Consider the following 57671-nt stretch of genomic DNA (forward strand, 5'->3'; position numbering starts at 1 on the left):
CCCGGCAGCGGATGCGTACTTTACGCACGAACCGCCGTGAGGGCAAGGGCTTTTTCAAGAGATTGTCATTCTCGGGACATACGGGTGACATCTCTGCTCTGCCTTTCTCTCCCCTCCTCATACTGCTTCTCTGTTCTTCTTGTCCTCGTCGCGCCGTTGCTTGCTGACATCTTCCCCCGGCCAGAAACGCATTCGGCCCCGCCAGGAATGGCGGGGCCGAATATCGATCATCACACTGCTGACAGCTGACGCTTACTTGTTACCGCGCAGCTTGCGCCCCAGCGCCATGATCGGGCCACTGGCGACATAGCAACCGAACAGGCCCAGCAGCATCACGGACGGCTCCAGCGAGATGACCACGAAGGCCAGCACGATGGCGAGCAGCGCCACGAAGGGTACCGGCCCCTTGAGGTCGATTTCCTTGAAGCTGTAGTAGCGGATATTCGACACCATCAGGATACCGGCAGCCGCGACCACGAAGACCATCAGCGACTTGAAGGCGAAGGTCTCGGCGTCGAAGTTGTGCATGGTCCATACGCAGCCGGCCACGAGTGCCGCCGCTGCCGGACTCGGCAGACCGATGAACCACTTCTTGTCGGTGGAGCCGATCTGGACGTTGAAGCGCGCCAGACGCAGCGCAGCGCCTGCCACGTAGACGAAGGCGGCGATCCAGCCGATCTTGCCGACATCCTGCAGAATCCAGCTGAAGGTGACCAGCGCCGGCGCCACGCCGAAGGACAGCATGTCCGCGAGGCTGTCGTACTCGGCACCGAAGGCGCTCTGGGTGTTGGTCAGGCGCGCCACACGACCGTCCAGGCCGTCGAGCACCATCGAGACGAAGATGGCGATGGAGGCGTTGGCAAACTCCCCGTTCAGCGCACACACCACAGCGAAGAAGCCGGAGAACAGCGCGGAGGTGGTGAACAGGTTGGGCAGCAGATAGATACCACGCCGACGAACGGGCTTGCCGTCCTCGATGGCTTCTTCCACGACTTCGCTGTCGTCGGTGAACTCCTCCACTACCTTGTCCAGCACTGAACTGCTGCGGCGTGTCTGTGCTTCGGGGGCTTCTTCTGCGCCGGGATGTCGATTTTCGTCAGTCATGGGATTCCTTGCATCATGCCTCGTCGTGGCAGGGTAACCACATTCTACACCTGCCAATGAGCGCGAATAGTGGTGACACCCTAGCGGCCTCACCGTCGACTGTCACTTCCCTCTCCCATTCGATAGCGCTTATAGAGCAACAACGCAAGCGGGGCGCCCTCCTGATGGAGAGCGCCCCGCTCATTTCACGCCGGATCCAATAGGCAGGATCAGTTGCGTGACTTGTCGACCAGCTGGTTGGCAGTGATCCACGGCATCATGCCGCGCAGCTTCTCACCAGTCTGCTCGATCGGATGCTCGGCGTTCTGGCGACGACGGGCCGTCATGGACGGGTAGTTGGTGTTGCCTTCCTGGATGAACATCTTGGCGTATTCACCGCTCTGGATGCGCTTGAGTGCATTGCGCATGGCGACACGGGACTGCTCGTTGATGACTTCGGTGCCGGTCACGTACTCGCCATACTCCGCATTGTTGGAGATGGAGTAGTTCATGTTGGCGATGCCGCCTTCGTACATCAGGTCGACGATCAGCTTGAGCTCGTGCAGACACTCGAAGTAGGCCATTTCCGGTGCGTAGCCCGCTTCGGTCAGGGTCTCGAAGCCCATCTTGACCAGCTCGACCGCGCCACCACACAGGACAGCCTGCTCACCGAACAGATCGGTTTCGGTCTCGTCCTTGAAGGTGGTCTCGATGATGCCGGTACGACCGCCGCCGACGCCTGCCGCGTAGGACAGTGCGATGTCCTTGGCCTGGCCAGTCGCATCCTGGTGGATGGCGATCAGGTCCGGGATACCGCCGCCCTTCACGAACTCGGAACGCACGGTGTGACCCGGTGCCTTCGGCGCGATCATGATGACGTCGAGGTCAGCACGCGGAACGACCTGGTTGTAGTGGACGTTGAAGCCGTGAGCGAAGGCCAGGGTCGCGCCCTGCTTCAGGTTCGGTTCCACCTGGTTCTCGTAGATGGCCTTCTGGTTCTCGTCCGGCGCCAGGATCATGACCAGGTCGGCAGCCTTGACCGCTTCCTCGACTTCGGCAACCTTCAGGCCAGCCGCTTCGGCCTTGGCCCAGCTGGAGGAAGAGCGACGCAGGGCTACGGTGACGTCGACGCCAGATTCCTTCAGGTTGTTCGCGTGGGCGTGGCCCTGGGAACCGTAACCGAGGATGACCACTTTCTTGCCCTGGATGAGGGAGAGGTCACAATCCTTGTCGTAATAGAGTTTCATCGTCATTGCTCCTGGCGGCTCACCCCGTCAGCGGGATGGCGTGAGATCTTGAAAGAGTGTCTGTTGTTCTTGCGACCCTTCCCGCGAGGGAAAGGCGTATGACAGTGTCCAGCGCCGACGGCCATCTGTCTCGGCCGCTCTGCGTCCTGGGGAGGTCGTGCGCCTTGGATCAAGGTCTGCCGTCCTCCTCCTGCGCGGCGATGAGTCCACCTTACCTGCACCTCAACATTGCGTAAAATGCTATATTTGCACCATCATATGCCATATTGCGCAACACAAGGCATTTCCCTCTACAGCACTCACCGACAGCGGACTCCGGCATGGACAATCGTCAACTCAAGCAATTCCTGACCCTCGCCGAAACGCTACATTTCGGGCGCGCCAGCACTGCCTGCCACCTGAGCGCCTCTGCCCTGTCACGTGCCATCCGGGCCATGGAGGAGGAGCTGGGCGTCAGCCTGTTCGAACGCGACAACCGCAGCGTCGCGCTGACACCGGCGGGTGAACGCTTCCGTCGTCATGCTCGCGAACTCCTGAGTCAATGGGATGACATTCGCCAGTCACTGCTGGAAGACAGCGATGAGCTGCGCGGCGAGCTCTCCCTGTATTGCTCGGTGACCGCCAGCTACAGCTTTCTCTACGAGATTCTGGCCACCTTCCGTGCCCGCCATCCGCATGTGGAGCTCAAGCTGCATACCGGCGACCCCGCCGTGGCATTGGAGCGTGTCCTGATGGGGCACGAGGACCTGGCGATCGCCGCGCGCCCCGACGTGCTGCCTTCCCGTCTCGCCTTCACCGACTTCGCCGAGTCGCCACTGCGCTTCATTGCCCCGCGTCGTGATGGCCCCGGCCAGCAACTGGAAGGCATCGGCGAGGCGGACGATTCGGCGGCGGGCGACGACCACATCGACTGGACGCGCGTGCCGATGATCCTGTCGGAGACCGGCCTGGCGCGCGAGCGCTTCGATGCCTGGTGCCACACACGCGGCATCAAGCCGCGCCTGTATGCCCAGGTCGCCGGCAACGAGGCCATCGTCAGCATGGTCGGACTGGGCTTCGGGGTCGGCGTGGTGCCGCAGATCGTGCTCGACAATTCGCCGCTGGCCGACCAGGTGCGCATCCTTGATGTCGATCCGCCGCTGACCCCCTACAAGGTCGGCCTGTGCGTACAGGAAAAACGCCTGCGACATCCGCTGGTGCGCGCGTTGTGGGAGCAACTCCCCGGCTCGCCGCAGCGCCCCGCTGACTGATACCTGGTAGCGAGCCCACGAAAATGGCGCAGCAACGAAAACGGCGCCCCGAGGGGCGCCGTTCTTGTCTTGCGATTCCACCACCACCGTCTTACAGGCTCAACACCTTCTCACCGCGAGCGATGCCGGAGACACCGGTACGTGCCACTTCCAGCACGCCTACCGGCTGCATCGCCGCCAGGAAGGCATCCAGCTTGCCACCGTCGCCGGTGATCTGGATGGTGTAGAGGCTCGGCGTGATGTCGACGATCTGGGCACGGAAGATGTCCGCCGTGCGCTTGATCTCGTCACGCTGGGCGCCCAGCGCCTTGACCTTGACCAGCATCAGCTCGCGCTCGATGTGGCTGCCCTCGGTGAGATCCACCAGCTTGACCACATCCACCAGCTTGTTGAGGTGTTTGGTGATCTGCTCGATGACGCGATCTTCACCGACCGTGGTGACGGTCAGACGGGACAGGGTCGCGTCTTCGGTCGGGGCCACGTTGAGGGTCTCGATGTTGAAGTTGCGCTGTGAAAACAGGCCGACGACCCGTGACAGCGCGCCCGGTTCGTTTTCCATCAGAATGGAGATGATATGGCGCATCAGGTCCGCTCCGTCTTCGTAAGCAGCATGTCACGCATGGAGCCGAGAGGCACCTGCATCGGGTAGACGTGTTCACGCGGGTCGACATAGATGTCGAGGAACACCAGCTCGTCCTTGTTGCGGAAGGCTTCTTCCAGCGCAGGCTCGAGCTCCTCCACCGTGTGCACCTTGATGGCACGGAAGCCATAGGCGCCCGCCAGCTGCACGAAGTCAGGCAGCGACTCCATATAGGAATGCGAGTGACGGGACTTGTAGTTCAGGTCCTGCCACTGACGCACCATGCCCAGCGACTGGTTGTTGAGGTTGATGATCTTGACCCCGATCCCGTACTGCTTACAGGTCGAGAACTCCTGCATCATCATCTGGAAGCTGCCCTCACCGGTGAACAGCACCACATCGTCTTCCGGGTAGGACATCTTGATGCCCATGGCCGCCGGGAAGCCGAAGCCCATGGTGCCCAGACCACCGGAGGTGATCCAGCGGTTGGGGCGCTGGAACTTGTAGTACTGGGCGGCGAACATCTGGTGCTGACCGACATCGGTGGCGACGAAGGCTTCACCACGCGTCGCACGGTGCACGGCTTCCACCACCTGTTGCGGCTTGAGCGGCTCACCCGGGGCGGACGGCTCATACAGCTTGCCTTCACGCTCGGCACGCCAGCCATCGATCTGGGACCACCAGGCCTCCAGTGCATCGGGGTTGGCCAGCTCGCGACCCTGCACGAGGCTGATCATCTCGTTGATCACGGCATCGGCCGGACCGACGATCGGCACATCGGCGCGCACGGTCTTGGAAACCGAGCTCGGGTCGATGTCGACGTGGATGATCTTGGCCGTCGGGCAGAACTTCGAGGTGTTGTTGGTCACGCGGTCATCGAAGCGCGCACCGATGCAGATGATCAGATCGGTGTGGTGCATGGCATTGTTCGACTCGTAGGAGCCGTGCATGCCGGGCCAGCCCAGACACTGCCGATCGCCCTGCGGGTAGGCACCGATGCCCATCAGCGAGGTGGTGATCGGGAAGTTGAGGCGGCGCACCAGGTCAGTCAGCGCTTCGCTGGCACGCCCTGACACCACACCACCGCCGGTGAAGAACAGCGGGCGACGTGCCTTGAGCATCAGCTCGACGGCTTTCTTGATCTGGCCGCTGTGGCCACGGGTGACCGGGCTATAGGAGCGCATGCGTACCTTCTTGGGGTAGCTGTACTCATAGCGTTCGGTCGGGGCGGTCATGTCCTTCGGGATATCGATGACGACCGGCCCCGGGCGACCACTGGAGGCCAGATAGAAGGCCTTCTTGATCACCTCGGGAATCTCGCTCGGGTGCTTGATCGAGAAGCTGTGCTTCACGATCGGGCGAGTCACACCGACGATGTCGGTTTCCTGGAAGGCGTCTTCACCGATCAGGTGGCTGGCGACCTGACCACACAGCACGACCATGGGGATCGAATCCATGTAGGCCGTGGCGATGCCGGTGACAGCATTGGTCGCGCCCGGGCCTGAGGTGACCAGCACCACACCCGGCTTGCCGGAGGCGCGCGCGTAACCATCGGCGGCGTGGGTCGCGGCCTGCTCGTGACGGACCAGAATGTGCTGGACCTTGTCCTGGCGGAACAGGGCGTCATAGATATGCAGCGCCGCTCCACCGGGATAGCCGTAAATATATTCCACGCCCTCGTCATGCAGGGCGCGGGCGATCATGTCAGCGCCGGAAAGCAATTCCACTTGGTTATTCTCCCCTGGAGGTCTCGAGTGCGTCCGGCGGCAATGCGCAAGCCGGATCGAGTGCGACCTGAATGTCGCTACCGCAGAAATTGCGGCACCTGATGCCAAACCCTGGCGTCTGCGGCCCGGTTAGGGCCTGCACTCTTGTCGCATCGGTTGGATGCGGTCGGGGCTGATGGCCGGTCGGTACGGTTGGCGTACCCGGACCGGCGTATCCTTTGACAGGCGGACAGCGACTCAGCGTCTGTCCTTCACGCGGCGCTTCGAGGGTCGCCCGAATGGCCGCGCCCGCAATCAGGAATGGTCAAGAGTCCAACAGCCGCAAGGGGCTGTCAACTCAACCTTACGCCAGTGTGCGCCGCCTGCGCCAAATGCCACACCGATAACAACGAATCCGGCCATAAGCGTGCGTAAAACCTCACCAATGGCGATAAATTCGCAATTTTCTGCTTCGTGAATTTCAGCCTGCCTCACGCCGGGTTGTCTTTTTGCGCCCAGGCGGCAGACACGAAAACGCCCCACCGCAAGCGGAAGGGCGTGCTTCCGTCACGGTGGGGCGTCACTTACGGGCGTGCGAATCAGCGCGTGAAGGTCAACTCCCCGCCCTCTTCGCCGACACGGATGACGTCACCGGGCACGAAGTCACCGCCCAGCAGGGCCTGGGCCAGCGGATTCTCGATGCGGCTCTGGATGGCGCGCTTGAGCGGGCGAGCGCCATAGACCGGATCGAAGCCGGCCTTGGCCAGCAAGGCCATCGCCGGGTCGGTGATCTCGAAGCCGAGATCGCGCTCGGCCAGACGCGCCTTGAGACGCTCCAGCTGGATGCCCGCGATGGAGGCGATCTGCGCCTGTCCCAGCGCGTGGAACACGACCACTTCATCGATGCGGTTGATCAGCTCCGGGCGGAAGTGATTGCCGACGACTTCCATCACCGCCGTCTTCATGTCGTCGTACTGGAAGGCCGCCTTGCGCTCGGCACGCTCGTCGGCACCTTCCGTGCTGCTCTCGTCTTCCGCCAGCTCGCCATTGAGGCCGCTCATGCGCTGGATCATTTCCGAGCCCAGGTTGGAGGTCATCACGATCACGGTGTTGCGGAAGTCGACGGTACGCCCCTGACCATCGGTCAGGCGGCCATCTTCCAGCACCTGCAGCAGGATGTTGAAGACATCCGGATGCGCCTTCTCGACCTCGTCGAGCAGCAGCACGGAGTACGGCTTGCGGCGCACGGCCTCGGTCAGATAGCCGCCCTCTTCATAGCCGACATAGCCGGGAGGCGCGCCGATCAAACGGGCCACGGAGTGCTTCTCCATGAACTCGGACATGTCGATGCGCACCATCGCCTCTTCGGTGTCGAACAGGAAGTTGGCCAGTGACTTGCAGAGCTCCGTCTTGCCGACACCGGTCGGGCCGAGGAACAGGAAGGAGCCGTTGGGACGATTCGGGTCCGACAGCCCAGCGCGTGAGCGACGCACCGCATTGGACACCGCGATCACCGCCTCGTCCTGGCCGATCACCTTCTCGTGCAGCGCCTCTTCCATGCGCAGCAACTTGTCACGCTCGCCTTCGAGCATCTTGGCGACCGGAATGCCGGTCCAGCGCGAGACGACCTCGGCAATCTCCTCCTCGGTGACATTGGAGCGCAGCAGCACGTGGGCGGAGGTATCCGCCTCGCCTTCGCCGGCTTCGCTGATCTGCTTCTCGAGCCCCGGAATCACGCCGTACTGCAATTCCGACATGCGGCTGAGGTCACCGGCGCGGCGCGCCTGCTCCAGATCGATACGCGCCTGCTCCAGCTCGGCCTTGAACTGGGCCGCGCCCTGGATGCTGGACTTCTCGGCCTTCCAGACTTCATCGAGGTCGGCGTATTCCCGCTCCAGCTCCGAGATCTGGTCCTCAAGCGCGCCGAGACGCTTGAGCGCTGCCTCGTCGGTTTCCTTCTTGAGCGCTTCACGCTCCATCTTGAGCTGGATCAGGCGGCGGTCGAGACGGTCCATCTCCTCCGGCTTGGAATCCAGTTCCATGCGGATACGTGACGCGGCCTCATCGATCAGGTCGATCGCCTTGTCCGGCAGCTGACGGTCCGTGATGTAGCGCGAGGACAACCGCGCGGCGGCAATGATGGCGCTGTCGGTGATGTCGACCCCGTGATGCACCTCGTAGCGCTCCTTCAGGCCACGCAGGATGGCGATGGTGTCTTCCTCGCTGGGCTGATCGACCTGCACCTTCTGGAAGCGGCGCTCCAGTGCGGCGTCCTTCTCGATGTACTGACGATACTCGTCAAGCGTGGTGGCACCGACACAGTGCAGCTCGCCACGCGCCAGCGCCGGCTTGAGCATGTTGCCGGCATCCATCGCGCCTTCAGCCTTGCCCGCGCCGACCATGGTGTGCAGCTCGTCGATGAACAGGATGACCTGGCCTTCTTCCTGCGCCAGCTCCTTCAGCACCGACTTGAGGCGCTCCTCGAATTCGCCGCGGAACTTGGCCCCCGCCAGCAGCGAGCCCATGTCGAGAGACAGCACGCGCTTGTTCTTGAGGCCTTCCGGCACCTCGCCATTGACGATACGGCTGGCCAGCCCTTCGACGATGGCGGTCTTGCCGACGCCGGGCTCACCGATCAGCACCGGGTTGTTCTTGGTGCGACGCTGCAGCACCTGGATCGTTCGGCGAATTTCCTCGTCACGCCCGATCACCGGGTCGAGCTTGCCATCCCGCGCACGCTCGGTCAGATCCAGGGTGTACTTGTTGAGCGCCTCGCGATTGTTCTCGGCATCGGCATCGCCCACGGCTTCGCCACCGCGCAGCGCATCGATGGCGGAGGTCAGGGCGGGCTTCTTGATGCCCGAGGAGGTGAACAGCTTGCCGAGATCACCACCCAGCTCCAGCGCAGCCAGCAGCGCGAGCTCGGAGGCGATGTATTGATCGCCGCGCTTCTGCGCTTCACGATCGGCCAGATTCAGAAGCTTGCCAAGGGCCTGCGAGGGCGCGACATTGCCGTCGAACTGGGACACGGTCGGCAGGTCATCCAGCTGGCGCTTGAGGCCGCTGATCAGACTGGTGGCATCGCCGCCCGCCTTGTTGACCAGTGCCTTGAGGCCGCCATCGCGGTCTTCCAGCAGTGCCAGTAGCAGATGCTGCGGGTGAATTTCATTGTGGCCTCGCCCGACGGCGAGCGACTGGGCATCCGCCAGAGCGTTCTGCAGCTTGCTGGTGAGTTTGTCGATGCGCATGGTGCCTTCTCCTGAGAGTCATGGCGGTACTCCTTTTCTCAGGAGCTTCGCCTGTAACATTTCGTATCTGACTCTCAAGATGGGGGCTGGCGCACGGCTTTCAAGGCAGGATTCGCCGCGCTGCAGCATGTTGTGGCATTTGCCTGATCCAGGTCAGATTCCCGCCGCCCCCGCCGGCCATCAGCTTTGTCACACACAGAAACGCCCCGCCAACCTGAGATATCAGGTCAACGGGGCGTTTGTGGGTACTGCATGTCGAGCTTGCGGAATGCGCTGACCAGCGCCCCGACCGAGATTCCTGATCAGCGCCTCAGCGCAGCCAGATCACCGTGGCGAGGCGTCCGGTCACGCCATCATCCCGCCGGTGTGAATAGAAGCGTGATTCAGAGGCGGTACAGAAGTGACCGCCACTGACATGACCGACCCCGGCACGCTCGAGACGCAGGCGTGCCAGCTTGTAGAGATCACCCATATAGTGACCGAGCCGGTAGGGGCTGGCCTCGAAGGCGTCATCGGCCTCGGGAAGGTCCGCGATGAAGGCGTCACGCACCTCGGGGCCGACCTCGAACTGCGCATTGGAGATCGCCGGGCCCAGCCAGGCCATCAGCTCGCCGGGGTCATCGCCAAGACGCTCGATGGTGGCTTCCAGCACGCCTTCGACCAGCCCGCGCCAACCCGCATGCGCCACGCCGACGCGCGTGCCCTGCCGATCACAGAACAGCACCGGCAGACAGTCCGCCGTCATCACCACACAGGCCTGCCCGGTGCCGGTACTGATGCAGGCATCCGCCCGTGGCGGGGCATCCGGGCGGTCTTCGGCGTGGCAGACATCGAAGGCATCCACCACCTGAGTGCCGTGCACCTGATCCAGCCACGCCAGCGGACGACCGTCATCGACCTCCGCCGCGAGCAGCTCGCGCACCTGCGCCACCATCGCCGGGTCATCGCCGACATGCAGCGCCGGATTGAAGCCGGCATACGGCCCCTGGCTGGGGCCGCTCTCACGCGTGGTCACGAAGGCCTGCACCGGGCTCGGCGCGGGCCAGTCCGGCAGTATCAGGGTCGGGCGTAGACTCTCGTCGTGCATAACCTCTCCTTGTGCGGCGTGTCGCGCGAGCCTGCCGCCTCAGCGAGCGATGTCTTCCTTGAGATAGTCGATCAGCACCAGCATGTCGCCCGGCATCTCGGCGCGGAATTCGACTTCCTTGCCCGTGATCGGGTGGATGAAGGCGAGACGACGGGCATGCAGTGCCTGACGCGGGAACTGACGCAGCAGCTCCTTGAGCGGGTCACTGGCCCCCGGCGGCAGCTTCAGACGCCCGCCGTAGACCGGGTCTCCGACCAGCGGATAGCGCTGGTGCGCCATGTGCACGCGGATCTGGTGGGTACGCCCGGTTTCCAGCTTGCAGCGGATATGGGTGTGACCCCGGAAACGCTCCACCACGCGGAAGTGGGTGACCGCCGGCTTGCCACTGTGAGTGACGGCCTGACGCTTGCGGTCCTTGGGGTGACGCCCGATGGGCGCATCCACGGTGGCACCGGAGGTCAGCACGCCCGTGACGACGGCATCATACTCGCGCGACACGGTACGGGCCTGCAGCTGCTCGACCAGGTCCGCCTGGGCGGTCAATGACTTGGCCACCACCATCAGGCCGCTGGTGTCCTTGTCGAGACGGTGCACGATGCCGGCACGCGGCATCATGGAATTGCCCGGACAATGATGCAGGATGGCGTTGAGCAGCGTGCCATCGTGGTTACCCGCGCCCGGGTGCACGACCATGCCGTGCTCCTTGTTGATGACCAGCACGTCGTCGTCTTCATAGACGATCTCGAGCTCGATATCTTCCGGCTCGTGGCTGACTTCTTCTTCAAGCTCGGCGGTCAGGGCCAGACGTTCACCGCCATAGACCTTCTCGCGGGGTTTGACGGCGGCACCGTCGAGGGTCAGCGCACCGGTCTTGATCCAGTGCTTGAGACGCTCGCGGGAATAGTCGGAGAAGATCTCGGCGCAGGCCTGATCAAGGCGCATGCCAATCATCGCCTCCGGGATCCGCTCTTCGCGGTTGATGGTGTCTGCCATATTGCTCTCTGAGGCCGTTTCGCACGAAAGGGCCTTTGCTTTATAGTGAGTGCGGATCGGCGGATTCTAGCATGCCCGCCATGGATTGCCCGAGATGAGGAAACCGATGCGCGCCCTTCCCTTGACTGCCCTCGCCCTGGCCAGCACCTTGCTGGCTGGCTGTGCGTCCAACGAGCCGGCACCGGATCTTCAGGAGCAGGACCTGTATCGTCAGGCCCAGGTTTCCCTGGATACCAGCCGCTTCAACTCCGCTGTGCAACAACTTGAAGCCCTGGATACTCGCTTCCCGTTCGGCAGCTACGCCGAACAGTCGCAGCTGGAGCTGATCTACGCCTATTATCAGGTCGACAACTGGGAGGCGGCACGCGCCGCGGCCAGCCGTTTCATTCGCCTGCACCCCGATCACCCGCAGGTCGATTATGCCTACTACATGCGTGGACTGGCAGCGTACAGCGCGGGTCGTTTCAGCCTGGAATCCCTCGATCTGATCGATATTTCCAAGCGAGACCTGGGCGCGACACGCGATGCCTACGTCGACTTCGGTGAGCTGGTACGTCGCTTCCCCAACAGCACCTACGCGGCAGATTCCCGTCAGCGCATCATCTATCTGCGCAACGTACTGGCGCGCGGCGAGCTGCAGACAGCCGATTTCTACCTGCGCAAGCAGGCCTATCTGGCTGCCGTGAAGCGTGGCGAGTGGGTCATTGAGCACTACCCTAACACTCCTGCCACCCGCGATGCGCTGGCCGTGATGGTCGAGGGCTATCTGGGCCTCGGTCTGCGTGACCGTGCCAGCGAGACGCTCAAGGTGCTGATCCAGAATGATCCGGACAACGAACGTCTGGATGGTCGTACCTTCGAGCCGCGTTACGTGAAGGCTGACGACCTGACGGTCTGACGGCCGGCAGGCGTCACCATCGAAAAGCCCGTGATCGATGATCACGGGCTTTTTCGTGCTGCCAGCATGGCCAGAATCGTCGGATTCAGGCGCTTTCAGCGTCTTGCGCAAAGAATCCGCAATCCGTCATTCGCCGGCTACCCAGCCATTGACGATCGGGTAGCGACGATCCCGCCCGAAGCCGCGCGGCGTGACACGCACACCCACCGGCGCCTGACGACGCTTGTACTCGGTACGGTCGACCAGACGCACCACGCGATAGACATCCTCTTCCTCGAAGCCTGAGCGGATGATCGCCTCGGCGCTCATGTCACCCTCGATGTAGTGGGTGAGAATCGCATCCAGGGTGTCGTAGTCCGGCAGCGAATCGCTGTCGAGCTGGTCTTCGGCGAGCTCGGCGGACGGCGGGCGCGTGATGACGCGCTCCGGAATCGCCGGGCCCATGGTGTTGCGCCAGTTGGCGAGACGGAACACCCAGCTCTTGTAGACATCCTTGAGCGCGTTGTAGCCGCCGACCATGTCGCCGTAGAGCGTGGCGTAACCCACCGCCATCTCGCTCTTGTTGCCAGTGGTCAGCACCATCAGGCCCTTCTTGTTGGAGATGGCCATCAGCAGCACGCCACGGCACCGCGACTGCAGATTCTCCTCGGTGGTGTCGCGCTCGCTGCCGGCGAAGCTCTCCGCCAGGGTCTCGGTGAAGGCCTCGACCATCGGCGCGATGGGCATCACCTCGTAATTCACGCCCAGCAGCCTGGCCTGCTCGGCGGCGTCTTCCTTGGAGATGTCCGCGGTGTAGTGATACGGCATCATCACGGCGTGCACGCGGTCCGCGCCCAGCGCATCGACGGCGATGGCCAGCGACAGGCCGGAATCGATGCCCCCGGAAAGCCCCAGCACCACACCCTTGAAGCCGCTCTTGTTGACGTAGTCACGCAGCCCGGTGACCAGCGCACAGTAGAGTGACTCCTCCGGCGACAGCAGCTCGGCGATCTCGCCACTCTGCGGCACCCAGTTGCCACCCTCTGCCTTGAGGAACTGCACCGGCATCAGGCCGACATCCCACCACGGCGCCTGCACGCAGGTCTTGCCGTCGGCATCGATGGCGGCAGAGCCCCCATCGAAGACCAGCTCATCCTGACCGCCGATCTGATTGACGTAGACCAGCGGGCAATTGACCTCGGCTGCCCGCTCGGCGAACAGCTGATTGCGCTCGGCCGGCTTCTCCAGGTGGTAGGGCGAGGCGTTGAGGCTGACGAGAATCTCGGCTCCGGCATCGCGTGCCTGACGGATCGGCGCGCCGTCCCACAGGTCTTCGCAGATGACGATGCCCAGACGGGCACCACGACACTCGACCACACACGGCTCGCTGCCCGGCGTGAAATAGCGCTGCTCATCGAAGACCTGATAGTTGGGCAAGGCCTGCTTGGCATATTCGGCGATCCACTCACCATCCTTGAGCACGCCGGCCAGGTTGTAACGCTTGCCGTCACGCATGCCGGGGTAGCCGACGATGACCATCACGCCGGGCGCGACCTTCTTCGCCATCTGGGCGCGCGCCTCCTCGAGGCGGGATTCCATGGACTCGCGCAGCAGCAGGTCTTCCGGCGGGTAGCCGGTCAGACACAACTCGGGCAGCACTACGACATCGGCCTTGTGCTCAAGACTCGCTTCACGCACCGATTCGATGGCACGCGCAGTGTTGCCGGGAATATCACCGACCAGCGGGTCGAGCTGGGCCATCACCAGAGTCAGATCTTGCATGCGGTAAGGATCTCTCGATTGGCGGTTCGATAAGGGGCCAGTACACTGTGGCCAGACATCTGGCTCAGATCACTGAGCCGTGCACCGGCCCACCTGTCATCATGTTGGCCGCCATTGTCCCGCAAGGTCGCGCCGCTGGCAAAAGCCACGCGCGCCGCCTCATCTGGGAGTCATATAGGAATGAGCCTGTTGATCATCCGTCTGCTGGTTTTCGTCGCCCTGTTCTGGGCCGGCCTGCGCCTTTACCGCATGTATCGCCAATGGAAGCTGAGCCAGGACGACTACGGCAACGACAGCCCCGCCGAACGCGAGGCGCAGAACATGGTGCGCTGCGCCTACTGCGACCTGCATCTGCCGGAAAATGACGCCATCCGCCATGAGGCGCTGCACTTCTGCTGCCAGGAACACCAGCAGCACTTCCTCGACGAAGGACCGCGCAAATGATTCGCCACCGAGACGAGATGCTCGATGGCGAAAGACGGCAACCAATCCCTCAGGCCCAGCGGGTCTCGCCGGCATCTGACGACGCATCCAGCGCAGCGATCTCGGCCAGCAGAGTCTCGGGCTGGTAGGGCGCGGGGTCGATGATCGGCGTGCGCCCGAGCAGTTGATCCGCCAGCAGGCGGGTCGAGGCCGGCGCCAGTACCAGCCCATTGCGGTAATGGCCGGCATTGACGTGCAGGTGGCGGCGTTCAGGCACGGCGCCGATGAAGGGCGTGCCGGTCGGCGAACCGGGGCGCAGTCCCGCCCAGTGGTGCTCCACCTCACACTCCGCCAGCGCGGGGATGATCTCGCAGGCGCTCTTGATCAGTGACTCGCGTGCCTCGGCGGTGGTCGCCTTGTCGAAGCCGACCTCCTCCAGCGTCGAGCCGGCCACGATGCGACCATCGCCCCGCGGTATCACGTAGCGTCCATTCTTGAGCACCACGCGCTCCACCAGCCCCTTGGGTGCCTTGAACAGCACCATCTGGCCGCGTACCGGCCGCACCGGCAGCGCAAGCCCCGCCTCTCTCAGAATCTCACGACTCCAGGCACCACCGCAGACCACGACCTGCCCGGCAGACAGCACCGAATTGGCGGTCTGTACGCCGATGGCGGTGTCGTCCTGCAGCAGAATGCCCTGCACCGCGACATTCTCCAGCAGGCGCACGCGCGGGTGAGCGTCGAGCGCGGCACGCAGTGACTTGCCCAGACGCGGATTGCGGATGCTGCCAAGCGTCGGCATCCACAGCGCCGACTCGCAACCGGGCGCGACCGCCGGTGCCTTGTCATAGACGAAGTCGGCGTCCACGCGCGTCAGCGGCTTGGCATATTCCCGGGACCAGGCCAGTGCCTGCTCGGCGTCCTCGACATTCAGGTACAGCAGGCCCTGCTGGCGATATTCGGGGTCGATGCCGGTGGTCTCGATCAGGCGCTCGGCCAAGGTGGGGTAGAAGCCTTCCGACCAGGCAGACAGGCGCGAGATCGGCGCGCTATAACGCCACGGATACAACGGCGAGACGATACCGCCGCCCGCCCATGACGCCTCACGCCCACACTGGCCTCGCTCGACCAGCGTGACCTCGGCACCACCATCCGCCAGCTCCAGCGCGGTCAGCATGCCGATCACGCCACCGCCTACCACCACAAAGTCATTCACGCCTGTTCGCTCCTGCCATCAGCCCGGGAAAGGGGTCAAGAATACGCCGCCCGCAAGGCGGTGCAAGCGAGCCGCGTGCAATCCAGCATTGCGCAGAGCCTCCAGCATTGAGCAGAGTCTCCAGCATCGTGCAGAGCCGAGCGCTTCACGGCTACCAGCAATCGCCATCGCCGGTCGTATCGCGGACACCGGTATTGGTGAGGGTCAGCGCGGGGCAGTCGGCATCGGCGCTTTGAGGTGCCACCGCGGTCGCGATGAGCGTGAAGCGCGTGGTCGTGGCGCCATCCTCCAGGCTCAGGGTGTAATAGCCTTCCGGCGACTCGGTGGCACGCCCCAGTCCTTCCTCATCACAATCACTGTCGCCGGCGATGCTGGTCGCGTAGCCACCGCAACGCGCCATGTAGCGCTCCTGGGCTTGAGCCAATGACATCAGTGCCGCCTGCCCATCGGCACGACGCGAGCGGATCACCTGGTCCTGATAGCTCGGGTAGGCGATCGCCGCGAGAATGCCGACGATGACGATCACGATCATGATCTCCGTCAGCGTGAAGCCTGAGGTGTACCGGCGCCGAGAGAGGCGCGAACGGGAAGAGAGAAGACTGGCCATGAAGTGCTTCCTTGAAGAACGTGAATGAAGGGCTTGGGTGAAAGACCAGGGCGCAAGACTCGGCCAAAAGGCACCGAGCAAGCCTGCCTGAAGGAAGTAAACCCTGATGAAAGGCAAGGCGCCGCCACCCCGGGGAAGGCGTGGCGGCGCAGCGTGTCATCCTTGCCTCATGTCCGAGGCGGGCTCAGCGCAGCTGATACCAGGAGACACGGCCGGTGTCCGTCGAGCTGGACACGTTGAGATCATAGGACGAGACACCGCCCTCCTCGCTGCCCAGCGAACTGGTGCCCACGTAGACCGTATCACCGACACTGACACTGGACGTCGGTGTACCGCTCAACTTGACGCTGACGATGACATTGCCGACGGCGACGGTGTCATCAACGAGGGTACCGACCAGGTCATCAGCGCTGAAGGCCTCATCCTGATTGAAATCGAAGATGGTCACGTAGCTGCCTTCGCTATCGTCGTAGGTCGGCAGACCTGTCTCGGTGTCCAGCGCGACCAGCCAGCCACCGCCGGTACTTTCACAGAAGTTGGTTCCGGTACTGGACGTGCTGGTGGAGAAGACCACCAGATTGGAGAGCAGATTGGCCGGCTCGACCAGCTCTTCCTGCTCGGAGGCATCCAGATCCAGATACCAGCCGAAGCGATCCGTGTCTTGATCCTCGAGCTGGCTGGGATAGTAGGCAAAGCTGTCGCCGCCAAGGGTCCGGCCTGTCAGCTCGCCGTTGGTGTAGCTGCCGCTGACGAAGTTGCGTGCCTCAAGGTCACTGCGCGTCAGGCCGGTATGACTGCCGCCGGTATCCAGCACGGTGTAGAGGCTCTGCGTGACCCAGGCTTCATCTTCGGCGTCGGCGTACATGTCCTGGCCGGTCCCGAAGGACACCAGCAGATTGGGCGAGGTCATGGTGTGCGTCTCGCCGGAGTAGCGACTGAGTGTCGGCTTGACGGTGATCGGCTGCAGCGCGTCCGTCTGGCACTCCCCGCCGGTCAGGCTGGTAGCACAGGCCGTGAACAGGCGCGTGACACTCCACTTGCTGCTGTCGTCGTCACTGAGGTCAAACTTCCACAGTCGCCCCTGCAGGTCTCCGCCATAGGCGAAATCGACGGTGCCATTGCTGTCGAGGTCCGCGACCTGCAGGTTTGCCAATCCGCCTGTCACCCCGCTGGGGGACAGCTTGGCGATCACGCCACCGGCATTGACTCCATCAAGCTCCAGCGCGAACAACGTCGGCGCGGCGTTCTCATCGACCGTTTCCAGCCCGTTGCCGACCAGCACCGCGCTGTCGCCGTTGTTCAGTGACACGATATGCGCGCTGCCGTAGACATGCCCCATGTCATCATCGTCACTGGCACCGAATTCCCAGCGCACCACATCATCTTCATCGAAGTCTTCGCCTGCCACGGCCTTGGTGACATTGAGCGCGAACAGGCCGCGCCCACCGCCAGCGAGACCGGAGACCAGCCACTCCTCACCATTCAGGCTGGCCAGACGCAGTTCACCGTCGACATAGTAGCGATGCTGATAGCCCGGGTCCGTCAGATACCCCAGCCCTGCGTCGTCCTCTTCGCTGTAGAGCAGTTCCGGAATATAGGCGAACTGCTCGTTACCGGTCTTGAGGTCGAAAGCATGCAGCATGCCGTCGTTGGCCCCGACGAAGACACTGCCCTCTGTCGTCGAGTCTTCTTGAGTCACGACGACAGGCGACGAGCCGATGATGTCGCCCAGCTGAACGCCAGTGCGATTGCGCAGACCATCGCCTTCGTATTCATCGCTGCCCCGCAGCCACTCGATCGCTGCCTCCACGTGGTCATCGGTGGAGTTGCCGCCGACCTCCATGCGCGCGAGATCATTGCGCTGGCTGGAGCTCAGGCGGCCCGCGTTGTCGGTCGTGAACTTGACTCCGTTGCCGCCGGACATGGTGAAGACCGTACGCGACTCAACACCATCCTTCTCTTCCAATGCCTCACTCAACTGGGTGGCAGCACTCCAGACCTGGTCGTCATCCTCAACGTCCTTGCCCTCCTGTACCGACGAGGCCACCACATCGCCCGTCCAGGTCGAGGCGGAATAGCGGCTCTCGATCAGTCGGCTATCCGTCTCGACACTGGCCGTCGTCAGGTTGGTGGAGAGGCCGCTGACACTGTTGCCCACCGCGACGATCTCGGAGGCGATCGCCGCCAGGGCCGAGACGAGGTCCGTCGGGCTGGAGGCATTGAAGTAGGAGCCCCCACCATCGATCGCCGCCTGCTCCAGGTCATCAATGGTGCTGGAGCTGCTTTCGGTGACACGCTTTTTGCTGCTCCACTCATCACTGTCGGAGTCCACACCAAAGGCGACGGTATACGTCGTCATCACCTGCTTTTCATAGGTGCCACTGCCAAGGTTTTTGCGTAAATCAATATTGGCATAATAATAAGCGACATCCGCCAAGGTGGCATCGCCACCAGATCGGCCATTGCTTTGACGCCAGGTACGACCATCACCATTGGCATCACGAATATCTTTTTCAATCGCAGTGGAGTATGAAGAGTCCTCGGAATTCCAGAAACCATCGGTTATGAGGACAGTGAAATTCTGCTGACACATACCGCCTTCATCTGCAGAAATTATGGGGGAATCCCCGAGCCCCCTATAATCACCCTGGTAATATTTACCGGCACGATGAAGAGCCTCACGCAGTGGAGTTCCACGATAGGAATTATAATTGTATTCAGTATTCGGTATGATTTTGGAGCCAACGATAGCATCCTTCACTTCATCCAGATGATCATTACCACTGTCAGAGCTTGTTATTATTGAGACTATTGTTCCGATAGAATTGATGACCTCGCTTATCAATGTATCATATATATCATCAACTTCAGCTTGCTTGGCAGTAACAGAGTCTGGATTGATAGTCAAAAAGCCAGTGCGAAAATTAGTGCCTGCCAACAACTCCAAGGCAGCAGCCTTACCGACACCCAAACGATCACGATAGTAGGTAAACCAATTGGCGTAATTGATTTTTTCTTGTTCCGAAAGACTGTCACCTGAGAGTTTTACCTCAGTATCCGAATTACAGTTACTTCCAGTGTAGTAACGATAGTTCAAATCTGGATCGGTGAGATCAACCAGGTTACTGGTAACATCTCCTAAGTTGAAATCAACCCAGGTAGCAGTAGGATCCATATTGTCATAGCGTTCATCCCCATCCCCCTTTTTCCAAGGAAGATAAGTCTGATGAGGGTTATATGCTTGAGTATTTTGTGTGTAGCAGAAATACTTCCTATCCAAGTCAAGAGGTTTGAAAACAGTCTCACATTTCTTTTGTTTTCCCCACCACCTCTGTACCCACTCACACTCTTTCTGTTCGGCATAGACCAAGTCATATTTCTGAACAGAATCCCCACCCTCAAAAGTGTCTTCAAAAGACATCGAGCCCGAATCATCCAGCACCAGCAGGACGTTGGGCGTGACGCCGACACTCTGGGTGGTGGGCAACTGAAGTAGTGTGTCGCTGTCTGCCAGCACGGGCAAGGCGACCAGCAGTCCACCTGACAGCAAGACCGGCAGGTGAATACGACGCAAGCCGCTGCGGCGGGGTGAGTGCTTCGATTTCATCGATAGATTCCCTTCAATCGGCCATCATGATTTCGCTTTGCACCACTGCCAGTGCACGCTTCTTGCTATCAGGGTCACCTGCGCTCTCAAGACTCCAACCGGCGGCCGTGATGCGGAAGGCATTCAACAACTGACTGCTGCTCAGGTTATCGTCATTCAGAACGCCTTCCGTCGTCTCTCCGAGATACTCGATGACATAGTTGCCGTTGTCAGCCGCATCACCACTCAAGACACCTTCCCCCTCCCAGGCGTCTGCCTGCAGAGGATCGAAGTCCAGGTCCTCCCCCGCCGTGACGTCATAGAAGCCGTCCCCACCGAAATCATCCAGGGTCAGCTCCCCCTCGAGCAGACGACTCTCCGCCTGTTGCTGAAGGCTCTCGGCCTCCGCGTAGGCGTTGTCGTAGAACTGGGTATTCATCAACATGCGGGTCTGCAACTGGGTATCTTCATTGCCCGTCACCGCCATCACACCCACCACGATCAGCATGATCAGCACGACCAGCAATGCCATGCCTTGCTGGCGTGGCAGCCTGGGAGAACTTGACTGGTTCATAGACCGATATTCCTCGGGCTCAGGGTGATATCGAAGGTGCGTTGCAACTCACCGTTCCCCTCACCCTCGACATTGATCGTCGGCGGCGTCTTGAGGATCAGGCTGATGTGGATCCGTCTGACGCTGCTCCAGTCGTTCGCGGCCTCCACTTCCGCCACGCTGCGCTCCACGGCAAAGCGACTCGCGCTACCGCTGCCGGAGGCCGTATCGAAGGTCAGGTCCAGCGCTTCGACGTATCGCGCCACTTCTTCGCCACAGCCTGCTGCCGGGTCGCCAGCGACATCCTCGCCGTTCAGGCAGAGCCGAACGGGGGAGTCGTCATCGGCCTGTGACAGCAACAGGTACCAACGCTGCAGCGGATAGACATATGCCTGGGTCTGTATGGTGCCGCCATAGCCGTGCTCGACGGCGCTCGACAGCTCGAGCGAGTTGTTGCCATCGCCCGAGAGGCGTGCGATATCGCCGCTCTCACAGTCGCTGATCAGCACGACGCTATCCGTCTCCAGCGTGCCGGAGGTGTAGTCCTCCAGGGTCAGCGAGGTATCGCCCTGGGCGACGCTCGCCCCGAGCTGCCAACCGCGCTGCGCTCCCAGCGCCGGTACCTGCAAGGCCAGACGGTCGTAGGTGACCCCCGCCACCGTGTCGGACTCGGCCGTCAGAGGAGAATCGGACAGCGCATGGCTGCCGGTACCATCACTGACACTACTCACCGACGCACAACCGGAAAAGCCGGCATTGCGCACCAATGGCTGCAGGCGGCGTGTGACATGGCGTGCAGACTCCTGCAGGTAGGACACGGCAGACGTGGTGTTGAGGGTCGAGCGCGAGGCCAGAAAGTATTCCAGCGCCATGGCGGAAATGAACAGTCCCAGCACCAGCGCCAGCATCAATTCGACCAGGCCGACGCCCTGCTGGGCACGCCGTGAGGGAATCGAGCGCGGCGCCCGAGGCGAGCGCGACGCGAAGGCTCGCAGCGGGAGGGAGGCTTTCGACGACATCAGGGCACCACTCGTATCTGTAGGGTCTCGCTCAATGCCTGAGCATCGGCGTCCATGCTGTCTTCGTTCTGCCCGAGCTGCGCGGCACCGCTCCAGCCGAGGGTCAGAGTGAGAAGGTCACTGCCGCTGCTGGCGATGGACCCGACCGGCGCGTTCAGACTGCTGTCCTCAAGCCTGTCCGCCCACACCGCCACATCACGGGCCGCAAGCTCGGCAACACTGCAGGGGCAACCGCCCGGATTTCCTGCCCCCGCAGTGGAAAGCCCATCGTAGTCATCCACGCCATCGGGATTGGCCTGAATGCGCTCTGCCATGCTGACCAGGAGAATACGGGCTTCGGTACGCGCGTAACTCTCGTTGTTGGCCTGCAGACTTTCCATCTGCATGAGCCCGAACCCCAGCAATGTCAGCCCCATCAACAGCAGAGCGATCAACGCCTCCAGCAGGCTGGTACCTTGCTGGCCACCGCTTGCGCGGGACACGCCAAGCTCAGCAACTCTGGTCATCGCTGCCATAAGTCTCCGTCAATACTCGTCCGATGGGAGTCAATTCAAGCTGGCGATGGCCCTGCCCGCCCGACTGATCGCAGATCAACAACCAGGTGGAATCAGAGGTCGCGCCCTGATCATCGAAAGTCACGCCGGCAACACCCGCCTGCACGGTGATGGCGGCATCAAACACGCGCAACAGGTCATCGCCCAGCGACGCCCGTGCCTCGGCCTGACTGCCCTGCACCACCGCCCAGCCATTGCTCCAGCTGGTGGAATTCATGCAGGCGTCACCCTGCGCATTCAGAGGACAGAGCGTGATGTCGTTGCCGCTGGCCACCGCCTCACTACGCGCATAGTTGATGGAAGACACGAGCGTCTCGGCCGTGCCGGTGACGGCGTTGCGCGCGACCACCCCCTGCCAGGCGGGGACGGCAATCGTGATCGTGATCACGAGAATGGCCAGCGTGATCATCAGCTCAATCAACGTGAAGCCTTGCTGGCGGCCCTGCTGACATCCATGCCGAAGTGCAGGAAAAAGCTGCATCGTCTTACCCCTGAAAGCCACGCAGGCCAAAGCACCCTGCAGGGCGTGAAATTGGGCAATTTAACGTCTATGAACCACAGATGGAATCATTATGTTACACAAGATTACCCATCATTCCGAAAACTCCCCATAATCACCGTTATTCCATATTTCTCGACTGAACCTCATCCACCAGACAAAAAAAGCCCCGATCATCGTAGATCGAGGCTTCAGGCGCTTGCCATGCAATGTCGGCTGTCAGTGCCTACCAACAATCACTGCTATCGGTGTCTTCCGAGTCCTCAAGGACTGCCGCTCCCTTCACTCCCAACTCCGTGAGCGTAAAGGTGGCGCAGTCCTCATCGTTGGCCTGACTGCCGGTAGCAGTGGCGGTCAAGGTATAGCTGTCTGCATCGCCTGCGACGGCCAGGTTGTAGAAGCCTTCCTCGCTGACGGCATCTGCCTGGCCCAGCCCGATACCACCGCCACCGCCTCCAAGCGCATCTCCACAGCTGGTCGCCGCTGTCACGCTGGCCGTCGCGTATTCACCGCAGGTTGCCATGATGCGCTCCTGGGTCTGGGCAAGCGCCAGCAAGGCGGTGGTGGCGTCGGTGCGACGTGAACGCTCCACCTGATCCTGATAGCTGGGATAGGCGATCGCCGCCAGAATGCCGATGATGGCCACGGCAATCATGAGCTCCAGCAGACCGAAGCCGCCTTGTGCCCGAGCCCCCCCTGTTCGCCTGATCATCAGCGCCCCCGACGCAGCAGCGTGATGTCGATGACCTGCTTCGGCTCACCACGTGGGTCGAAGCGCACCTCGACCTCCTGCCCCGGCGTGAGGTGGAAGGCCTTCAGCTCGCGCCCATTGCGATTGAGTATCCGGCTATCCGGCTGAAGCACGAACCCCATGTCGTCGACGAGCAGCTGATCTCCCTCTCGCTCGTCGATGACGCCGGTGACGCTCTGCTCCATGACCAGCGGAATCGGGGCATCTTCCGCCAGGGCCTGGGAGCCCCAGCTCGTGAAGAGCAGGCCCGCCGCCAGCATCAGTCCACTACCAGTCAGCTTGAGTCGTGATGTCTTCATGGTCTCTCTCCTAGCGCAGCTGATACCAGGCACTACGGCCTTCCAGCCCATCGATCCCGAAGTCCATGGCCATTTCGACCACCTGATTGGTGCCACCCTGACCGACATACTGGGTATCGCCCAGGAATTTCGGTGAGGTGGGCTCGCCTTCTGTCTTGATCGAGAGTACGACCTGATTGTTGACGTTGTCGCTCGCGTTGACCTCGCCATCAGCGTTGTAATCAAAGACCTGCTGCACATTGTTGTAACTGCGTACCGGCTGCAGGCCGTTGCGCAAGCTGAGCGCATTCAGCCAACCACTGGCACCGCCAGTACAGGGGCCATTGGAGCCCGGGATGGTGGTATTGAAGACAATCAGATCACCACGGACAGCCGGGATGGTCACCAGACGCTCACCGGAGTCCGGTAGCTCCAGGTACCAGCCATACTGCATACCATTGTTGTTCTGATTGGAATAATCGACGCCTACCCCCGTGACCGTTCGCGCGTCACTCACGCCACTGATATTGGAGAAGCTCTGCTTTTCCAGCTGGCCATGATGACGGCGAGTCGAAGACCCGGTATGCAGCACGCTGTAGAAGGATTGCGTCGAGGTATCGACCGCATCCTGCAGCGTCAGCAATTGCCCGGTGCCCCAGTACACATTCAGGTACGGCGTATCGACGGTGCTGTTGAAGACACCGCTGCGTGCCACGGCTACCCGCGATGTGATGGGCTGACGGGAAGCAGCTGGGCAGATCGATGACGTGCTGTTCAAGGCAACGGCACATGACTGGAACAGACGCGACATTTCGCTGCTGCCGATGTTGCTCAGCGAGAACTCGCGCATGTCGAACACCCAGACATTGCCATGCAGGTCGCCGGCATAGACCCAGTCGGTGATGCCATCGGCATCGACGTCGGCCAGCTCAGGGCTCGACATGCCATTGCAGTCACTGCTGCCAGAGGTGCACGACCCACCGGCATTACTGCCCTGTTGAGAATCCAGCAGCGCATAGTTGTCGGGGTCTTCCAGGTCCACGATGAACAACTTGGCACGCCCATCGCTGTCGGCGTTGTAGCCATTGCCGAAGATGGCATACCACTTGCCGTCATCCAGACGCGCTACCTGAATATCGCTGAAGGTATAGCCGAGGTCCTCGTGCGTGAATTCCCACTGCACGATCTCGGCCGGCGAGGTGCCGTCGGATTCACCCAATGACTCGAAGCCTTCAGGATCGGTGATATCCAGCATGTAGACCGCCTTGCCGCCAGCGCCCAGCCCACCCAGCAGGACCGAGTGCCAACCGGGCGCATCCTCATCCCCCAACTGGACATGCACGTCACGCGCGACCGGAGTGGCATCGACATAGTACTGGTGCACATAGTTCTGATCAGCGAGCTGGCGAATACCGCGCCCGCTCTCGATGCTGAAGGCGGCATACGGCATGTAGGCGAACTTCTCTTCACCGGTCTCCATGTCGATGGCGTGCAGCATGCCGTCGTTGGCACCGATGTAGATCATGTTCTGGCGCTCCTCATACAGCGTCTTGAAGGAGCGGTACGAAGACACTTCCATGTCATTGCGATAGCTGGCCGAAGGCGGCCCGACGATCGCCGGCGAGGCATGCACGATATCTCCGAGATAGTTGTCGTCACGCTCGCGGAACAAGGTGCCTTCGTAGGCATCATCACCCTTGAGGTAGCCGATCAGATTCTCGAGATCCGACGTTCTGACACCAAGGTTAGCGCCATCCAGCTTCAGGAAGGTACCGGTAGTATCCAGGACGCGTCCCGTCAGCTGAGTCACGCCACTGGTGACGCCTCCGACCACTGAGCCGACTCCGCCAAGAATGCCATCATCATCGTCGTCGTCGTCGTCGTCGTCGTCATCATCCCGGACGGTTCTCCGCAGCGTTGCCAGCAGTGTTTCTGACAGCAGGGTCTCATCGAGGAAGCCCACGAGGTCCAGTACCTGTTCGGCCTCCAGTGATCCGGCCTCCTCGATATTGAAGAAGAACGCCTTTTCATCCACTTCGGAGATCCCCGGGTTGTAGGTGATCACCTTGCGGCTGGAGCTACGGCTATCATCGTCACGCAACCACTCCGCGACGGACCAGTCCGAGGTGGCGCTCAAGGCGCCATTGGTGCCGATCTTGCGTGCAACGACATCGCCCGACCAATCGGCGGGATCATAGATGGTCTGGATCACATAAGCGCCGCTGGTCTGCCCACCACTGCTGATGTCCAGGCTACCGGTGCTGGCCGCGCGCCCTGCGATGGACTGCGCGATATTGTTCAGCGCATCAATCAATGCCTGCGGATTGGCGGCGCTGAGATATTCACCACGTCCGTTCCAGGCCGCATGGCGCAGATCATCGATGGTGGTATTGGTATTGGCGGAAGGCTGCGGCCAGGTGAAGGCAGACTCGAGATCAGCAGGGTTCTCGGACAGCGAGCCATCCACACCGAAAGCGACGGTGTAGGTCACCATGTGCTGAGCGGAGTTTTCATCCACTCCCGGTATGGTAGGCACGCTGTCGATCAAGTCAGTCCGCAGGTCCTCGCGATAATATTTCATCGCGACATCGCCAAGCGTATTGGAATGGCTGTCACGGTGACTGGCACTGATGTGATCACCGCTGCCACCATCGACGTTGCCGACACTGGGGCTGGAGCCATTCCAGTAGCCATCGCTCATCATGATGGAATAGTTCTGCTGGCACATGCCGCCCTCATCCGCACTCAGGATGGGAGCATTGCTTCCAGTGCTGGAATAATACTCACCGGCATTCTTGAGCGCGGTACGCAGAGGGGTGCCACCGGAGGGATAGGCGGTAAACAGCTCCTCCAGCAGGTCTTCACGCTCATCGACATCCGTCATGTCCGCAACGTTGCGATTGTTGCGACCCTGGATGGTACGTAGCCCGACCCGGGACTCGTTGGCGTCGATCACGCCGGCCATGGCGGATTTGGCCACGGACATGCGGTCACGGTAATACGTGAACCAGTTGGCGAAGTTGGTCTTCTGCGCGGCGGACTGCTGGTTGATGTAGGTCTGACGTGTGTTGTCCACATAGAGGCTGCTGCCGCTTTGATAGAGGCCACACTCCTCGAAGTCATACTCTCCATCACCATCATTATCCGTCCAGGGCATGTAGTAGACCCCGGTGAGGTTGACGGTGGACGTCGGCTCATAAGGATTTGAACGCGCCGTCAACAACGTGGCATCTGCGTACTCCACCCCAAAGCGGTCCTTGCCCGCCCAAGGGGTGTAGGTCAGCTCCGGATCGTAGGCCAGCACATTGAAACCATTGCACGAGCCGATGGCCCGAGCGATGGTGTTCTGGGTGCGATGGCTGACGACCCCGGCATTGATCGAGTAGACCCCGGAGTTCCCAAGCACCGAGGACGCTGGCTGATACCCCCAGTGTTCCACCCCCTTGTTGAGAGTGTCTTCCCAGGCCATGCTGCCCGAATCATCCAGAATGAACAGGATATTGGGCTGAACCCCGGTCGCTTCCGTGACCGGGGCGCGGGCGATTTCCCCGGGGGCCGCCAGACAGGGCAAGGCGACAAGGCACAAGGCACCACTCAGCAGATAACGCATATTCATGCTCCTCTCAGAAGTAAGGGCCCAGTTCCATCTCGCTTTGCACTACTGTCCAGGAGGCACCATTGCCGCCCCCCGTGCCCATCGCGTTGATACGGAAGGCATCCAGGCGCGTGCCCACCGCATTCACTTCGTTGCTGGCATTCAGCGGCGGCTCGCCGACCTTGCCCAGATACTCGATCACATAGGCCCCGATGACCGCACCGGTATCACTGTCCAGCGTCTGGATACCGCTGGCTTGCCAATCCGCTTCCGAGAGCGGGTTGATCGGCGGTGCATCCTCGGGCAGTGCCAGCATCAGGCCAGCCGAGTCATCGAAGCTGTCCAGGCTCCAGGTGCCATCCTCCAGGCTTTCCTGCAGCGCACGCTCACCGATGCTCAGGCTGGTTTCCGCGTTGTAATAGGACTGCTCGAAGTTGCGGCTGTTGACGGCCATGCGTGTCTGCAGCTGACTGTCCTCGACCCCGGTCACGGCCAGCAGGCCGATCACGACCAGCATGATCAACACGATCAGCAAGGCGATGCCTTGCTGACGTGCCGGCCCCCGGGTGACCGCGCAGACTCTGGACGTTGAAGACGATGTATTCATCAGCTGCCCCTCAGTTGCAGATTGCGCGGTGTGAACGTGAGATTGAAGGTTCGCGTCAAACGCCCATCGTTATCCCCGCCCGGCACCACTCCCGGCAGGCTCTCGAGCGTGAGTGCGATCTCGATACGGCGCACCTCATCCCAACGGCCTTCGCTGCGCACCGTGGCGGCCGGCACCTTGACGCGGTCGACACTGCCATTGCCGGTGGTATCCAGACTGAAGCTGACATCGAAGCCCTGTACGCCGGAGGCCAGTTCTTCGCGTGCGAAAGCGGCATCGATACGGTCGATATACAGTGAACGCACCGAAGAATCGTCAGCCTGGTCATCCAGCCGCAGCTCCCAGGCCTGCACCGGGTAGAGATAGGCGTTCGAGGACTGAGAGCTGCCGTAGGAACGTGACAGGGTGTCATTGGTTTCCACATTGCCCTGGGTGGTGCCCGACACCCTGAAGACATCGGTGCTGCTGCAATCACTGACCAGCGCATACTCGTTGGTCACGAAGGCATCTTCGCTGCCGTTGCGCACGGACAGGGGGCCGCCCAGCGACGTCATGCTGCTGGTCAGCGTGGTTTCATCGCCGTCCTTGCTGGCAGCGACGAACGTCAGATTGAAATAGCTGAGGCCCCGCTGGGTACGCTGCTGCCCCCCGAAAGGCGCCGTGAGGTCATGGGACGCATCCACCGAGCTGGCATTAGTGATATCGCGGCTATTGGCACAGCCTGCGTAGCCCACATTGCGCATCAGCGGCTGGAGCCGGAAGGACACGTAGCGGGCCGATTCCTGCAGATAGGAAAGCGCCTCCTGGGTGCTCACGGTGCTGCGTGAGGTCGAGAACATCTGCACGGCCATCGCCGTGATCAACAGCCCCAGCACCAGGCTGATCATCAGCTCGACAAGCCCCACACCCGCCTGGCGCTTCATGCCATGAGGGCGGGTGGTGGCGGGGGCGAAGCGTCGGCGGACCGATGCAGGGGAACAGCGATTCATGGCTCTACCTCGAAACGATAGGTCTGCTGGTCAACTCCCCCGCTGATGGGGTCACTCCACTGCACCTGGACACTAACATCGTGAACGCCGATACCGGCGCCGCCGACAACACGCTCGTCGACTTCCACGCTGCCGACGCCGCTGGTCAGCGTGGAGCCGATGATGGCGTCACGCCAATCAATGATGTCCTGGTCCGCCAGCTCTGCGGGCACGCAGTCCGAGCTGCATCCATCCGCGGGCGCATTGGTGGTATCGGCATCATCATATTGATCGATGGCCTCAAGGTTGGCGCGGATACGCTCAGCCATGTCCAGCGACAGCAGTTGTGCCACGGTATTGCTGTAGCTGACGCGCTGATGCTGAAGCGTCTGAACTTGCAACAACCCCAGCCCCAGCAGGGAACCCCCCAGCAGCATGACCGCGACCAGCGCCTCGATCAGGCCGACGCCGCGCTGTGAATGCCGAGCGGAACGGCGCCGTTGCAGGCGAGACAGCAATGTCTTCCTCAGCGCTCTCGGCTGCAGGGCTTGCTTGAGGGATGTGATCATCAACGATGCTGTCATGAGCAGTCCCCTCCTGATTCAAGGCGCACACGGCCTGAAGGCGCCACTACCACAGAGGTAGCATCGGAGGCCGCACAGAACACCAGCGTACTGTTGCCACTCGTCAGCGTGCCGCGATCGTTGTAGGTGATCCTGGAGGCGCCCCCCGACTGGGCAACCGCATTGCTGTCCTGATGGATCCACAGGCGGTCGTCGAGGGTGAAGTTGGAAGTACTCCCGACATAGACGACCCAGCCATTCGCCCAGTCATCGTCGCAGGTCGTGGGATTGGGGGTGGCAACGCTCGGCGCATAGGGACAGACACTCACATCCACACCGCGCGTGGTAGCGGTGCTGCGCGCCATGCCGAGCGCATGGGTCAGGGCACGCACATCGGACTCCACCTGAGAGCGCTGCACCAGGCCTTGCCAGGCCGGCACCGCCCAGGTCGCGATGATGGCAATGATCGCCACTGTCACGACCAGCTCGATCAGGGTGAAACCACGGGATTGGCGCATGAGAGATACTTCTCCTTGCCGCTAAGGGTCGACCGGCCATGCCGGACTCGAGTCTGTCTTCTGGGGGCCCACCATCACCAGCACCGACCTCCTCCTTCGGCACCGGTATTCATGTCCTGGTCCATCCACAGCACGCCGCAGTCATCATTGAGTTGTGCCCCTTGAGGCGTCGCCTGCAGGACGAAGGCCGAGGCAGACAGACTGCGATACGTGATCAGGTAGCGAAGATTGCCACCGCCGTCCTCTATACGGCTGACGCCATCCGTCGGCTGGTCATCATCCCCCACGGGCGCCTCGGAGAAATTCTGGTAGTAGAAGCCATGCAGCTGTCTGGCCTGCTGCCCCAGTGCCTGCTGGGCATGCGAGCGCCAGCTGCGCTCCACATAACCGAGATAGGAGGGAATGGCGACCGCCGCCAGAATGCCGATGATCGCGACCACCATCATCATCTCGATCAGGGTGAAGCCCTTGGCCCGACGCCTGCCAGCTGCCCCGCGCCCCGGTCTCGGCTTGCGGCGTGCACCTGCACTGCTGACACCGGTGACCGAGAACAGTCGTGGCATGGGGAATTCTCCAGAGTACGAACCATACCTCTATTATGTATCATTTTGGTAACTGCGCATTACATTTTTTTTCAATACGCACCAGATTGATCAACGATCGTGCTCAAGAATGCCGTTGCTTATACAAGAAACTGCTGAATTGGATGGCAAAATGCGAATGGCGCGCACAAAAAAGCCGCGACAGGGTCGCGGCTTCTTCACTGGCAGAAACTTACAAGGCGTTACAGCTCGCGGATCTGATCCGAGGCGATCAAGCGCTCCTTGAGCTCCTTGGGCATCGAGAAGACGATGTTTTCCTCCTGGCCCTCGAGCTCCTCGGGCGCCGAGGCTCCCAGCGCCATCAGACGATCGATCACGCCCTGCACCAGCACTTCGGGGGCACTGGCCCCGGCGGTGATGCCGATGCTGCCGATCCCCTCGAGCCAGCTGGCCTCGATCTGCTGCGCATCGTCGATCAACCAGGCGGGGGTCTGCATGCGCTCGGCCAGTTCGCGCAGGCGATTGGAGTTGGAGCTGTTGGGGCTGCCGACCACCAGCACCACATCGCAGGCTTCCGCCAGCATGCGCACGGCGTCCTGGCGATTCTGGGTCGCGTAGCAGATGTCATCCTTGCGCGGGCCCTGAATCGCCGGGAAACGTTCGCGCAGCGCGTCGATCACCCGCGCCGTATCATCCATCGAGAGCGTGGTCTGGGTGACGAAGGCCAGCTGCTCCGGGTCCTTGACCTCCAGACGCGCCACATCGGACTCGTCTTCCACCAGATGGATGGTGCCACCCTTGGAAGTGTCATAGCGGCCCATGGTGCCCTCGACCTCCGGGTGGCCCTCATGACCGATCAGCACGCAATCCTGGCCCTTGCGCGCATAGCGCAGGACTTCCATGTGCACCTTGGTCACCAGCGGACAGGTGGCATCGAAGACCTTGAGGTTGCGACGCTCGGCCTCTTCTTGCACGGCACGCGAGACACCGTGTGCCGAGAAGATGACGATGACGTCATCCGGCACTTCGTGCAGTTCCTCGACGAAGATGGCGCCGCGCTCCTTGAGGGAGTCGACCACGAAACGGTTGTGCACCACCTCGTGACGCACGTAGATCGGCGGCCCGAACACGTCGAGCGCCCCGTTGACGATATCGATGGCGCGATCCACTCCGGCGCAGAAACCGCGCGGGTTGGCCAGCTTGATCTGCATGACAGGCTCCGCTTGATGGCGAGGTGCGCTCACGGGGAGCGCACCTCTGGAAAGAAGACTCAGTGCGTGGTCGCGGGGGCGACTGACAGTACCTCGACCTCGAAGGTCAGGGTACGCCCGGCCAGCGGGTGATTGAAGTCGACCTTGACGTCACGCTCATCGATCTCGCGGATGATGCCCGGCAGCTCCGAACCCGACGGCTCGGCGAAGGACATCACCATGCCGACCTCGATCTCTTCATCGAAGCTCTTGCGCGCCACGGTCTGGACGTTCTGCGGATTGTGCTGACCGAAGGCATGCTCCGGCGTGATCGTGAAGCTGCCGGTCTCGCCCGCCGCCATGCCCATGATCGAACGCTCGAAGCCCGGCGGCAGATTGCCGTCACCCACCTGGAAGGTGGCCGGTGTCTTGTCGAAGGTGGAGTCCACCTCGGTGCCGTCTTCCAGACGCAGACGGAAATGGAGGCTGACCTCCATGTTATCGGCGATACGATGCTCGCTCATGCTGACCTCGCTTGTGGCGCTCATTCGGAGCGGCCACGGAAAGATTCAAGAATCAGTGCCACGGCTCCCAGGCTGATGGCGACGTCCGCCACGTTGAAGGCCGGGAAGAAGGCATTGCCCAAGTGGAAGGACAGGAAGTCCACCACGTAGCCATGCACGACACGATCATAGAGATTGCCAAGCGCGCCCCCCAGCACCAGCGCGATGCCCAGCGCGGTGAAGGTCTCGTGACGCTTGAGGCGCGCAAGCCAGATGCTCAGGCCGATGGCTGCCACCACCGCGATGCCCGCAAACAACCAGCGCTGCCAGCCATCATGGCCGGCCAGAAAACTGAACGCCGCGCCGGTGTTGTGGAGCAGCGTCAGATTGAAGATCGGCAGCACTTCGTTGGCCTGACCATAGACCAGCGAACTGCTGGCCAGCCACTTGGTGGCCAGGTCCAGCACCACGATCACCAGCGACAGCCACAGCCAGCGCAGCGGCGAGCGCATCGGCTCACTGCCGGCCGAGGGGGTATCCGTCGCGGGGCCTTGTGAAGAAGACGTCATGTTACCTTCCTGTCGTGAAATGAGTCTGCGACCGGCAAGACACGAACGCCGGGCCAGAGCCCGGCGTTCGATATCAGCGCTCAGCGGAGGCTGAACGATGCCGCGGTCGCATCAGCGATCAAGCGAAGTGACGCGTCTCGCCTTCGCCATCCGGCAGGTTGGTCACGCAGCGGCTGCACAGCGTCGGATGTTCCGGCAGGGTGCCGACTTCCGGACGGTGGTGCCAGCAACGCTCGCACTTGGCATTCTCGCTGACCTTGACCGCCACCTTGAGGCCGGACACTTCGGTCTCTTCTGCCTCACCGGCCGCCTCGAGAGGCGCCAGGGTCACGCCGCTGGTCAGCATCACGAAGCGCAGCTCGTCGCCGAGACTTGCCAGCAGCGTGTTGAGCTCGTCGTTGACGTAGAGAGTGACTTCCGCCGCCAGACCGTTCTTGACCAGACCGGCGTTGCGCGCGCCTTCCAGCGTCTTGTTGACCGCCTGCTTGACGTGCAGCACCTGCTCCCAGAACTCACGCCCCATGGCCGCATCATCCGCCAGAGTCGTCAGGCCGGTGTAGGCCGTCTCGAGGAAGATGGTGTCCTTGCGCGGGCCCGGGATGTTGGCGTAGATCTCTTCACCGGTGAAGGAGAGGATCGGCGCCATCCAGCGTGCCAGTGCCTCGATCACGTGATACAGCGCCGTCTGGCAGCTACGACGCGCACGCGAGTTCGGCTGCGTGGTGTACTGGCGGTCCTTGATGACATCCAGATAGAAGCCGCCCAGCTCACGCGAGCAGAAGGTCAGTACCTGCTGGTAGATGTCGAGGAAGCGGTATTCCTCGTAGGCCAGCTCGACACGTGCCTGCAGCTGGGCGGCACGATCGACCACCCACTGGTCCAGCGCCAGCATGTCGTCAAAGGCCAGCGCATCACGCTCGGGCTCGAAGCCGTTCAGATTGGACAGCAGGAAGCGCGAGGTGTTGCGGATACGACGATAGGCATCGGCGGTACGCTTGAGGATCTCGTCCGAGACGGCCATCTCGCCGGAGTAGTCATTGGAGGACACCCACAGGCGCAGGATGTCGGCACCCAGCTTGTCCATCACCTGTTGCGGCGCGACCACGTTGCCGACGGACTTGGACATCTTGCGACCCTGCGCATCCACGGTGAAGCCGTGAGTCAGCAGCGCCTTGTAGGGCGCGTGGCCGTCGATGGCACAGCCGGTCAGCAGTGACGAGTGGAACCAGCCACGGTGCTGGTCGGAGCCTTCCAGGTACAGGTCGGCACGCGGGCCTTCCTCATGACCATGCGGGTGCGAGCCACGCAGCACATGCCAGTGGGTCGTCCCGGAGTCGAACCACACGTCCAGCGTGTCGGTGACCTTCTCGTAGTTCTCGGCCTCATCGCCCAGCAGCTCCTGGCTGTCGAGTGACCACCAGGCATCGATGCCGTGCTCGGCGACGCGATCGGCGACCGCTTCCATCAGCGCCACGCTGTCGGGGTGCAGTTCCCCCGTCGCGCGATGCAGGAACAGCGGAATCGGCACGCCCCAGTTGCGCTGACGCGAGATGCACCAGTCCGGACGGTTGGCGATCATGCTCTTCAGGCGCGCCTGACCCCAGGCCGGGATGAAGGCGGTGTCCTCGATGGCGGACAGCGCCTTGTCACGCAGAGTCACGCCGTCGGTGCCGGCAATGTCCATGCCGACGAACCACTGGGCCGTCGCGCGATAGATGACCGGGGTCTTGTGGCGCCAGCAGTGCATGTAGCTGTGAGAGATCTTCTCGTGCGCCATCAGCGCACCGAGCTCTTCCAGACGCGCGACGATGTTCGGGTTGGCCTTCCAGATGAACTGGCCACCGAATTCCGGCAGGTCCGGCACGTACACGCCGTTACCCTGCACCGGGCTTTCGATCTCGTCGAAGCTCATGCCGTAACGACGGCAGGTATGGAAGTCATCCTCGCCGTAGGCCGGCGCAGAGTGGACGATACCGGTACCGGCGCCAGTCTCGACGTAGTCGGCCAGATAGACCGGCGACAGACGATCGTATATCGGGTGACGGAAGTTGATCAGCTCCAGCGCCGCGCCGTTGACGGTCGCCAGCGTCTCGCCGCTCAGGCCGAAGCGCGCCAGGCTGTCCTCGACCAGTTCCTCGGCCAGCACCAGCAGGCGCTCGCCGGTGTCGACCAGCGAGTAGACGAAGTCCGGGTGAACGTTGAGCGCCTGGTTGGCCGGAATGGTCCACGGAGTGGTGGTCCAGATCACGATCGCCGCCGGCTTGCTCAGTGACTCGAGGCCGAAGGCCTTGGCCAGCGCCGCGCTATCGTCTGCCGCGAAGGCGACGTCGATGGCGTCAGAGGTCTTGTCGGCGTACTCGACTTCCGCTTCCGCCAGCGCAGAGCCGCAGTCGAAGCACCAGTTGACCGGCTTCAGGCCCTTGAAGACATAACCGCCCTTGACCATCTCGGCCAGCGCACGGATCTCGCCGGCTTCATTGGCGAAGTCCATGGAGCGATACGGGTTGCCCCAGTCACCGACGATGCCGAGACGGATGAACTCGTGCTTCTGGCCTTCCACCTGCACGCCGGCGTATTCACGGCAGAGGTGGCGCGCCTTCTCGGATTCGAGATGCTTGCCATGGGTCGTCTCGACCTTGTGCTCGATGGGCAGACCATGACAGTCCCACCCCGGCACGTAAGGCGCGTCGAAGCCCGCCATCGTCTTGGACTTGACGATGATGTCCTTGAGAATCTTGTTGACGGCATGACCGATGTGAATATTGCCGTTGGCATAGGGAGGGCCGTCGTGGAGCACGAAGCTCGGACGGCCCTTGCCTGCTTCACGCAGACGCGCGTAGAGGTCAATCTCGTTCCAGCGTGCCAGTTGGTCCGGCTCACGCTTGGGGAGATTGCCGCGCATCGGGAAGTCGGTATCGGGCAGATTCAAAGTGTGCTTGTAGTCGCTCATAGCCTTTCGGGTCAGCCGTCGTGGGGGCGGGAAGCCTGGGCTTCCCGAGCTGTGGAATCAGACACCTCAGCAGTGCCGTGTAAGGGTGCCGTCGGCGCATCCGTCATCAGTGCGCTCAGCGGACGGCTGGCCAGCGGCAGGTCAGCCATCGAGGTCATGCAATCGAGCAACGCCTGCTCATCACCGGCAGGCGTCTCGCCCGCGGCCAGCGCGAAGAAGCGCTTCACCAGGGCGATGTCGGCGTAGATGGCGGCCTTGAGGGCTTCCAGGCCATCGAAGCGCTGTTCACCGCGCAGGAAGGCGCAGAAGCTGACGCGCATCGGCTGGCCGTAGAGGTCTTCCGCGAAGTCCAACAGATGGACCTCGAGCACCGGTCGCGGCGTGCCAACCGTCGGGCGCCAGCCGATGTTGGCCACCGCCGGACAGTCGCGGCCGTCGGCAAGGTGCGCCATCACCGCGTAGACGCCGGAGACCGCCAGCGGCGCATTCGGCAGCGGCAGGTTGGCGGTCGGCACGCCCAGCGTGCGGCCCAGCTGGCGGTCCGCGACCACGCGCCCCTGCCAGTGGTGGGCACGCCCCAGCAGCCGGGCGGCCAGCGCCATGTCGCCTGCGGCCAGCACCTCACGCACGCGGGTGCTGGAAACACGCTCACCGGCGATCTCGAAGGTGCGGGTATGCTCCACCGCGAAGCCTTCGGCGGCGCCGATGCGCTCCAGCAGCGCGAAGTCTCCGGCGCGATCGCAGCCGAAGCGGAAGTCGTCACCGACCACCAGATGACGCACGCCGAGCCCATCGATCAGCACCTGCTCGATGAACTCACGTGCCGACAGCGAGCGCAGCGCCTCATTGAAGGGCAGACACAGTACGCGCTCGGCGCCATGGCTACCCAGCAGACGCACCTTGTCCGCCAGACGCGTCAGCCGCGGCGGCGCCTTGTCACCCGCGAAGAACTCACGCGGCTGCGGCTCGAACACCACCACCGTGGCGGGCAGACCATAGGCCGCCGCGCGCTCGCGAAGTTGCTCCAGAATCGCCTGGTGGCCGAGATGCACGCCATCGAAATTGCCGATGGTGGCCACACAGCCGCGACTGCCATCCTGCTTGCGCAGGCGGGCGAGATTGTGGAGTCCTCTGATCAAGTCCATGCGTGCATCACACAAGCCGCCGAAAGTGGTCGATTATAGCGAAGGGGCACGGCGCTGACAGCCACCGTTGCCCCGCCAGGGAGAAAACAGCTGGAACCGGGGGCACCAACCTGCATGGCACCCGGGCAGCAGACTCAGCTCTGCATGCGGAAATGGCGCGGGCGGACACCGCACAGCCCCAACCACACCGCATAGGCCAGTACACCGCCAACGACCAGCGCTCCCATCATCGCACAGCGCTCCCACAGGCCCCAACCAAGCCAGGTGGTCCAGTCCGGTGACAGCCACATCAGGCCGCCGCCCATCAGGGCACAACCGCCGATCAGGGTCAGCGAATAGCGTCCCCAGCCGGGCTGGAAGCGCAGCACGCCGTCACGATACAGGCCGCGTGCCAGCAGACCCGCATTGAGGAAGGCCGACAGCGCCGTGGCCAGCGCAAGCCCGGCGTGCGCCAGCGGCACGATCAGCGCCAGGTTGAAGGCCATGTTGGCGACCATCGCGATGATACCGATCTTGACCGGCGTTTTCGTGTCCTGACGCGCATAGAAGCCCGGCGCCAGCACCTTGATCAGCATGAAGGCAAGCAGACCGAAGCTGTAGGCGCGCAGACTCTGGGCCGACATCACCACATCGTTGTCGGTCATCGCGCCGTAGTGGAACAGGGTGATCAGCAGGGGTTCGGCCAGCACGCCGAGCGCCAGCGCCGCCGGCACACCGATCAACAGCACCGAACGCAGCGCCCAGTCGAGCATCTTCTGGAAGTGCTCCAGTGATTGCTCGGCGTGGCGCTTGGAGAGCGCCGGCAGGATCACCGTTCCGATGGCGATGCCGATGATGCCCAGCGGCAACTCGACCAGACGGTCGGAGTAATAGAGCCACGACACGCTGCCGGTGACCAGAAACGAGGCCAGCACGGTATCCAGCAGCAGATTGATCTGCGAGACCGAGACACCGAACAGCGCCGGGGTCATCAACTTGAGAATGCGGCGCACGCCTTCATGGGCAAAATTCGGCCATGGCTTGGGCATCAGGCCAAGCCGCAGCAGGAACGGCACCTGGAACAGCAGCTGCACGCCACCTGCGATCAACACGCCCCAGGCCAGCGCCATGGCGGGTGTCTCGAAGCGCGGGGCCAGCAACAGCGCCGCGCCGATCAGACTCAGGTTGAGCAGCACCGGCGTGATGGCCGGCACCGCAAAGCGATTCCAGGTATTGAGCACGCTGCCTGCGAAGGCGGTCAGCGAGATCAGCAGCAGATACGGGAAGGTCAGGCGCAGCATGTCGCCGGTCAGCGCCAGCTTGCCGGCATCGTCACCGAACCCGGGCGCGAAGACCCATACCAGCCAGGGCGCACACAGCATCGCAAGCGCGGTGATCAACGCGAGTATGACGCCAAGACTGCCGCTGACGGCGTCCAGCAACTCGCGGACCTCTTCCCGCGTCCGGCGAGTCGCATATTCCGACAGCACCGGAATGAAGGCCTGGTTGAAGGCACCCTCGGCAAACAGGCGGCGCATGAAGTTGGGGATCTTGAAGGCGACGAAGAAGGCGTCCGCCCCGCTGCCGGCGCCCAGCAGGGATGCGATGGTCACATCGCGCGCCAGGCCCAGCACGCGCGACAGCATCGTCATCACGCTGACGATCAACCCGGAGCGCAACAGACCACCCCGCACCGGCAGGCTGTCGCCCGAGCGGGTCTCGCCCTGGGCACTCGCCTGTGAAGCGGACTGCGCGGCGGCCTCGGCCTTGCCGTCTTCTCCCCTGACTTCCTTCTCGCCTGCGGGCGACTCATCCTGCGGCTTGCTCACCCTGACACCCCTCTCGCTTCCCTGACCTGACACCGATGTCATCCACTCGACAGACAGACACAAAAAAACCGGCCGAAGCCGGTTTTTTCACACTCACACGTCTTAGACAGCCAGTGCCTTGACGCGAGTGTTCAGACGGCTCTTCAGACGAGCGGCCTTCTTCTTGGACAGAATGTCCTTGTCGGCGTAACGGTCGAGGACCTTCTGCGCGACATTGAAAGCGGCCATGGAAGCAGCGTGATCGCCAGTCTTGACGGTCTTCAGCACGTTCTTGATGCTGGTACGCACGGCGGAACGCTGTGCGGAGTTGTGCTGACGACGAACTTCAGCCTGACGAGCGCGCTTACGTGCTTGCTTGGAATTTGCCACTTTGATGCTCCTTATGAGTCCACCCGTAGGCGCGTACTCATGAACTTGAATTTGGAAGACGTTGTCGCACCGCGACAGCGAGTCCGATCATCTCTCGCCTTTCGACACTGAAGTGAAGACTTTCGAGAAATCAGCGACTTGACGTGGAAGCCCCGCCAAACCTTCGCCATCGGGGCGGACCAGCACCCGACAGGACGGCAGAGTCTAGCATGACCCGAGCGCATATCGCCAGTCTGAGCTTGCCTGCGCCTGCCCCAGGCACAGACCCAGGCACAGAGCCAGGAAGCAGGCCTCATGGGTGCTACAGCACGATGAGGTTGTCGCGGTGGATCAGTTCCGGCGCCTCGATATAGCCCAGCGTCGCCTCGATCTGATGGCTGGGCAGGCCGAGAATCCGCCCGGCATCTTCGGCGCTATAATTCACCAGGCCCTTGGCGATGCGCTGGCCGGATTCATCGACGCACTGCACCAGATCACCGCGCTTGAAGGCGCCTTCGATCTTCCTGACGCCCACCGGCAACAGGCTGGAGCCACGCGTGGTCAACACATTGACGGCGCCGGCATCCAGCGTCAGGGTGCCGCGCACCTGCAGCTGCCCCGCGATCCAGCGCTTGCGCGCCGCGATCGGCGCATGCTCCGGCAAGAGGAGCGTGCCGAAGCGCTCACCGGAAGCCAGCCGGGTGATGACCTCGGGCTGACGACCAGAGGCGATCACGGTCAATGCGCCACTGCGCGCCGCCAGACGCGCCGCGCGCACCTTGGTCGCCATGCCGCCACGTCCGAGCACGCCGCCACCGCCGGCCACCTTGACCAGTATCGGGTCATCGGCCTGGGCTTCCTCGATCAGGCTGGCCGCCGGATCATGACGCGGGTCCGCATCATAGAGGCCTTCCTGATCGGTGAGCAGCAACAGCGCATCGGCCTCGAGCAGGTTGGCGACCAGCGCGCCGAGGGTGTCGTTGTCGCCGAAGCGGATCTCGTCGGTGACCACGGTGTCGTTCTCGTTGATCACCGGCACCACCCGCAGGTCGACCAGGGTGCGCAGCGCCGAGCGTGCATTCAGGTAGCGCTTGCGGTTGGAGAGGTCATCGTGGGTCAGCAGAATCTGCGCCGTGGTCAGGCCATGACGATGGAAATGCTCTTCATAGCACTGGGTCAGGCCGTTCTGACCGACCGCCGCTGCCGCCTGCAGCTCATGCACGCCGCTGGGGCGAGCCGACCAGCCCAGCCGCGACATGCCAACCGCGATCGCCCCGGAGGACACCACGATCACCTCGACACCCCGCGCGTGCAGCGCCGCGATCTGATCGACCCAACGGCCGATGCCGGCATCATCCAGCCCGCGGCCATCGTCGGTCAGCAGCGCACTGCCGATCTTGACCACCACGCGTCGTGCATTGGCCAAGGCCTCGCGCCCCGATTGACTACCCAGTTCCGCCACTTCCGCCACCTTCTGCTCCGACACCGCGCTCTCTCCTGTCATGTAATCCCCCGCCCGGCAGGCTCTGCCTCCCTGCTTGCCATTGTCTGCTCCCGCCAGCCCGCTGTCATCACTCCTCGCCGGCCCCGACAACGAAAACGCCCCGCCGCGAGACCATGAGGTTCGGGGCGGGGCGTGAATCGCGAAGCGGGTCGCTCGTCACTCGGTGGCTGCCGCGCAGGACAGCCACCGGACGAACTGAGACCTCAGGGCGCGTATTCGACTTCGACGTCGTAATCGTCGTCATTGAAGTCGTCATCGTCCTCTTCTTCGTCATCCTTCTTGCGCTTGCGACGTGTCAGGCGCTCTTCAGCGCGCTCCAGCGACTCGTTCTCCATGCGCGCCAGCAAGGCGGCATGCGCCTCGGCAGCTTCCGGATCTTCCGCCAGCTGCAGGCGTTGCTCGCCCAGCCAACGGTGAGCGGCCTGCACCAGCTCCTGAGTGCCGATACCGCTGGCCGCGGAGACGACGAACAGCTCGCCCTCCCAGCCCAGGCGCTCGACGAGGTCCTTGACCATAGCGTCGCGATCATCCTCGGGCAGCAGGTCGATCTTGTTGATCACCAGCCAGCGCGGCAGCTCCGTCAGTGCCGCGGAGAAGTTCTTGAGCTCCTTGAGGATCGCCTCGACCGCATAGGCCGGGTCGCTCTCGTCAAAGGGCGCAATGTCCACCACGTGCAGCAACAGGCGCGTACGCGTCAGGTGCTTGAGGAAGCGCAGACCCAGGCCAGCGCCGTCAGCAGCGCCTTCGATCAGACCGGGGATATCGGCCATCACGAAGTGCTGGTGGCTACCGATCTTCACGACACCGAGGTTCGGCACCAGGGTGGTGAACGGGTAGTTGGCGACCTTGGGCTTGGCGGCGGAGACGGCGCGGATCAGCGTCGACTTGCCGGCATTCGGCATGCCGAGCAGACCGACATCTGCCATCACCTTCATCTCGAAGCGCAGGTTGCGACGCTCGCCCCAGGTTCCCTTGGAGGTCTGGCGCGGCGCGCGGTTGGTCGAGGACTTGAAGTGGATGTTACCCAGACCACGACGTCCGCCCTGCGCGACCAGCAACAGCTGACCGATTTCCGTCACGTCACCGATGATCTCGAGGGTTTCCTCGTCGATCACGGTGGTGCCGACCGGCACCTTGACGATCAGGTCCTCGCCCGCCTTGCCTGCCATCTGGCGGCCTTGACCGGCATCGCCGCTCTCCGCCTGATAGTAGCGCTGGAACTTGAAGTCGATCAGGGTATTGAGCGAGTCATCCCCGATCAGGTACACACTGCCGCCGTGCCCGCCGTCGCCCCCATCGGGACCACCGCGCGGCACGTATTTTTCACGGCGAAAACTCAGGCAACCATTGCCGCCACGTCCGGCCTCTACAATGATCGACGCTTCATCAAGGAACTGCATGCTGCTCTCTCCTGACGACGACCCGGGCCGTCATGCGACAAAAAAGCCCCGCCTGGGCGGGGCTTCCTTGCAGACTGCCATGCGACACCGGGGCATCGAGCAGTCTGCGTAAGCTGTCAGACGTTTCAGGCAGAAACGATGCTGACGAACTTGCGGTTCTTCGGACCCTTGGTCTCGAACTTCACGTGGCCGTCGGCCAGAGCGAAGAGAGTGTGGTCCTTGCCGATGCCGACGCCAGTACCAGCGTGGAAACGGGTGCCGCGCTGACGCACGATGATGTTGCCGGCGATAGCCGCTTGGCCACCGAACAGCTTCACACCAAGGCGCTTGGATTCAGAATCGCGACCGTTGCGGGTAGAGCCCGCCGCCTTCTTATGTGCCATTGGATAATTCTCCTATGGTGGGTAGCGCTGCAATTAAGCAGAGATACCAGTGATCTTGACTTCGGTGAACCACTGACGGTGGCCCGCACGACGCATGGAGTGCTTCCGGCGACGGAACTTGATGATGGTGACCTTGTCGCCACGGCCGTGAGACACGACCTCGGCAGAAACCTTGGCACCTTCAACCAGCGGAGCGCCGACCTTGATGTCGTCGCCTTCAGCGACCATCAGGACTTCGTCAAACTGGATAGCTTCGCCAGTCGCGACTTCAAGCTTCTCGAGCTTCAGGGTCTGGCCTTCCTGAACGCGGTACTGCTTGCCACCGCTCTTGATAACTGCGTACATGATTCTCTCCATCGGACTCATCAAGGGTGTGCTCTTGGGTGGCCTGCTGCGAGTGGCGCCCCTTCTGGAGCCATCTGACAGGGAGCGGGATGAGTCACGGCCGCGTATTATAGCGCCACGTGCCGCGACCGACAAGCAATGTCAAGGTTTACGCGACCAATCGGCCGCCAGCCAGCGTCCTTGCGCGGGTGCACGCCTTGACGGCCATAGGGGTGCCCCATAGCATTACCGCCAAACGGCACGCCACGGCGGCCTCACCTCTCGCTACGGGCACGACGATCTCATGCAAGCCGACGCATCGACCCTTCACGCGGCAGTGGCAGATGACTTCGCCGCCGTCGACCGCACCATCCTCGCGCAGCTCGAGTCGCGCGTGCCGCTGGTCCAGACCATCGGTCAGTACATCATCCAGAGTGGTGGCAAACGCCTGCGCCCGGTGCTGGTGCTGCTGGCAGCCCGCGCGCTGGGCTATCAAGGCGAGAAACACGTTCATCTGGCCGCGCTGATCGAATTCATGCACACCTCGACCCTGCTGCACGATGATGTCGTGGATGAATCCAGCCTGCGGCGTGGCCGCTCCACCGCCAATGACACCTGGGGCAATGCGCCTTCGGTACTGGTCGGTGACTTCCTCTATTCGCGCTCCTTCCAGATGATGGTCGAAGTCGGCTCGATGGACGTGATGGCGATTCTCTCCGCCGCCACCTGCACCATCGCCGAGGGGGAAGTCCTGCAGCTGACCAATATCGGCAATGCCGACATTGATGAAGCTGCCTACTTCGAGACCATCCACGGCAAGACCGCCATGCTGTTCGAGGCGGCCGCACATGCCGGCGCGATTCTGGCCAGGGAAACCGACGACACCGTCACCCCGGCACAGGTCAGCGCGCTGCAGAACTATGGCCGCTACCTGGGCCTCGCCTTCCAGCTGATCGATGATCTGCTCGACTATCAGGGCGATGCCGAGACCATGGGCAAGAACGTCGGTGATGACCTGGCCGAAGGCAAGCCGACCCTGCCGTTGATTCGCGCCATGCAGGTCGGAAGCCCGGCGCAGGCCAGTCTGGTGCGCGGCGCCATCGAGAAAGGTGGGCTGGAGCAGCTCGACGAGGTACTGGAAGTGGTGCGCCTCACGGGCGGCCTCGACTATACCCGCAGCCGCGCCCAGGAGATGGCCGACAACGCCCTGAACGAGCTCAAGGCACTGCCGGAGAGCGAATTCCGCGACAGCCTCGAGCGCATCGCGCTGTTGAGCGTCGGCCGCCAGGCCTGATACCCGCATGACGATGGCCTGCCTGGCAGGTCGTCGGTCAGCTGGTCAGTCAGTCCATCATGACAGCAGAAAACCGCCGCCAACGTGGCGAGAAGCGCCGGCAGGACGGGGTAAAGAGAAGCGCGCTTCTCGACAGCGGAATTGCCCCTTGAGACTCAGATAAAACTTTTTGACCTCAAGGGCTTGCAAAGCAAAGCTGCCTGCGTATAATTCACCTCCGTCGAGACAAGCTCACGACGCATCGGAGTATAGCTCAGCTTGGTAGAGCGCTGCCTTCGGGAGGCAGAGGTCGTAGGTTCGAATCCTGCTACTCCGACCAGACATATGAAAAAGCCGCTGATCACTGATCAGCGGCTTTTTTGATGCTGGAAGGTTTTTCCTGCCTCACAAGCTTCCTTCTGCTTGCTCGCGCCTGCGACGCACTCCCCAACGCGCTACATCCCTCAGGATGCCCCATGCACACACTGCGTCTTGCCTTGCTGTCCCTGCTGCTGACCTCACTGCTCTCCGCCTGCGCCAGCCCGCGCGCCCAATGGGAAAAGCCCGGTGCCAACAGCACACAAGCCCACAATACCTATGCGGGCTGCCAGTACGAGCTTGGCCTGACCGACAAGTCCGCCAACGAGAAGCAGACACTGCTGAAATACTGCATGGAGCGCGACGGCTACCGCCTGCAGAGTTACTGATTCATAGCGCGCACTGAGCCATATCGAGCGGCGAGTCAGTCGGACATCCAGCTGTCACTCGCCTTGCGGGCCCGCTCGCGACCAGCACGTTCACGGTCGCGGCGGGCCTTTTGCTTGAGGTAGTAACTGCGCAGGGCAAGGCCGAGACCGAAGGCCAGCATCAGGGCGAACACCAGGCCCTGCCAAGGGCGGGCGGCATCGCCAAGCCAGGTCTCCAGCGCGACGATGGCGATCAGGCCGCTGGCCTGACTGGCAACGGCGATCGCACGGCTACGGTCATAATGATGTGACAGCATGGGGATATCCTTGCAGCGTCCTCGGCGGCAGAGCAATGCTCAGCGCGAGGCGTGGATGTCGAAGTCCGTCGATTATCGCATACTCGAGCCTCGCGACTGCAGCGCCTGCCGAGCGTTTGCCAAGCACTTGCCACATACAGTGGCCGACAGGCATTTCTGCCCTGAACGCTTCCCCGGACACCGCCAAAGGATAACCGCATGGATGCCATCGCCCTGGGCCCTGCCCTGATTTCCGTCGAACGCCTCTATGCCTTCGTGGCAGCCCTGGTGATGCTGATCGAGTTCTCGCTGCTGATTCGTCTGCTGGCACGCATGCACGCCAGGGGCACGACCGCGCCCGCTCACGATTCTCCCCCGCTGAGCCCCTCGCGCTGGTTCAATCGCATGCTGGTCAGCTGGGTGATCGGTGCGCGCCTCACTCATGTCGCACTGCACTGGGCAAGTTATCAGCAGGCACCGCTGGATATCCTCAAGCTGTGGCAACCGGGCTACCACCTGCTCGGCGGCATGCTGGTCGCGACCCTGGCCAGCCTGTGGCTGCTGCGCCGGCATGGCGCGATTCGCCAGGTCATCGCGCTGGGCAGTCTGACCCTGGGCCTGACCGCCTTCCTCGGCCTCAAGCAACTCGACCCGCTGGGCAACGACTCCGCCATCGAGGCGATGCCTGCCATCACCCTCAATCATCTGGATCGCCGCCCCGTGGCACTGAATGACATCCAGGACGAGCGCGTGATCGTCAATCTATGGGCCACCTGGTGCCCGCCCTGCCGGCGCGAGATGCCACTGCTGGCAGAGGCTGATCAGAGACCCGGCGTCACCGTGGTACTCGCCAATCAGGGCGAGCAGGCACTGGCGGTGACCCGCTTTCTGAACAGCGAACAGCTGACGCTCGAGTACGCGCTGCTCGACCCCGCCATGCAACTGATGGCGCTGGCCGACGCGCAGGGACTGCCCGCGACCCTCGTCTTCGATAGTGACGGACAGCTGATCGAGCGTCATATCGGCGAGCTGAGCCGCGCCCAGCTGGACGCCCTGCTACCGGCGTCACGGCCATAGTGCGACACGCCGCTGGCCTCGCTCGGTGCGACAAAGACGCTCGCCACAAGAAAAGGCGCTTAAGCCACGGCGTCTGATCCGGTAAGATACCGCGCCCCTGTATTCCCGATTCCCGTCTTTGTCCTACCCCGAGGCTTCATGAGCGACTTCATTCCCGGTCAGCGCTGGATCAGTGACGGCGAGGCTGATCTCGGCCTTGGCACCATCCTCAATGTCGACTTCCGCACCGTCACCGTGCTCTTTGCCGCCAGCGAAGAAACCCGCACCTACAGTCTGCGCGAAGCGCCCCTTACCCGGGTGGCCTTCGGCAATGGCGACCGCATCCAGTCCGACGATGGCGAATGGCTGATCGTCGATGACTTCAAGGAAGTGCGCGGCCAGATCGTCTACATCTGTGAACGCGGCGGCGAGCATGCCGGCGAGCTCATCGAGCTTCCCGAAGCCCGCCTGAACGACAAGATGCAGTTCAATCAGGCACGTGATCGTCTGCTGACCGGCCAGGTCGACCGCAATGACTGGTTCGACCTGCGCTACCGCACCCTGCGCCACTTCCATCGTGTCGAGCAGAGCCCGGCGCTGGGCCTGTCCGGCCCCAAGGTCGATCTGGTGCCGCACCAGCTGTACATCGCCGATGAAGTTTCGCGCCGTCACGCACCGCGCGTACTGCTGGCCGATGAAGTCGGCCTCGGCAAGACCATCGAAGCCGGCCTGATCCTGCACCGCCTACTGCTCAGCGGCCGCGCCAGCCGTGCGCTGATCCTGGTACCGGCGAGCCTGACTCACCAGTGGCTGGTCGAGATGTTGCGCCGCTTCGCGCTGGATGTCTCGCTGCTCGACGAGGAGCAGTGCAAGGCCTACGGCACGCGCAATCCCTTCGAAGGCAACCAGATCATCCTGGCCAGCCAGGACTGGCTGTTCGCCAACCCGTCGCGTCAGGTCCAGGCTGCCGCCTGCGATTGGGACATGCTGATCGTTGATGAGGCCCACCACCTCGACTGGAGCGAAGACAAGGTCGGCCCGGGCTACGCCTGTGTCGAATCCCTCGCTCGCCAGACCGCCGGTGTGCTGCTGCTGACCGCCACGCCGGAGCAGATGGGGCTCGAGAGCCATTTCGCGCGCCTGCGCCTGCTCGACCCGGAGCGCTATCACGACATCGAGCGCTTCAAGGCCGAGGAACAGGGCTATGTGGCCGTCGCCAGCGCCATCGACGCCCTGGAAGCGCTGCCTGCCGATCAGTCCGGTCTCGACAGCCTCGCCAGCGTGCTGGATGACAGCGACAGCCGCGCCCTGCTCGACACCCTGATGGACAGCGATGCCGACGATGCCCAGCGCGACAGCGCGCGTCGCCAGCTGCGCGACCAGCTGCTCGACCGCCACGGCACCGGCCGCGTGATGTTCCGCAACTCACGCACCCATGTCGCTGGCTTCCCCGAGCGTCGCCTGCACGTCCATGAGCTTGAGCTGCCCTCCTCCTACCGTCGCGTGGTGCGCAAGCTGGAGCGTGACGAGGACTATCTCGATGATCTGCTGATCGAGACCGGCATGAACCACCCCGAGGTGGTGCTGTTCCTCGACGAGATGTATCGCGCCCTGCCCGATGACCGCATGAACGCGGAGCCCTGGTGGCAGATCGACCCGCGCGTCATGTGGCTGCTGGAAACCCTGACCGACCTCGGCAACGAGAAGGCACTGGTGATCTGCCATACCGCCGATACCGCGCGTGAGCTGTCCGAAGGCCTGCGCGTGCTGGGCGGCGTGCATGCGCCAGTCTTCCATGAGGGCATGAGCCTGGTCGAGCGCGACCGTGCCGCCGCGGCCTTCGCCTCCGAAGAGGAAGGCGTGCAGCTGCTGGTGTGCTCGGAAATCGGCTCGGAAGGTCGCAACTTCCAGTTCTGTCACCACCTGGTGATGTTCGACCTGCCGGTACACCCGGACCAGCTCGAACAGCGCATCGGGCGTCTGGATCGCATCGGTCAGCAGTTCCCGATCGAGATCCACGTGCCGGTCTTCGAAGGCTCGCCGGGCGCCCAGCTGCTGCGCTGGTACCGTGACGGCATGGATGCCTTCAGCGCGCCGCACGGTATCGGCAGCGAGCTCTACGCCCAGTTCGGCGACGAGCTGGAAGAAGCCCTGCTCGACAGCGAAGAGATCGACAGCATCATCGAGCAGACCCGCGAGCGCTTCGATGCCCTGCAGGAAGAGCGTCAGTCCGGCCGCAACCGCCTGCTGGAGCTCAATGCCTGCCGTCACGAGCGCGCCGAGGAAGTCATCGCCGCCATCGAGACACTGGACAACGACAAGGCGCTGCCCGGCTATCTGGAGCGCGCCTTCGACATCTTCGGCATCGAGAGCCGGGACCTCGGCGACGGCATCACCTATCTGGCACCGGGCCCGCACATGCTCGACGGTCTGCCGGGGCTGGTGAAGGGCGAGGAAGGCTTCAGCGTCACCAGTGACCGCGCCACCGCGCTGTCACGCGAAGACGTGCAGCACCTGTCGTGGGAGCACCCGCTGGTACGCGAGATGCTGGTCCGCATCCTGGATGGCTCGATGGGCAACACCGCGCTGGCGCTGCTCAAGCACCCGGCGATTCCCGGTGGCCGCCTGATGACGGAAGTGGTGTTCCGCACCCAGTCCACCGCGCCGCGCGGCCTGCGTCTGGGCCGCTTCCTGCCGCCGACCGCCATCCGCGTCCTGCTGGATGAAACCGGCAGCAACCTGTCCGACAAGGTGTCCTTCGGCGGACTGGCCAAGAACCTCAAGCCGGTCAAGAAGGCGGTTGCGCGCGACCTGATCAAGCAGAGTCACGCCACGCTGCGCAAGCTGATGAGTGATGCCGAACAGGAAGCCGAGCGCGAACTGCCGACCATCGTCGAGCAGGCCCAGCAGCAGATGCGCGAGCAGCTCAGTGCCGAACTGGCGCGCCTGGAAGCCCTGGCCAGCCATAACCCGGCCGTGCGCGAGGAAGAGCTCGAAGCGCTGCGTCAGGAGCGTGCCGCACTGGATGGTGCCATCGAGACCACCCGTCTGCGTCTGGACAGCGTGCGCGTCATCGTCACCGTGGATGCCCACGAGCGTTGAGCTGACCGCAGGCGTCAGTGATGCACCTGAAACGCCCCACCTGCCATCGGCAGGTGGGGCGTTTTGCCGTGGGCGCCAGCGACAATGGCCCGCTGGACTTGCCAGATCGACCAGCGGCCGCGACGATGCCATCGCTTGCGCGTCGCGATTCGCGGCCCATCACTTTCGTTGCATCCCTTTCGTTTCACCCTATCGTTTCATTACTGCAGAGCACCCTCATGGCGAGATCATATCCAGAGAGCGACGAGGCAGCGTCAGAGCAGAGCTGGCAGGGAGAGCGCCTGGCCGAGGAAGGCGAGCGTGTCGCGAAGGTGGGGCTATCGCTGCTGGCGGCGGGCGATGACTGGTGGGCCATCGACAAGCCGGCCGAGCTGCCCTCGGTGCCGGGGCGTGATCCCTCGCGCTTCGACAGTGTCCATTCGCGCCTGTGCCAGCTGAGCGACGATACCCGCGCCGTGCACCGTCTGGATGTGGCGACCTCCGGGGTGCTGCTGGTGGCGCGCAATGTCGAGGGCCAGCGGCGACTGTCGCGGCTCTTCCAGTCGCGCACCATCGAGAAACGCTATCTGGCCGTGGTGGCAGGGCATCTCACGCCCGCCGAGGGCAGCATCGCCCTGCCGCTGCGCTGTGACTGGCCACGCCGCCCGCGTCAGATCGTCGACTTCACGCATGGCAAGTCGGCACTGACGCATTATCGGGTCGAGCAGCATCTGACGCTCGAGGGCCAGCGCCCGGATGGTACGCCTCAGACCCTCGCCGCCAGTCGTGTTTCGCTTACGCCGCATACCGGGCGCTCACACCAGCTACGCCTGCATATGCTGGCGCTCGGCCATCCGATCATCGGCGATGGCTTCTATGCGCGCGGGGCGGCACTCAATGCCAGCCCGCGCCTGTTGCTGCATGCAGCGCGCCTGGTGATTCCGCCAGCCAGCGACAGCGAGGCACCGCCACTGGTGCTGGAAGCGCCGCTGCCCTTCTAGCATCGCCTTGCTGCCAAGGCTCACTTGCGTGACAGGATATCGGCGAAGGCCACGTCGAGGGTCGGGTAGTCGAAGGTGAAGCCGGCAGCCAGCAGACGCGCCGGCACCATGCGGGCGCCTTCCAGCAGCAGGGTACTCATCTCCCCCAACCCCAGCTCAAGCGCCTTGGCCGGCAGCGGCAGGATCGCCGGACGCCCCAGGCCGCGCGCCAGAGCGTGGGTGAAGCCCATGTTGGTGACCGGATGTGGCGCGCTGGCATTGAAGGCACCGCTGAGACTGTCATCCGCCAGCAGACGCTCGATGATGCGAATCATGTCGTGGCGGTGGATCCACGGCATGTAGTGGCGCCCATCACCCAGCCGCCCCCCGAGCCCGAGCTTGAAGGGCGTCAGCAGCTTGGCCAGTGTGCCGCCATCGGCCTCCATCACCAGGCCAGTGCGGATGATGGCCAGCCGCACGCCGTATTCGGTGACGGGCATGGCGGCCGCCTCCCAGTCACGACACAGGCGATGATTGAAATCGTCGTGGGGCGTCGCCTGCTCGTCGATCTCGACATCGTCCGGCTCGCCCGCCTTGGGCTGTGCGCCGTAATAGCCCATCGCCGAGCCGGACACCATCACCTGCGGCGCATGGCCTTCGGCGGCCAGCTGCTGACACAGCATCACCAGATGCTCGGTGGTCTCCAGCCGCGAACGCCGTAGCTCACGCTTGTGGTCCTCACTCCAACGCCGTCCGGCTATCGACTCCCCCGCCAGATTGACGATGCCCTCAGGCTGCCAATCCTTGAAGACCAGCGACGAATCCGCCGCGACCACCGTCAGCCCCAGGTCGGCAAACTGGCGCTCAGCACGCTCCGGGCGGCGCGATACGACCGCCAGCGAGTGACCCGCAGCGGCCAGTGACTGACACAGCGCCTGGCCGACGAACCCCGTTGCACCTGTTATCAATATTCGCATGTTGCCCTCCTCGGCGATGAAGCATCGAGTGTGCCGACTTCCGCCATAAATCTATACTTATATTGTACAATTATGCGCAAGAAGTTAACTTTAGCGTATCTGCTGTCGGGTCACATGACGACCCGTCCCCCTGAACACCGCCCGCGCAGGAGTCGCCTCCAGATGCCAGTATCGTCCATCGCCGTCATCGGTGCCGGTATCGCCGGATTGTCCGCCGCCACCCGACTGGCCGCACAGGGCCATGCGGTGACGATCTTCGAGAAGGCACGCGGCCCCGGCGGACGCCTGGCCAGTCGCCGCACGAGCGAAGGCCCCATCGACATCGGCGCGCAATACTTCACGGCGCGTGATCCACGCTTCCAGTCCGCGCTCGAGCAGTGGCGGGCCGCAGGTGTCGTCGCAACTTGGGGTGAGAGGCTGTTGAGTCTCGGCAAGTCGGCATCTGACGAGAGCCAATGGCAGCGGCTGCGCGATGATTCCACCCGCTACGTGGCCAGTCCGCGCATGAGCGCCCTGAGCCGCCACCTCAGTGAACAGCTGCCGGCCCACGCCAGTCTGCACAGCGCAATACGCATCACGCGCCTGATCGCGGACGAAGGCACAGCATCAGGCAAGCGCTGGCGGCTCGAGGACAGCGACGGTGATCAGCACGGTCCCTTCGATCACGTGGTGATCAGCGCACCGGCGCCGCAGGCACGCGCCCTGCTGAGCACGGCCGGTACCGACGCCCAGGGGGTGGCGCTCGCCGAGGACTCGCTGGCCCCGGCCCTGAGTGAGGCGCTGGCGCAGGTGGAGATGGCACCGACCTGGACACTGATGGCCACTCTGGAGACGCCGCTACCCGCGCTGGGGGGCGACGCTGACTGGCAAGGGTTGCTGGTCAGTCGCGGTGATGATGGCCCGCTGCGCTGCGTGATGCGCCAGCATTCGCGTCCCGGCCGCCAGCCACCGTCACATGCCCGGGAGACCCTGAGCCTGCTGGCGACCGCCGGCTGGAGTCGGGCGAATCTGGAGAAGTCGCCACAGGAGGTCGCGACCTTGCTGTGGCAGGCCTTCGAGGCACTGCCGGAGCTCCGCGAGCTGGCGCCGGGCTGGAGCCAGGGCAAGGTCACCCTCACGGCGCATCGCTGGCGTTACGCTCACCCGACCCAGACACTGCCGCAGACCTCGGCGGCAGCCGGCCACAATGCCCATGTCCACAATGTCTATGACCAGAAGGGCTATGGCCAAGGGTCATCCGGGCTATGGCTGGCCGGAGACGCCCTGCGTGGCCCGCGCGTCGAGGACGCCTGGCTGTCAGGACACGAGGTAGCCGAACAGCTGCTCAACACCCTCGCCGACAGCTGATACGCTGCCTCGACCCCTCATCGCCCACAGGATAGCTGCATGACTACGCCCACAGATCACGACAACGCCTTGATTCTATTGGCCCATGGGTCACGTGACCCGCGCTGGCGCGAGCCCTTCGAGGCACTGGAAGCCACGCTGGCTTCCCGCCTCAAGCGCCCGACGCGTCTGGCCTATATGGAACTGTGCGATCCGCTGTTGACCGACACCATCGATGCCCTGGCGGCAGACGGTGCCGCACGTATCGACATCCTGCCGCTGTTCTTCGCGGCCGGCCGTCATCTGCGTGAAGACGTGCCCGCCATGCTGGAAGACTCGCAGCGCCAGCACCCCGACTGCCCCATCAGTCTGCTTGACCCGGTGGGTGCACATCCGGCCTTTGTCGAGGCCTTGATCCAGATTGTGGAGCAACAGGACAACGCCTAGACGGCCGATTTCATGACGGGACCTTCGGCGTCGAAGGCGCTGTGATGCACCTTCAAAACATGCGCACCGGGGATGCGACGCAGCTTGCCTCTTGTCAGGCTCTGGCGGCTGCGCCATCCTGATGCCCACATGTACAGCTAGTGCACAAGATGCATTGCCGGTATCCCACAGCGCCCCAAGTGACGACACTTCAACTTTACCCTGTGTGTCGTCCTCACCTGTGCTTCACCCGGGATGCCTCGTCACCGCCAGAGGTAACACCATTCATGACTGACAAGGCCACGGAAACTGCCAGTTCGCCGCTGTTTCCGATCCGCGAAGTCTCTCGCCTGACCGGCGTCAATTCGGTCACGCTGAGAGCCTGGGAACGCCGCTACGGACTGATCGAGCCCCGCCGCACGCCCAAGGGGCATCGCCTGTATGCCCGCGAGGACATCGAGCGGATCGAACACATCCTGCAGTGGCTCAACCGCGGAGTACCTGTCAGCCAGGTACGCGAGCTGCTCGACCAGCCGCAGCCGGAAAGCACGCCGATGCCGGACGAAGGCAGCTGGAGCGGCCAGCAGCAGCTGGCACTGGCCGCCATCGACGCCCAGGACGAGGCGCGCCTGGCCGAGCTGTACAACCAGAGTCTGGCGCTGTACCCGGTCAGCAGCGTGGTCGAGCGCCTGTGGCGTCCGCTGCTCGAGCAGCTCGAGGAGCGCGGCACCGCCACCTTCGGTACCCGCCTGGCCCAGTGCTTCTTCGAAAGCTTCCTGCGCTCGCGCATCGGTGCCCGGCTGGTGTTTGCCAATCAGGAGCGTCACGCCCCGCACATCACGCTGACGCGCCTGCCGGAAGAGCCGGGCCTGAGCTGGCTGCTGCTGTTCGCGCTGGTCGCCAGCGACGCCGGCTATCACGTCAGCCTGCTGGATGGCCCACTGCCGCTGGCGGAACTGCCGCTGGCCGCAGAGCGCCTGCAGGCACAGGCCGTGGTGCTGGTCGGCACCCAGGCCGAGCGCTCGGATGTCATGCGCCGTCAGTTGCCGCGGGTCGCAGAACAATTGAGCGTGCCGCTGGCCATCGCTGGCCCGGCCGCCCAGATTCGCCAGCAGGAGCTGGTAGACGGGCCCATTGAAGGCCTGGGGGCCGACCCGATTCAGGCGGTCGCTCGCCTGAGGTCCTTGATGGCACGTTGATCGCAGGCTCCTGCTCGGCATTGGTTTCACCGATCGCCAAGGAGCCCCGATGTCATCTGACTCACCATCCGCCTCTTCCCCCGCCTCCGCGCCAGCGGGGGCTCCCCTGCAGCTGGTCTGGCTGCGCAGTGACCTGCGCGTACACGACAACACTGCTCTCTCGCAGGCCGCCGCACGCGGCCCGGTCGTGGCCGTCGTCGCCCCCTGCCTGGCGCAGTGGGTCGAGCACGGCCACGGCGCCAACAAGCTCGACTTCCTGCGCCGCGGCCTGCATGTCCTGCAACAGGCACTCGCCGGCTATCACATCCCGCTCAAGGTGCTCGACTGCGACACCTTCGCTGAGGTGCCTGAGGCGCTGGCCGCGCTGTGCGACGAACTGGGTGCCCAGGCCCTGCACTTCAATGACGAATATGCCGTCAATGAGCGTGAGCGCGACAGGCGCGTGCGTGAGCGCCTTGCCGAGAGCGACGTCCGCCTGCATCGCTACACCGACATGCTGGCCTTCACGCCCGGTGAGCTGCTGACCGGCAAGGGCGATTACTACGGCGTCTTCACGCCCTTCTCCAAGCGCTGGCACAAGGAAGTCGATTCCCGTCGTCTGGCGCTGAATGAGGCACCTGAAGTGCAAGCCACGCCCCGCGACGCCCAGGGGCGTGAGATTCACGGCGACGCCATCCCGCCACTGCCCGAGACGCTCAAGGGTGAACCGGCGACAGCGCTGGACGCCGAGCTGTGGCCGGCCGGCGAAGAGGCCGCGCAGGAGCGTCTGGAACGCTTTCTGACCTTCCGCGCGCGCCGCTACCACGAACAGCGCGATATCCCCGCCACCCGAGGCACCAGCGAGCTCTCGCCCTATCTGGCGCTGGGCATGATCTCGGCCCGCCAATGCTACGCCGCCGTACTGGCAGAGAACGGCAGCCTCGCCGATGGCGATGTCGGCCTGACCAGCTGGGTCAACGAGCTGATCTGGCGTGAGTTCTATCAGCACATCCTGGTCGGCTTCCCGCGCGTCAATCGCCACCGCCCCTTCCAGCGTCATACCGAAGCCCTGCAGTGGCGCGATGACGACGCAGGCTTTGCCGCCTGGTGCGAGGGCCGTACCGGCTACCCCATCGTCGATGCCGCCATGCGTCAGCTGGTGCAGACCGGCTGGATGCACAATCGCCTGCGCATGGTGACGGCGATGTTCCTCACCAAGCATCTGCTGATCGACTGGCGGCGTGGCGAGGCCTTCTTCATGACCCATCTCATCGATGGTGAGCTGGGCGCCAACAATGGTGGCTGGCAATGGGCGGCTTCCACCGGCACCGATGCCGCGCCCTATTTCCGCATCTTCAATCCGACCACCCAGGGCCAGCGCTTCGACAAGGACGGCGAGTTCATCGCGAGCATGGTGCCGGAGCTGGCCGAGCTGCCGGCCAAGCGGCGCCACCAGCCCAGTGCGGATGACTGCCAACAGACGGGCTATCCACGACCGATCGTCGATCACAAGGCCGCCCGCCAGCGGGCGCTGGATACCTTCAAGGCGCTGTCAAAAAGCGAATGACCCCTCAAGCGGCCTGCTGATCTTCAGCAGGCCGCTCTTGCATCCCTCCCCTTCAGGAGCATTGCCATGCAATCGCTACCCGACGAGATCAGCCCGGCCCTGACTCGGGTATGTCGTCTTTACGAAAAGCTGGACAAAACCTCTACAGAACTGCTCAAATCAGTCTACAGTGACGATATCGTCTTCCGCGACCCCCTGCATGAAGTCCGCGGCCTGACGGCACTCAACGCCTATTTCTCAGGGTTGTACATGAATGTCGCCGCCATCGACTTCGTCTTTCATCACCCGCTGGGGCCAATGCCTGCGCAAGCCGCCGGCCCTGCGGATGAAGGCAATGCGGATGAAGGCAATGAACAGGGACTCGCCTGGCTCAGCTGGACGATGACCTATCGCCATCCCCGCCTGAACGGGGGCAAGGACATCAGCGTGCAGGGCGCCTCACGCCTCGAGTTCCGAGACGGGAAGGTCATCCAGCACCGTGATTTCTTCGATGCCGGTGAGCTGCTCTACGAGCAGGTGCCCGTACTGCGCAACGTGATCGGCCTGCTGAAACGACGCATGGACTGAGCAGCAGAGGGTTGAGCCCTGGCGACATCCATACGGACACGCCCGGCGTTCTCTTGAGTCAGTGCCAACCAGATTCGCCAGGCCAGGCAGGCAAGGCGCAGACACGCAGACACGCAGACACAGTCAGGCACGCAGACACAGTCAGGCACGCAGAGACAGTCAGGCACGCAGACACACACATGCCAAGGAGGGGAAATGGCCAGTCATGGTTCGAGCACCACATCGACGACCACATCGACGACCGTAAAGGCTCGCAAACGCATCTGGCTGACCGGCGCCAGCTCCGGCATCGGTGAAGGTCTGGCACGCCGGCTGCTGGCGGATGGCCATCGGGTCGCCCTGAGCGCGCGCTCCGCCGACAAGCTGGAAGCCATCGCAGCCGATGCCGAGCAAGGCCCCGGGGAAGCGCTGGTCGTGACGCTCGACCTCACCGACCGTGAGGCCATCCGCGCGGCGGCCAGTCAGATAGAGGCCCGCTTTGGTGGACTCGACCTTGCACTGCTCAACGCTGGCACCTGCGAATATCTGGATGCACGGGAATTCGAGGCAGACCTGGTCCACCGCGTGTTCGCGACCAATTTCCAGGCCGCCGTGGATGTGATCGAAAGCGCCTTGCCGCTGCTGCGCATGGCAGCGGCAGACGGCGGTGAGCGGCCGCAGCTGGCAGCGGTCTCCAGTGCCTCGGCCTACCTGCCGTTGCCACGCGCGGAGGCGTACGGCGCCTCCAAGGCCGCGGTGAGCTACTTCCTGGAGTCGCTACGGCTGGACCTCGATAACCAGGGCATCGATGTCAGCGTGATTCACCCCGGCTTCGTCAAGACACCGCTGACCGAGCGCAATGACTTCCCGATGCCGATGCAGGTCACTGTCGATCAGGCGGTCGAGGCGATCGTGGCGGGGCTCGCCCGTCATCGGCTCGACATCCATTTCCCGCGCCGCTTCACGCTGCTGGTCAAATTGTTGGGCATCCTGCCCGCCCCCTTGCGCCGCAGCATCGGTCTACGCATGACCCGCGGCTGACCGGCGGCAGGCAAGACCGACGAGACCTGCCCGCGCCGAATACCCGGCAACGCTTCTGCTCATGACGACATGGTGCGTTCTTCTTCTGGAGTGGCATGAACACGACAACGACCTACGCGACAGCGCCTCTACCCCGCCAGCGCATTGCCGTCATCGGCAGCGGCATCAGCGGCATGTCAGCGGCCTATTACCTGAGTCGCAAGCATGAAGTGCATGTCTTCGAGTCAGCCGAGCGCCTGGGCGGCCACACCGCCACCATGGATGTGCAGTGCGCCGATGGCAGCGACTGGGCCATCGACACCGGCTTCATCGTCTTCAATGACCGCACCTACCCGCATTTCCAGCGCCTGCTGGAACGTCTCGACGTGGCCTATCAGCCCACCGAGATGAGCTTCTCGGTGCACACCACCGCCGAGGACTTCGAGTACAACGGCCATACCCTGCTGTCGCTGTTCGCCCAGAAACGCAACCTGCTGCGTCCGCGCTTCTATCGCCTGCTGCGCGACATCCTGCGCTTCAACAAGCAGGCTGCCGCCGATCTGGACGATGGCAAGCTCGCCGAGGGCGCGACCCTGGGCAGCTACCTGGATGCCAATGGCTACTCGCAGGTATTCCGTGAGCATTACCTGCTGCCGATGGGCGCGGCGATCTGGTCCGCCAGCATCGCGGACATCGCGCAATTCCCGCTGCTGTTCTTCGTGCGCTTCTTCCGCCATCACGGCCTGCTGTCGGTCAATGACCGCCCACAGTGGTTCACGCTGGTCGGTGGCTCGCGCGCCTATATTGCACCGCTGACCGAAGGCTACGCCGAGCGCATTCGCCTCAACAGCAAGATCACCCGGGTCCTGCGCGACGCCGACGGCGTGACGCTTGAGCATGCCGATGGCCGCCGTGAACGCTTCGACCAGGTGGTGATGGCCTGTCATGCGCCGCAGGCACTGGCGCTGCTCGGCGATGCCAGCGAGCAGGAGCGCGCGGTGCT

The 57671-nt window shown here is 63.1% G+C and carries 51 protein-coding genes and 1 tRNA gene (1 of these 52 running past the window's edge); 16 read left to right on the forward strand and 36 right to left on the reverse strand.

Going from position 1 to position 57671, the window contains the following annotated elements; translation table 11 throughout:
- Window positions 1-252 precede the first annotated feature (252 nt).
- Together pssA and ilvC are read right to left on the reverse strand one after the other, a co-directional pair.
- Window positions 253-1104, reverse strand: a complete 852-nt coding sequence (gene pssA / locus QD208_RS14940) for a CDP-diacylglycerol--serine O-phosphatidyltransferase (RefSeq protein WP_043337235.1) — start codon at window positions 1102-1104, stop codon at window positions 253-255.
- 209 nt (window positions 1105-1313) lie between these two features.
- Window positions 1314-2330, reverse strand: coding sequence for a ketol-acid reductoisomerase (gene ilvC / locus QD208_RS14945; RefSeq protein ID WP_043337232.1), 1017 nt, complete (start codon window positions 2328-2330; stop codon window positions 1314-1316).
- A 320-nt stretch (window positions 2331-2650) separates the two neighbouring features.
- Between ilvC and ilvY the strand changes: the two genes are divergently transcribed.
- Window positions 2651-3580, forward strand: a complete 930-nt coding sequence (ilvY, locus tag QD208_RS14950) for an HTH-type transcriptional activator IlvY (RefSeq protein WP_279837325.1) — start codon at window positions 2651-2653, stop codon at window positions 3578-3580.
- 91 nt (window positions 3581-3671) lie between these two features.
- On the opposite strand, the gene ilvN is transcribed toward ilvY, so the two are convergent.
- The 5 genes from ilvN to rluD all read right to left on the reverse strand — a co-directional run bounded on the left by ilvN (window position 3672) and on the right by rluD (window position 11194).
- Window positions 3672-4163, reverse strand: a complete 492-nt coding sequence (gene ilvN, locus QD208_RS14955; protein WP_043337227.1) for an acetolactate synthase small subunit — start codon at window positions 4161-4163, stop codon at window positions 3672-3674.
- Entirely contained in the window at window positions 4163-5887 is a 1725-nt protein-coding gene (locus QD208_RS14960; protein WP_043337225.1) for an acetolactate synthase 3 large subunit, read from the reverse strand. Before QD208_RS14960 ends, ilvN begins: the two co-directional genes overlap by 1 nt.
- A 578-nt stretch (window positions 5888-6465) precedes the next feature.
- Complete coding sequence (gene clpB, locus QD208_RS14965; RefSeq protein WP_279837326.1) at window positions 6466-9114, reverse strand: ATP-dependent chaperone ClpB; 2649 nt, start codon at window positions 9112-9114, stop codon at window positions 6466-6468.
- A 310-nt stretch (window positions 9115-9424) separates the two neighbouring features.
- Window positions 9425-10201: a peptidoglycan editing factor PgeF gene (pgeF, locus tag QD208_RS14970; protein ID WP_043337183.1), complete on the reverse strand. Its 777-nt coding sequence runs from the start codon at window positions 10199-10201 to the stop codon at window positions 9425-9427.
- A 39-nt stretch (window positions 10202-10240) separates the two neighbouring features.
- A complete protein-coding gene (gene rluD / locus QD208_RS14975; protein WP_054556942.1) occupies window positions 10241-11194 on the reverse strand; it encodes a 23S rRNA pseudouridine(1911/1915/1917) synthase RluD in 954 nt (317 codons plus the stop codon).
- A gap of 106 nt (window positions 11195-11300) precedes the next feature.
- On the opposite strand from rluD, the gene QD208_RS14980 reads away from it, so the two are divergent.
- Complete coding sequence (locus QD208_RS14980) at window positions 11301-12092, forward strand: outer membrane protein assembly factor BamD (protein WP_107335861.1); 792 nt, start codon at window positions 11301-11303, stop codon at window positions 12090-12092.
- Window positions 12093-12218: 126 nt separating this feature from the next.
- On the opposite strand, the gene QD208_RS14985 is transcribed toward QD208_RS14980, so the two are convergent.
- Window positions 12219-13853 carry an NAD+ synthase gene (locus QD208_RS14985; RefSeq protein ID WP_043337176.1) on the reverse strand — a complete coding sequence of 545 codons (1635 nt, stop codon included), beginning with the start codon at window positions 13851-13853 and terminating at the stop codon, window positions 12219-12221.
- Between the two features lie 180 nt (window positions 13854-14033).
- Here QD208_RS14985 and QD208_RS14990 point away from each other — a divergent pair, with 180 nt between their 5' ends.
- On the forward strand, window positions 14034-14297 hold the full coding sequence (locus QD208_RS14990; RefSeq protein WP_043337174.1) for a PP0621 family protein: 264 nt from the start codon (window positions 14034-14036) through the stop codon (window positions 14295-14297).
- Between the two features lie 49 nt (window positions 14298-14346).
- On the opposite strand, the gene thiO is transcribed toward QD208_RS14990, so the two are convergent.
- From thiO to rplU, 26 genes are all read right to left on the reverse strand, one after another.
- On the reverse strand, window positions 14347-15492 hold the full coding sequence (gene thiO / locus QD208_RS14995; RefSeq protein ID WP_279837328.1) for a glycine oxidase ThiO: 1146 nt from the start codon (window positions 15490-15492) through the stop codon (window positions 14347-14349).
- Between the two features lie 151 nt (window positions 15493-15643).
- Complete coding sequence (locus tag QD208_RS15000) at window positions 15644-16099, reverse strand: type IV pilin protein (protein WP_054556939.1); 456 nt, start codon at window positions 16097-16099, stop codon at window positions 15644-15646.
- A 184-nt stretch (window positions 16100-16283) separates the two neighbouring features.
- Window positions 16284-18458 (reverse strand): PilC/PilY family type IV pilus protein, encoded by a 2175-nt coding sequence (locus QD208_RS15005; protein WP_279837329.1) that lies wholly within the window; start codon window positions 18456-18458, stop codon window positions 16284-16286.
- A 1261-nt stretch (window positions 18459-19719) separates the two neighbouring features.
- Window positions 19720-20259, reverse strand: a complete 540-nt coding sequence (locus QD208_RS15010) for a hypothetical protein (RefSeq protein ID WP_279837330.1) — start codon at window positions 20257-20259, stop codon at window positions 19720-19722.
- Window positions 20256-21257 (reverse strand): hypothetical protein, encoded by a 1002-nt coding sequence (locus tag QD208_RS15015; protein WP_279837331.1) that lies wholly within the window; start codon window positions 21255-21257, stop codon window positions 20256-20258. The genes QD208_RS15010 and QD208_RS15015 overlap by 4 nt, the downstream gene beginning before the upstream one ends.
- A complete protein-coding gene (locus QD208_RS15020) occupies window positions 21257-21763 on the reverse strand; it encodes a hypothetical protein (RefSeq protein WP_153636659.1) in 507 nt (168 codons plus the stop codon). The genes QD208_RS15015 and QD208_RS15020 overlap by 1 nt, the downstream gene beginning before the upstream one ends.
- Window positions 21747-22313, reverse strand: a complete 567-nt coding sequence (locus tag QD208_RS15025) for a GspH/FimT family pseudopilin (protein WP_279837355.1) — start codon at window positions 22311-22313, stop codon at window positions 21747-21749. Before QD208_RS15025 ends, QD208_RS15020 begins: the two co-directional genes overlap by 17 nt.
- Window positions 22314-22536: 223 nt before the next feature.
- Entirely contained in the window at window positions 22537-23022 is a 486-nt protein-coding gene (locus QD208_RS15030; RefSeq protein WP_082388835.1) for a type IV pilin protein, read from the reverse strand.
- Entirely contained in the window at window positions 23022-23360 is a 339-nt protein-coding gene (locus QD208_RS15035) for a hypothetical protein (RefSeq protein WP_043335952.1), read from the reverse strand. Before QD208_RS15035 ends, QD208_RS15030 begins: the two co-directional genes overlap by 1 nt.
- A gap of 10 nt (window positions 23361-23370) precedes the next feature.
- Complete coding sequence (locus tag QD208_RS15040; protein ID WP_279837332.1) at window positions 23371-26949, reverse strand: PilC/PilY family type IV pilus protein; 3579 nt, start codon at window positions 26947-26949, stop codon at window positions 23371-23373.
- A 13-nt stretch (window positions 26950-26962) separates the two neighbouring features.
- Window positions 26963-27541: a hypothetical protein gene (locus QD208_RS15045; protein ID WP_131432819.1), complete on the reverse strand. Its 579-nt coding sequence runs from the start codon at window positions 27539-27541 to the stop codon at window positions 26963-26965.
- Window positions 27541-28530 (reverse strand): prepilin-type N-terminal cleavage/methylation domain-containing protein, encoded by a 990-nt coding sequence (locus QD208_RS15050; RefSeq protein ID WP_192839447.1) that lies wholly within the window; start codon window positions 28528-28530, stop codon window positions 27541-27543. Before QD208_RS15050 ends, QD208_RS15045 begins: the two co-directional genes overlap by 1 nt.
- Window positions 28527-29093, reverse strand: a complete 567-nt coding sequence (pilV, locus tag QD208_RS15055) for a type IV pilus modification protein PilV (RefSeq protein ID WP_279837333.1) — start codon at window positions 29091-29093, stop codon at window positions 28527-28529. The genes QD208_RS15050 and pilV overlap by 4 nt, the downstream gene beginning before the upstream one ends.
- Complete coding sequence (locus QD208_RS15060) at window positions 29090-29590, reverse strand: GspH/FimT family protein (RefSeq protein ID WP_176678500.1); 501 nt, start codon at window positions 29588-29590, stop codon at window positions 29090-29092. The genes pilV and QD208_RS15060 overlap by 4 nt, the downstream gene beginning before the upstream one ends.
- A gap of 74 nt (window positions 29591-29664) precedes the next feature.
- Entirely contained in the window at window positions 29665-30153 is a 489-nt protein-coding gene (locus QD208_RS15065) for a type IV pilin protein (RefSeq protein ID WP_107335846.1), read from the reverse strand.
- Between the two features lie 221 nt (window positions 30154-30374).
- On the reverse strand, window positions 30375-31343 hold the full coding sequence (ispH, locus tag QD208_RS15070; protein ID WP_052384823.1) for a 4-hydroxy-3-methylbut-2-enyl diphosphate reductase: 969 nt from the start codon (window positions 31341-31343) through the stop codon (window positions 30375-30377).
- Window positions 31344-31402: 59 nt separating this feature from the next.
- Entirely contained in the window at window positions 31403-31846 is a 444-nt protein-coding gene (gene fkpB / locus QD208_RS15075; RefSeq protein ID WP_043335961.1) for an FKBP-type peptidyl-prolyl cis-trans isomerase, read from the reverse strand.
- A 20-nt stretch (window positions 31847-31866) separates the two neighbouring features.
- The gene (gene lspA, locus QD208_RS15080; protein ID WP_279837337.1) at window positions 31867-32394 is read right to left on the reverse strand and encodes a signal peptidase II; all 528 of its coding nucleotides are present in this window, start codon (window positions 32392-32394) and stop codon (window positions 31867-31869) included.
- 118 nt (window positions 32395-32512) lie between these two features.
- Complete coding sequence (gene ileS, locus QD208_RS15085; protein WP_279837339.1) at window positions 32513-35344, reverse strand: isoleucine--tRNA ligase; 2832 nt, start codon at window positions 35342-35344, stop codon at window positions 32513-32515.
- 11 nt (window positions 35345-35355) lie between these two features.
- Entirely contained in the window at window positions 35356-36489 is a 1134-nt protein-coding gene (gene ribF / locus QD208_RS15090) for a bifunctional riboflavin kinase/FAD synthetase (RefSeq protein ID WP_279837340.1), read from the reverse strand.
- A gap of 134 nt (window positions 36490-36623) precedes the next feature.
- Window positions 36624-38120 carry a murein biosynthesis integral membrane protein MurJ gene (gene murJ, locus QD208_RS15095; RefSeq protein ID WP_234368289.1) on the reverse strand — a complete coding sequence of 499 codons (1497 nt, stop codon included), beginning with the start codon at window positions 38118-38120 and terminating at the stop codon, window positions 36624-36626.
- A gap of 279 nt (window positions 38121-38399) precedes the next feature.
- Window positions 38400-38666 (reverse strand): 30S ribosomal protein S20, encoded by a 267-nt coding sequence (rpsT, locus tag QD208_RS15100; RefSeq protein WP_043335965.1) that lies wholly within the window; start codon window positions 38664-38666, stop codon window positions 38400-38402.
- Window positions 38667-38967: 301 nt separating this feature from the next.
- A complete protein-coding gene (gene proB, locus QD208_RS15105) occupies window positions 38968-40107 on the reverse strand; it encodes a glutamate 5-kinase (RefSeq protein ID WP_043336022.1) in 1140 nt (379 codons plus the stop codon).
- 245 nt (window positions 40108-40352) lie between these two features.
- Window positions 40353-41549, reverse strand: coding sequence for an Obg family GTPase CgtA (gene cgtA, locus QD208_RS15110; RefSeq protein ID WP_043335967.1), 1197 nt, complete (start codon window positions 41547-41549; stop codon window positions 40353-40355).
- Window positions 41550-41674: 125 nt separating this feature from the next.
- On the reverse strand, window positions 41675-41932 hold the full coding sequence (gene rpmA / locus QD208_RS15115) for a 50S ribosomal protein L27 (protein WP_043335969.1): 258 nt from the start codon (window positions 41930-41932) through the stop codon (window positions 41675-41677).
- Window positions 41933-41965: 33 nt separating this feature from the next.
- Complete coding sequence (rplU, locus tag QD208_RS15120; protein ID WP_043335971.1) at window positions 41966-42277, reverse strand: 50S ribosomal protein L21; 312 nt, start codon at window positions 42275-42277, stop codon at window positions 41966-41968.
- Window positions 42278-42560: 283 nt separating this feature from the next.
- Here rplU and ispB point away from each other — a divergent pair, with 283 nt between their 5' ends.
- From ispB to QD208_RS15135, 3 genes are all read left to right on the forward strand, one after another.
- Window positions 42561-43550: an octaprenyl diphosphate synthase gene (gene ispB, locus QD208_RS15125; RefSeq protein WP_107335841.1), complete on the forward strand. Its 990-nt coding sequence runs from the start codon at window positions 42561-42563 to the stop codon at window positions 43548-43550.
- A gap of 242 nt (window positions 43551-43792) precedes the next feature.
- Window positions 43793-43869 (forward strand) — tRNA-Pro (locus tag QD208_RS15130).
- Between the two features lie 136 nt (window positions 43870-44005).
- Window positions 44006-44236 carry a hypothetical protein gene (locus QD208_RS15135; RefSeq protein ID WP_054556922.1) on the forward strand — a complete coding sequence of 77 codons (231 nt, stop codon included), beginning with the start codon at window positions 44006-44008 and terminating at the stop codon, window positions 44234-44236.
- A gap of 35 nt (window positions 44237-44271) precedes the next feature.
- Here the strand turns inward: QD208_RS15135 and QD208_RS15140 are convergent, their stop codons facing one another.
- Window positions 44272-44532 (reverse strand): hypothetical protein, encoded by a 261-nt coding sequence (locus QD208_RS15140; RefSeq protein WP_043335981.1) that lies wholly within the window; start codon window positions 44530-44532, stop codon window positions 44272-44274.
- Window positions 44533-44730: 198 nt separating this feature from the next.
- On the opposite strand from QD208_RS15140, the gene QD208_RS15145 reads away from it, so the two are divergent.
- The 3 genes from QD208_RS15145 (at window position 44731) to QD208_RS15155 (ending at window position 49649) form a co-directional block, all read left to right on the forward strand.
- Window positions 44731-45588, forward strand: coding sequence for a TlpA disulfide reductase family protein (locus QD208_RS15145; protein ID WP_279837341.1), 858 nt, complete (start codon window positions 44731-44733; stop codon window positions 45586-45588).
- Window positions 45589-45726: 138 nt separating this feature from the next.
- Window positions 45727-48669 carry an RNA polymerase-associated protein RapA gene (gene rapA, locus QD208_RS15150; RefSeq protein WP_279837342.1) on the forward strand — a complete coding sequence of 981 codons (2943 nt, stop codon included), beginning with the start codon at window positions 45727-45729 and terminating at the stop codon, window positions 48667-48669.
- Window positions 48670-48887: 218 nt separating this feature from the next.
- Complete coding sequence (locus QD208_RS15155; protein ID WP_279837343.1) at window positions 48888-49649, forward strand: RluA family pseudouridine synthase; 762 nt, start codon at window positions 48888-48890, stop codon at window positions 49647-49649.
- A 20-nt stretch (window positions 49650-49669) separates the two neighbouring features.
- Here the strand turns inward: QD208_RS15155 and QD208_RS15160 are convergent, their stop codons facing one another.
- On the reverse strand, window positions 49670-50605 hold the full coding sequence (locus QD208_RS15160) for a TIGR01777 family oxidoreductase (protein ID WP_279837344.1): 936 nt from the start codon (window positions 50603-50605) through the stop codon (window positions 49670-49672).
- A 162-nt stretch (window positions 50606-50767) separates the two neighbouring features.
- On the opposite strand from QD208_RS15160, the gene QD208_RS15165 reads away from it, so the two are divergent.
- The 7 genes from QD208_RS15165 to QD208_RS15195 all read left to right on the forward strand — a co-directional run.
- A complete protein-coding gene (locus tag QD208_RS15165; RefSeq protein WP_279837345.1) occupies window positions 50768-51952 on the forward strand; it encodes an FAD-dependent oxidoreductase in 1185 nt (394 codons plus the stop codon).
- 39 nt (window positions 51953-51991) lie between these two features.
- Window positions 51992-52378 (forward strand): CbiX/SirB N-terminal domain-containing protein, encoded by a 387-nt coding sequence (locus tag QD208_RS15170; RefSeq protein WP_192839454.1) that lies wholly within the window; start codon window positions 51992-51994, stop codon window positions 52376-52378.
- 266 nt (window positions 52379-52644) lie between these two features.
- A complete protein-coding gene (locus tag QD208_RS15175) occupies window positions 52645-53556 on the forward strand; it encodes a MerR family transcriptional regulator (RefSeq protein ID WP_043335996.1) in 912 nt (303 codons plus the stop codon).
- 49 nt (window positions 53557-53605) lie between these two features.
- Window positions 53606-55102 (forward strand): deoxyribodipyrimidine photo-lyase, encoded by a 1497-nt coding sequence (gene phrB / locus QD208_RS15180; protein WP_279837346.1) that lies wholly within the window; start codon window positions 53606-53608, stop codon window positions 55100-55102.
- A 66-nt stretch (window positions 55103-55168) separates the two neighbouring features.
- Window positions 55169-55669, forward strand: coding sequence for a nuclear transport factor 2 family protein (locus tag QD208_RS15185; protein ID WP_279837347.1), 501 nt, complete (start codon window positions 55169-55171; stop codon window positions 55667-55669).
- A 195-nt stretch (window positions 55670-55864) separates the two neighbouring features.
- Entirely contained in the window at window positions 55865-56689 is an 825-nt protein-coding gene (locus tag QD208_RS15190) for an SDR family NAD(P)-dependent oxidoreductase (protein ID WP_279837349.1), read from the forward strand.
- 95 nt (window positions 56690-56784) lie between these two features.
- Window positions 56785-57671 carry the 5' portion of an FAD-dependent oxidoreductase gene (locus QD208_RS15195; RefSeq protein ID WP_279837350.1) on the forward strand. 460 nt of this gene lie beyond the right edge of the window, so the window shows 887 of its 1347 coding nt (coding positions 1-887); it begins with the start codon at window positions 56785-56787; the stop codon falls past the right edge of the window.

Origin of the sequence: Cobetia sp. 29-18-1, from assembly GCF_029846405.1 — a bacterium.
GTDB classification, from domain to species: domain Bacteria; phylum Pseudomonadota; class Gammaproteobacteria; order Pseudomonadales; family Halomonadaceae; genus Cobetia; species Cobetia amphilecti.

What these genes read in the sequence shown, in the direction of transcription:
- pssA (WP_043337235.1), bottom strand. Translation starts at nt 1,104, where the DNA reads ATGACTGACGAAAATCGACATCCCGGCGCAGAAGAAGCCCCCGAAGCA.
- ilvC (WP_043337232.1), bottom strand. Translation starts at nt 2,330, where the DNA reads ATGAAACTCTATTACGACAAGGATTGTGACCTCTCCCTCATCCAGGGC.
- ilvY (WP_279837325.1), top strand. Translation starts at nt 2,651, where the DNA reads ATGGACAATCGTCAACTCAAGCAATTCCTGACCCTCGCCGAAACGCTA.
- ilvN (WP_043337227.1), bottom strand. Translation starts at nt 4,163, where the DNA reads ATGCGCCATATCATCTCCATTCTGATGGAAAACGAACCGGGCGCGCTG.
- clpB (WP_279837326.1), bottom strand. Translation starts at nt 9,114, where the DNA reads ATGCGCATCGACAAACTCACCAGCAAGCTGCAGAACGCTCTGGCGGAT.
- pgeF (WP_043337183.1), bottom strand. Translation starts at nt 10,201, where the DNA reads ATGCACGACGAGAGTCTACGCCCGACCCTGATACTGCCGGACTGGCCC.
- rluD (WP_054556942.1), bottom strand. Translation starts at nt 11,194, where the DNA reads ATGGCAGACACCATCAACCGCGAAGAGCGGATCCCGGAGGCGATGATT.
- QD208_RS14980 (WP_107335861.1), top strand. Translation starts at nt 11,301, where the DNA reads ATGCGCGCCCTTCCCTTGACTGCCCTCGCCCTGGCCAGCACCTTGCTG.
- QD208_RS14985 (WP_043337176.1), bottom strand. Translation starts at nt 13,853, where the DNA reads ATGCAAGATCTGACTCTGGTGATGGCCCAGCTCGACCCGCTGGTCGGT.
- QD208_RS14990 (WP_043337174.1), top strand. Translation starts at nt 14,034, where the DNA reads ATGAGCCTGTTGATCATCCGTCTGCTGGTTTTCGTCGCCCTGTTCTGG.
- QD208_RS15000 (WP_054556939.1), bottom strand. Translation starts at nt 16,099, where the DNA reads ATGGCCAGTCTTCTCTCTTCCCGTTCGCGCCTCTCTCGGCGCCGGTAC.
- QD208_RS15005 (WP_279837329.1), bottom strand. Translation starts at nt 18,458, where the DNA reads ATGACGACGTATACCGTCGCCTTTGGTGTGGACTCCGACAGTGATGAG.
- QD208_RS15010 (WP_279837330.1), bottom strand. Translation starts at nt 20,259, where the DNA reads ATGAACCAGTCAAGTTCTCCCAGGCTGCCACGCCAGCAAGGCATGGCA.
- QD208_RS15015 (WP_279837331.1), bottom strand. Translation starts at nt 21,257, where the DNA reads ATGTCGTCGAAAGCCTCCCTCCCGCTGCGAGCCTTCGCGTCGCGCTCG.
- QD208_RS15020 (WP_153636659.1), bottom strand. Translation starts at nt 21,763, where the DNA reads ATGACCAGAGTTGCTGAGCTTGGCGTGTCCCGCGCAAGCGGTGGCCAG.
- QD208_RS15030 (WP_082388835.1), bottom strand. Translation starts at nt 23,022, where the DNA reads ATGATCAGGCGAACAGGGGGGGCTCGGGCACAAGGCGGCTTCGGTCTG.
- QD208_RS15035 (WP_043335952.1), bottom strand. Translation starts at nt 23,360, where the DNA reads ATGAAGACATCACGACTCAAGCTGACTGGTAGTGGACTGATGCTGGCG.
- QD208_RS15040 (WP_279837332.1), bottom strand. Translation starts at nt 26,949, where the DNA reads ATGCGTTATCTGCTGAGTGGTGCCTTGTGCCTTGTCGCCTTGCCCTGT.
- QD208_RS15045 (WP_131432819.1), bottom strand. Translation starts at nt 27,541, where the DNA reads ATGAATACATCGTCTTCAACGTCCAGAGTCTGCGCGGTCACCCGGGGG.
- QD208_RS15050 (WP_192839447.1), bottom strand. Translation starts at nt 28,530, where the DNA reads ATGAATCGCTGTTCCCCTGCATCGGTCCGCCGACGCTTCGCCCCCGCC.
- pilV (WP_279837333.1), bottom strand. Translation starts at nt 29,093, where the DNA reads ATGACAGCATCGTTGATGATCACATCCCTCAAGCAAGCCCTGCAGCCG.
- QD208_RS15060 (WP_176678500.1), bottom strand. Translation starts at nt 29,590, where the DNA reads ATGCGCCAATCCCGTGGTTTCACCCTGATCGAGCTGGTCGTGACAGTG.
- QD208_RS15065 (WP_107335846.1), bottom strand. Translation starts at nt 30,153, where the DNA reads ATGCCACGACTGTTCTCGGTCACCGGTGTCAGCAGTGCAGGTGCACGC.
- ispH (WP_052384823.1), bottom strand. Translation starts at nt 31,343, where the DNA reads ATGCAGATCAAGCTGGCCAACCCGCGCGGTTTCTGCGCCGGAGTGGAT.
- fkpB (WP_043335961.1), bottom strand. Translation starts at nt 31,846, where the DNA reads ATGAGCGAGCATCGTATCGCCGATAACATGGAGGTCAGCCTCCATTTC.
- lspA (WP_279837337.1), bottom strand. Translation starts at nt 32,394, where the DNA reads ATGACGTCTTCTTCACAAGGCCCCGCGACGGATACCCCCTCGGCCGGC.
- ileS (WP_279837339.1), bottom strand. Translation starts at nt 35,344, where the DNA reads ATGAGCGACTACAAGCACACTTTGAATCTGCCCGATACCGACTTCCCG.
- ribF (WP_279837340.1), bottom strand. Translation starts at nt 36,489, where the DNA reads ATGGACTTGATCAGAGGACTCCACAATCTCGCCCGCCTGCGCAAGCAG.
- murJ (WP_234368289.1), bottom strand. Translation starts at nt 38,120, where the DNA reads ATGACGATGCTGTCGCGCGTGCTGGGCCTGGCGCGCGATGTGACCATC.
- cgtA (WP_043335967.1), bottom strand. Translation starts at nt 41,549, where the DNA reads ATGCAGTTCCTTGATGAAGCGTCGATCATTGTAGAGGCCGGACGTGGC.
- rpmA (WP_043335969.1), bottom strand. Translation starts at nt 41,932, where the DNA reads ATGGCACATAAGAAGGCGGCGGGCTCTACCCGCAACGGTCGCGATTCT.
- rplU (WP_043335971.1), bottom strand. Translation starts at nt 42,277, where the DNA reads ATGTACGCAGTTATCAAGAGCGGTGGCAAGCAGTACCGCGTTCAGGAA.
- ispB (WP_107335841.1), top strand. Translation starts at nt 42,561, where the DNA reads ATGCAAGCCGACGCATCGACCCTTCACGCGGCAGTGGCAGATGACTTC.
- QD208_RS15135 (WP_054556922.1), top strand. Translation starts at nt 44,006, where the DNA reads ATGCACACACTGCGTCTTGCCTTGCTGTCCCTGCTGCTGACCTCACTG.
- QD208_RS15140 (WP_043335981.1), bottom strand. Translation starts at nt 44,532, where the DNA reads ATGCTGTCACATCATTATGACCGTAGCCGTGCGATCGCCGTTGCCAGT.
- QD208_RS15145 (WP_279837341.1), top strand. Translation starts at nt 44,731, where the DNA reads ATGGATGCCATCGCCCTGGGCCCTGCCCTGATTTCCGTCGAACGCCTC.
- rapA (WP_279837342.1), top strand. Translation starts at nt 45,727, where the DNA reads ATGAGCGACTTCATTCCCGGTCAGCGCTGGATCAGTGACGGCGAGGCT.
- QD208_RS15155 (WP_279837343.1), top strand. Translation starts at nt 48,888, where the DNA reads ATGGCGAGATCATATCCAGAGAGCGACGAGGCAGCGTCAGAGCAGAGC.
- QD208_RS15160 (WP_279837344.1), bottom strand. Translation starts at nt 50,605, where the DNA reads ATGCGAATATTGATAACAGGTGCAACGGGGTTCGTCGGCCAGGCGCTG.
- QD208_RS15165 (WP_279837345.1), top strand. Translation starts at nt 50,768, where the DNA reads ATGCCAGTATCGTCCATCGCCGTCATCGGTGCCGGTATCGCCGGATTG.
- QD208_RS15170 (WP_192839454.1), top strand. Translation starts at nt 51,992, where the DNA reads ATGACTACGCCCACAGATCACGACAACGCCTTGATTCTATTGGCCCAT.
- QD208_RS15175 (WP_043335996.1), top strand. Translation starts at nt 52,645, where the DNA reads ATGACTGACAAGGCCACGGAAACTGCCAGTTCGCCGCTGTTTCCGATC.
- phrB (WP_279837346.1), top strand. Translation starts at nt 53,606, where the DNA reads ATGTCATCTGACTCACCATCCGCCTCTTCCCCCGCCTCCGCGCCAGCG.
- QD208_RS15185 (WP_279837347.1), top strand. Translation starts at nt 55,169, where the DNA reads ATGCAATCGCTACCCGACGAGATCAGCCCGGCCCTGACTCGGGTATGT.
- QD208_RS15190 (WP_279837349.1), top strand. Translation starts at nt 55,865, where the DNA reads ATGGCCAGTCATGGTTCGAGCACCACATCGACGACCACATCGACGACC.